Here is a 57,083-nt window from a genome sequence, read left to right as displayed (position 1 = left end):
GGCAGACGATACCTCGATGACATCCCAGCCGAGAGCCCGAATGCTTCCGGCATGGTCGAGGCGAATCAGGAAATCGTCTTCCGCCAGAAGCACGCGGACAGGCGGCTCATGTGCATTTGGCATGCCATTGAAAAAGGCTGGAAGCATCTCGGTCTCCTGATCCTCATCAGAGGGCCAGCGTTAAGACTGGCGGCGAATTTTAGTTCCACCCGGAACTCCAAAAGCTTGGTTCAAGTCACCGTCGCCCGCTGAGGACTTGAGACGCGGCTCGACCAGAATCATCTGTTATTGGTCCGATCGCCGAAGGCTCAAAGCATTCTGTCCGCGGAGTGTCCCTTAGGACCAATCGACATTCAATATTCCCAAATCGGTCGAAGGCTGGTTCGTAGGGCAAAGCGGTGGATCACAAATGAGTTTGAACGGCGGCCAGTCGGTATGACTGCGTGATGGTCAATGGGCGAAGATCGCGTCGCTGTTGCCCGGCAAGGTCGGCGATCCAGGGCGCACTGGTTCGGACAACCGGTTAGTTATCAATGGTTGTCTTTGGGTTGCCGGCATGGGAGCAGCGGGGAAGTTCGTCGCTCGTTTTGGCAGCGGAAAGATTCCACAGTGTAGTAATTCCAAGGAGTTAGGAAGCCCCGTGGGCGCGCAATCGCACGTTAAAATCCCCTTCATTCATTCCTGGCGCATCCTTATGGGGTGTGATGTTCGCGGAGACTGAATTGATGGCGAAGTCGGATTGGATGATGTTGCTAGCAGTAGCTATCCCGGTTGTGCCGGCACTCTTGAAGGAGATCAGGCTTTGGTGGGTAGCGCGGCGAAAGGATCGGCTTGTCCGATCGCGGGAGCGTCCGCAGCAGCCTTGACCTGAACACTCGCCCGATCGGGTTGAAACTGTATCGCTAACGCTTCCACTTGTGGCGTTTTGGCTCTATTTCCGGCAGCTGGCCGAGATCAACCCGCAACATCGGCTCTGATATAACCCACTTGCGCCATGTCAGGCACGAGTGCCATAGATCCGGCTATATGTTCATGCCTAGTTTTGAACGAGCCTCGCGGATGGCCAACAGCCGAGTTCGGCGGTGAATGGGTTCACGCTTTCTTTCTCATTAGAACAACAGCGCCGATCCGGTCGGCGAAAAGGCATCCTCCTGCGGCGAGCATCATCAAGATCATCCCCGTGATGCTCTGAAATGTCACCGTTTCGCCGGCCAGGATCGCGCCAACGGCGACGGCAATTGCGGGCGATACGAAGGCGAAACTTCCAGCTCTTGCCGGACCTATGTCTCTTAGAAGCTGCAGATAAATGCTGTAGCCAATCAGCGAACCGAAAATGACAAGAAAGAGCCATCCTGCGCTCGCTTGCCAGTTCCACAGGGTAACGAGCGCAGCTGTCGCATCCGTCTCAATGGTCAACGACACCGAAAGCAGCAAAATGCCGCCGATCAGCGTCGTTGATGCAGACAGTGTCGTGCTTCCGTACCCGGATACGAGTGGACGCGCCAGAACCGACCCCCACGCGGAAGAGATTGCCGCCCAGGCCACCGCAACCAAGCCGAAGATTGTCCACAAACCTGCATCTGGGGTCGCGGCCGCCGGCCCGAAAAGAATGATCAAACCCGTTACTCCGAGCATCATGGCGCCAAGCCGGATCCCGCTCCAGCGCTCCTCGCCCAGCGCTATGCCGAATGCGAGCAAAGCCAGGGGTGTCAATGACATCTCCAGTACGGCGGCTGTTCCCGACGGGACAAACTTCATCCCCCAGAACAAGGGACCATAACAGAGGGTGATCATCAACAGGCTCGTGACAAGCAGTCGCCCGATATGCCGCACACAGGGCAGCGTAAGGACGCCTCTTGCCGCACCCCAGCCAAGCAGCACCAGACCTGCGAAGATGAAGCGCGTCGCGGCAAAAAGCATTGGCGGAGTGGAGGTGACGCCGACCTTGACGGCGATCCACGTCAGTCCCCAGACGAGGCACAGGATGAGAAACTTGGTGATGTTGCCCGTGGACGACATTAGGCTTATCCTGTCGTAACGACTTAAACCTGATATACCCGTTACAAACCAGGTAATGGCGGTCTTGTTCCGATGATGAGATGGCGACTTCGACGACCGACATGCGGCTAAGCGGCGGCCATGCCGCGCTTGAGTTGGCCAATACCGTAGACAGCCGCCGTGGACGTTGGGGGCCTGACCTGCTGCTGGGCTGCGATGATATCATCACCCTGGCACGCCGGGTGGGCCTGCTCAATGAGAAGCAGATGACCGAGCTAAGCCAGCTTGCCAAAGATCAACCGCAAGAAGCAAAAAAGGTTCTGCTAGAGGCAATCAGGTTGCGCGAAGCGATTTACGCGATTTTCCTGGCGGAAGACGGCCAGAAGCCCTATCCCAAGGAGCCGTTCGCAATCGTTCATGATATGGCCAGACGCGCGCGCGCGCGCCAGGTCCTGTGCCAAACAGATGATGGCTTCCGGTGGGTTCAGCCGCTCGACGAACTCGCCGATCTTGTCAATCTGTTTGCCGCGCAAGCCGCTGAGCTGCTCACAAACCGGCATGGGCGGCGCCCTGTGCGGTCGTGCAAAGGTGACAATTGCGGGTGGTTGTTTCTGGATACATCAAAGAGCGGGCGCCGTCTCTGGTGTTCCGAAGCCAGCTGCGGCACCCATGCGCGCGTTAAGCGTTTCCGGGAAAAGAAAGGGTGACAGGACCGGCTTCTATCCCTCGACCATCGTTTGATCGATCAACAGCGACATTCAAGCCTCGGCTGCACCGTTTCGTTTGAAGGCGATCGTCACCGCCATCCCTCTGGCCGGGGCGGACTCGACCTCAATTTCCGCTTTCGCGTTCTGTTTGACCGATTGCACGATCATGGCGCTGAGCTTGCCGCGCCGAGGCCAGTCGGCCTTATCTGAAAGCCCGACGCCATTGTCGGCGACGAGAACCTTGCATCCCTCTTCATCGACGGTGCAACGGACCTTGACCTCACCGCCATCGCGACCGGCGAAAGCATATTTCAGGGCGTTGGTCAGGAGCTCGTTGACAACAAGCCCGACCGGCATTGCGACGTTAACTGAAACTGGCCAGGTATCGACTTTCATATCAAGGCGTATGCCTTCCGTCGCATGAGCCGCCATCACTGACGACGCTATCTGGCTGACATAGGTGCCAAGATCGACCGTCTCCGCTTCACTGCCGCCATAAAGCGAGCGATAAAGGATCGATAAAGCATCGATCCTACCCGCCAACCGGTTGAAGCCTTCACTCTCCTCCGAGCGTTGCGCGTTACGCGCTTCCATACGGATCAACGCGGTGATCATCTGAAGGTTGTTTTTCACACGATGTTGAAGCTCCTTGAGGAGAAGATCCTTCTCCTCAAGGAGCTCTCCGAAATTGGCACGATCATCGGATTGACCGCGCGCTGACATCGCCAGCAGCCGAAACAGAGGCAGCCCGATATCATCGACGATCGTGTTCGACCATGCATCGATGACGAGTTTTTGTTCTCCTGCCGTCAGGATAAAGGCACCAAGATACTCTTCGTTCTCGATCAATGCACGAATAAGGTCAGGCCCGTCCGTGACGGGAGGTGCGGCGGGGAGAAAAGACCAGGATTTCCCCTGCAGCTCTTCAGCCGAAACGCCGGTGAGGCGTTCGAATTCGATGTTCCCGTAGATCAAGGTCTCTTGGGTTCCAAATTCTGAGACAGCGACCGCGAAGGGGACATGATCCAGGAATTGGCGAAACCGATCGTCATCGAGCGCTTCGGCAAGATGAGGAAGGTCGGACGTCGGGAGCGGCGGATTAAGATCGTCAGGATTGGTCATGAGCATCCGAGCAGTATACACGCGGACTTAGTATCACAGCGCCAAAAGGAGCACCTAACGCTTTTTGTCGAGCAGTTTCTCACCCGGTTATCCGCTTGAGCGCGTCAATAATCGCTGAAGGTGCGTAGGGCTTGGGAAAGAAAAGCGACCTTTCCGGCATCTCGTTCGCCGCAACGTTCCGGTTACCGGACGTGATGATGATTTCGATGAGCGGCCATCGTTCCTTCACCATTCGGGCAAGGTTCAGCCCGTCAAGCTCCCCGTGCAGCTCGATGTCCGTAAAGATCGCGCGTATCAGACGTTCCTTGGAGAGGAGGCGAAGCGCCTCTTCGGCATTCACCGCCTCCAGTACAACAAAACCGACGTCACGTAACTCGTCCGCTATAGACATTCGTATCAATGACTCGTCTTCGATCACAAGTATGGAAGTCTGCGGCATGCGGGCACCGATATCATCTGGGTCTGGCGGGGCAACTCTCCAGCCTAAAACATGTTCCTGTTGACGCAGCATGGTTCGATGCCGTCATGATGTCCGACCTTTCCTCGACACCAACGGTACGGTGGGTTGGTGGAACGGGCGAGACGGCGGGACAGGCGCCATGTCTCCTTCCATCACGAGCGTTGAAAGCTTGTCGACCAGGGCATGCGGCCCGCACCGGTCGCTGCGCATTCATTGCGATCCTCGGGTGACTGTATCGCTCAGCCCAGGCAAGTTTCCACACGCGAAATCCCGATCAATCAGCCACGTCAATCTCGGCCTATTACCCGGGAGAATCCCGATCAACGCAGGCTTTTATGCAAGAGGCTGGATGGTCGGCTGATGGGCTGCGTTGACCTCAACGACATTCAAGTCCGGGTCTCTAAGATACAGTTGCGGAAAACCTGCCAGGCCAGTGCGAAAAACCAACATGCATTGAGGATCGTCTTGTGGAAGATCATCCCGAAAGCCGCGAGCCGTAAGCTGTTCAACGAAAGCCTCAAAGTCGGCTGTCTGGAAAGCGAAGTGCCAGTCGTTCCGGTCAATCGTGGGATTCCGGCGGAAGCTGCCTTCCGGGTAAACAACAAGATGCACCTGCAAGCTGCCACAAGCCAGCCAGGCGCCGGGTATAGGGAAGTGCGGCCGAGGAATTTCAACAAGACCGAATACCTCGCGATAGAAAGGTAGCGACCTCCGCAGATCAGAAGTAATGATCGATACATGGTGCAGGGAAAGCAACGATATCCTCCTCACTGGATGGGTCCAGCCTTCAAACTATCAGCAACCGGCCCATATTGCCACGTGAGCGAATGTCGGTGATTTCCGGCGGCAACGGCGCAAACTTCAAGGAAACCCAAGATCGCCGAGCATCGACTGGCCTCCACGGAGATGGGCCTTATTGCTTCAATCCTGTTGTTTCTCCAAGAGACTTGGCGTAGTTAAGCTTGCAATCATCGTGCGGTCGGTTCCGAAGGTAGGGCGCGCGCTTAGCCTGGAGGTTGCCACATCGCCGTGGCTGCCTCTGTCGCCTCACGCCGATGCCGCGGCCTTGAGGTGCAGGTTTGGGCTTTGCGGCGAGGCCGCCTGCCGCAGGAACCGATCAGACGTCAAATGTCGATTGGGGCGACGCGCCACACCCTGCGCGCGGGCTGCTCCGCTTACCTGGCCGGTTCAAAGAGTGCGAACGGTATCCGCGAACCGGCACCTAGGCTTCTATCGAAAGCTGACCTCCAAGTGCTGACGATCTTGGGCAACTACACGGCAATTAGTCTCGAAACCCTCAGCCTGGATAGCAAGGATGAACTGCGGCGGCATGCCGGAAGTGTTGGAGACCGTGATACTTGCACTGTCCGGTCCAAGGGAGCGGATTGTGCAGTCGAAAGTGGAGCGTCTATCATTGAAGATGATCATGCCCGCCTTGAGGACGCGCCGTCGCTCACCTAATCCCGGCGCTTCCGCAGAACTCCAGGACATGCATCGGTCGCGGCCGGCTTGTTTCGCTCGATACATGGCTGCATCGGCCTGAGCCAGCAGAGTGTCAATGTCTTTCGCGACGATCGACATGGAGGTGGCGCCGTAACTTGCGGTCACCAGAATCGTGTCTGCTCCCACCGCCATTTGCTTTGCAGACAGTCCCTGACGCAGCTTCTCCGCCACGCCCATAACTCCCTCTCGGTCAACGTGCGGCAGCAAAATTGCGAACTCTTCCCCTCCTAACCGGCCGAGTAGATCGCCCCCTCGAAGCTGCTCCCGGCAAGTGGCTGCTACTAGCTTCAGGATATCGTCACCTGCTGCATGCCCGTAAGTGTCGTTCACCTTCTTGAAATGGTCGACGTCGAGAACAATGCAGGAGACATCATGATTGTGCCGCGCTGCCTGCGCCAGAAGGCGAGCGGCTTCTTCCTTGAAGGCACGGCGTGTGAGGGCACCGGTCAATCCGTCTGTAGCGGCCGACTTCAAGATCTCGACCCGATCCATGGCAACGCCTGCCAGTTCCTGCAGAATGACGAGATCTCTGTTTCCGAACGAGCGCGGTCTCCTGTCAATCGCGCAGACGGTCCCCACGGTATGACCGTCTACTGTCTTAAGTGGCACTCCGGCATAAAAGCGGATGTGAGCCTCTCCCGTCACAGCGGGATTGGACGCAAACCGAGGATCGCGAGTCGTATCGGCAACGACAATGGACTGCTCGCACTCAACGACATGTCGGCAGAAGGTATCTCCGCGCGGCATCTCGTCTACCGGAAGGCCGGAACATGCCTTGTACCACTGACGATGGGCGTCGATAAAAGAGACGATGCCGATGTCGACCATGAATATTTCCTTGATCAATCGGACCAGTCTTTCAAAGCCCAGGTCCCGTGGTGTGTCCAACATGTCAAGCTGGTCCAGCGCCGCGAGACGGTCCATCTCACGCCGTACGGCTTCGATCGATGATTTGCCAAAAGCACGAACAACAGCCATGGGTACCTCTATATTAGGGGATGTTGCGCAGGATTCGTAAACACGCGGTTACTCAGCGTCGAAACTACGTCAGCGCACGTCAACGACGCCAAGAAAGTTGAGGGGGAACCGCGCACTGGTTCCGCCCTGGGGCTTCGCGTCTCACATTGTCGGCTTCCGGTGGATTTCGATTTTGTTTTGAGAATTTCACTCTCAGGTTCCAGAACAGGAGAAATTTACAGACGCTTCCCTTGACCCGCCAAGGGTTAAACCCTGCCTCCGGAGATCAATCGAAATTTGGGTAAGCAAGAGAGTAACGGCAGATCCGTACGAACGTCGTTGGTCTGAGATTTTGGCGATCTCATGGCGATGCCAACCTCCCGCATGTTAACAGGAAGGGGCGGCAGACTGGGAAGTCCACGGCCCCGGATGACCATAGGGCGAATTGCCGCCAGATCCGCTAGACGCCCCGCAGTCAACAACATCGGAGCTGGCAGCGATCTATTTGATCATCTGATCGCCAATTGACTGCCTGAGTCTGCGCATGTCGCGGACGGGCGGAGATCCGAACTGCCGCAGATATTCGCGGCTGAACTGAGAAGCGCTTTCATAGCCGACCGCGTAGGCGACGTCGGAGGCACTACGGTCGCCAGCGAGCAGCATCTGGCGCGCTTCCTGAAGGCGTATCTGCTTCTGATACTGGATTGGGCTCAATCCAGTCAGCGCGACGAAGTGGCGGTGCAGACTAGCGCGGCTCATCCCGGCGGCATCGCACAGCGCCTCGATCCGGAGTTGCGTGTTGCCGTGGTCCCGAATCCATTCAACCGCGCGCCGAATTCGGCCGAGCGGGCCTTCTGGGCGGGCGATGTGACGCAACAGTCGCCCCTGCGGGCCTTGTAGGAGACGATAAAGCAATTCTCGTTCAGCCATCGGCGCGAGTACCGGGATGTCCGCCGGCGTGTCGAGCAACGCCAGCAGTCGCAGCAGCGTGTCGCGCAGCGGCGGCGTCATCGGATTGAGCGCGATGCCGCTGCCTGGTGTGTCCGCGTCGCGCACCGCCGGCATTGTCGATGCGACCTCGGCGAGGAGTGCCGGATCGAGGACCAGCGAAATCGCCACATAAGGACTGCCGTTGTCAGCGTCATGGATCTGGCCGCTCAAAGGTAGATCGAGTGCACTGACCAGATATTGGGACGCGTCGTAGCGCAGCAGGTCGTCGTGGATGACCACCTCTTTCGATCCCTGCAGAATGAAGCAGATCATCGAGCGGTAGAGACACGGAGACGTTCCCGAGGTTGCCTGTCCGACGCCGATTTCCAGGCGCGGGATCGGCGTCAGGGTCATTCCAGTCCGCCCGTGGCGGAGCGCGATATCGCGATGCGGCTGTAGGTTGTCGGTCATGGCAAAGACTATGACAGCATTTCTCCCATCTGCAAAGCGCTTGAGACAATCAGGCAAGCAATTGAGAGCATCAGGCGGGGCGTCGGACACAGCAATCGCCTATCTGACTGGCATGGAGGGTTACGTCTCAGCGGCGTGCCATCCGATAATCAGAATCACAAGGAATGTAGCCATGTCTCAGAAGATCGCACTCATTACCGGCGCCAGCCGCGGCCTCGGTCGCAGCATGGCGCTGCACCTGGCCCGTCGCGGCGTCGGCATCGTCGGCACCTATCGCCAGGGCGCCGCGGAAGCCGATGCGCTGGTAAGCGAGATCGAGGCGCTGGGCGGCACGGCGGCGATGCTCGAGCTCGACGTCACCAAGGTAGCAAGCTTCCCGGCCTTCGTCGCATCCTTCGCCGAGACGCTCCGGAGCCGCTTCGACAGCGACCGGTTCGACTATCTGGTCAACAACGCCGGTGCGGTCGTCCACGTGCAGGTCGCTGACGCAAGCGAGGAACAGTTCGATATGATGATCGACATGCACCTGCGCGGACCGGTGTTCCTGACGCAGGCATTGCTACCGATCATCGCTGATGGCGGACGCATCCTTAATGTCTCGACGGGCTTCACGCGCACGTCGATGGCCACCTTCGGTCTTTATGCGGCAGCCAAGGCGGGGCTCGAGACGCTGACCCGGTTCATGGCGCTGGAACTCGGCGCGCGGCAGATTCGCGTCAACGCCATCGCGCCCGGTGCCATCGCCACCGATTTCGGCGGTGGTAGGGTCCGCGATAACGAACAGGCTCATGCCTTCGTCGCGAGCAAGATCGCGCTTGGCCGAGTCGGCGAGCCCGACGATATCGGCGGCGCGGTCGCTGCAATCCTGTCCGACGATTTCGGCTGGGCCAACGGCACGACGTTCGACGTGTCGGGCGGCCAGTCGCTCTGATCCCCATTCCAGCGCATCGAGATCCGTCATGACCGAGCAAAACCTCACTCTCGTCAGCCACCCGCTGTGCCCATTCGTCCAGCGTGCCGCGATCGTCCTTCTCGAAAAGGGGGTGGCGTTCGACCGGGTCAACGTCGATCTGTCGGCCAAGCCTGACTGGTTTCTGGCCCTGTCGCCGACCGGCAAGGTGCCGGTGCTGAAGGTGCGCCAGCCGAACGGTGAGGATGCGATCCTCTTCGAAAGCGTGGTCATCTGCGAATATCTGAACGAGACGCAGGGTGGCGCGGCGATGTATCCCGACGATGCATTGCTGCGTGCCCGGCATCGCGCCTGGATCGAATTCGCCACCCAGACCTTTACGGAGGGCTGGCAGTTCCTCCACGCCAAGGACATGGCGACCGCCGACGCCAAGCGGGCCGCCTTCCGTGATCGACTGAGCAAGATCGAAGCGGAACTGGGCGACGGCCCGTATTTCGCCGGGGCGGACTTTGGTCTGGTCGATGCGGTCTACGCACCGCTGTTCCGCTATTTCGGGATCATTGATCCGCAAGTGGCGGACCCGATCTTTGCTGGCCTGCCACGTGTGACGGCGTGGCGCGCGGCACTTGCCGAGCGATCCAGCGTCAGGAACGCCGTGATCGACACCTATCCCGACCTGTTTCGCGAACACCTGCGCCAGCAAGGCGCGATGATCGCGGCTTAACAACCAGAAGGAGTGATATCATGACCGACCCATCCAATAGCGCGCTGATCCTGATCGAATATGTCAACGACTGGCTCTCCCCGACCGGCGGCATTTATCCGGTGTTTCAGGACCGGGAGCAGGTCGACACCGCGATCGCCAATTCGAAGATCATCCTTGAAGAGGCCCGCCGTCGCGGCCTGCACGTGATCCACGCAGCGCTGAAGTTCGAGCCGACCTTCAAGGTGCTGGGCGAGGCCAAGTACGGCCTGCGCAAGATGACGCGCGACCATGGCGCGTTCCTGGGCGAGCAGGCCGATTTCTTCCCCGGCTTCGAGCCGGCGGAAGGCGAGCATGTCGTTCGCGAGCGCGCCGGCGGCAGCAGCGTCTTCGTCGGAACCACGCTCGACGGCTACCTGCGCAACAATGGCATCTTCGACATCTACCTCGCCGGCTTCTCGCTGCGCCAGTGCGTCGAGTCTTCGATGCGCAATGCCCATGACCTCGGCTACCACACCAATGTCATCTACGACGCGTCAGCCGGCTATACCCGCAAGCAACAGGACGACTTCGTGGCCGAGATCGCACCCTTCTACGCCAACGCGATCACCACGCAGGAGTTCGTGGCGAAGGCATAATCCGCCGCTGGACCCGGCCCGGTTATCGGGCCGGGCTTCCGTCGGCCGTTAGATGCGAGGCAATACGATGATCGGGATGATGGTCGAACTCTCGGTCGCGCCGGGTAACACCGACGCATTCGAACGCGCCTTCGCGGTCCAGGCCGCCGCAGTGCGTGCCAAGGAACCAGGTAACCGCCTGTACGAACTGTTCAAGTCGCGCACCCTGGCCGACAGCTACACGCTGATCGAAATCTACGAGGACGAGGCCGCGCTCGCCGCGCACCGGACATCGTCGCACATGGCGGCCAATCGACCGCTGACCGCGCCGTTCCTCGCCACACCGCCCGTCACGCACGTGTTCACGGTTGCGCCGCACTCCTTATGACCGGCCGGATGGTCGGGCTATCGTATATCGACAGCGGCACGCCGTACCGCACGGTGGACCGGGCGGGATAAGTGGAATTTCTGCCTGACTTCGGCTTAAATGCCGGGAACAGGAGAGACCATGACGAGACGACCGCGCCGGAACCATACCCCGGCCTTTAAGGCAAAGGTGGCGCTTGCGGCGATCAGGGGCGAGCAGACGCTGGTGGAATTATCCCAGCAGTTCGACATACACGCCAATCAAATCAAGCAATGGAAAGACCAGGTTTTTGCGACCTGATGGCCCAACATCGCCGTTGTTACTCTTCTGACAACCAAAAGATGCCGAGGCTCTGGACGCGCTGGCGGATATCGGACGGCTGCGTTTCGGTCCGAAAATCGTGCTCTTTGCCGACATCAATAACTCTTCCGTCGCGATCCAAAGACGGAATCTCATGAGAGATGACTGCTTGCCAGCTATCTGGTGCTGGCCAGATCGAGCCGCAATCTTCCGGTCGGTCTTGTCCATCATTAGCCGCGTTGTTTCGAATGCCGGCTTCTTCCGCAAGTAGCCACGAGATTCGCCTACAAGAATTCGGTTTTGGACAAGCTCATGGTCGTAACTGACACGGGTGCAAGCGAGTGATCTGTTAATCACCCAAGGAAAGCGGCCGTAGATCCGCATCAGCACAAAGGCGCGTCCGGCGTCGCTACCTCAACAGCATTATCAGCCCACGACCTGGCCTCTCTCGAGAAGTCGGCCCGTCGCGGTATCCGGAAATTCAAGGGAACGTCACTACATAAATCTGGAGGGATAAAGCATGTCGACTACAGACAGACTGCGAAGCGTAGATCCGGCGGTATTCTGGCCGGCCCTAGCTATAACAGCCGGGTTCATCTCATGGGGAGCATTGGCCCCGGATAGCCTCGCCTCGGTCACTCAGGCCACGCTTTCGGCGATCATCAACGGCTTCGGATGGGGCTTCGTTGTCTCGACGGCGTTGTTCCTGGTCTTTTCTGGCTTCCTGGCGATCAGCCGTTTCGGCAAGATCAGGCTTGGGGCTGATGACGAGCTTCCGGAATTCCGGACGGTTTCGTGGGTATGCATGATGTTCAGCGTCGGGATGGGCATCGGGCTGATGTTCTGGGGCGTTGCCGAGCCAGTTTTCCATTTTGGCGCACCGCCTCACGGGCTGGCGGTCGCGCAATCCAAGGAAGCTGCACTGCTTGCGATGAAATATTCCTATTTTCATTGGGCCCTGCACCCTTGGGCCATCTATGCGATTGTCGGCCTGGCAATCGCATACTTTACCTACCGCAAGGGCTTGCCCATCCTGATCTCAAGCGCGTTCACCCCCCTGCTCGGCAAGGCGGTCAACGGACCGATCGGTAAAACGATTGATATTCTCGCCGTCATCGCCACACTGTTCGGCACGGCGACGTCGCTTGGACTTGGTGCACAGCAGATCAACAGCGGTCTGAATTTTCTCTGGGGAACTGGTGAAGGGACAGGCATTGCCCTTGCGATCATCGCGGTGCTGTCCATGCTGTTTATCCTGTCGGCAGTGTCCGGGGTGGGCAAGGGCGTTCAGTTCCTGAGCAACATGAACATGGTGGTCGCCGCGGCGCTGCTGCTGTTCCTGGCTATCGTTGGACCGACCATCTTCATCCTCAACACCTTTACCGAAGCGCTCGGCGACTACCTGGCCGATCTCGTTACAATGTCGTTCCGCACCGCCGCCTTCAGCGACGGCAAGTGGCTAGGGAGTTGGACGATCTTCTACTGGGCCTGGTGGGTGTCTTGGGCGCCTTTCGTCGGCGTCTTTATCGCCCGCATCTCAAAAGGGCGCACCATCCGCGAATTTGTCATCGGCGTCCTGCTCATTCCGAGCGGCGTAACCTTCCTCTGGTTCACCATCATGGGCGGTACGGCGCTGCATTCGGAACTGATGGGGGTTGGTGGTCTTGTCGAGGCGGTCAATAATCAGGGTGCCGCAATCTCACTGTTTGCGCTACTCGAACAATATCCGGGAACCGCGCTCACTTCGTTCCTCGCGATATTCCTTGTTGCGATCTTCTTCATCTCGGGAGCGGATGCCGCCTCGATTGTGATGGGCATGCTGTCGTCTCACGGCACACTTGAGCCTGCACGCGGCGTCGTCGTCCTCTGGGGCGTCCTTGCAGGCGCATCGGCCTGCGTGTTGCTGGTGATGGGAGGTTTGCAAGGCCTGCAGACCGCGTCGATCATCGCGGCAGCACCCTTCCTCGTCGTTATGATCGGGTTGTGCATCTCCCTATGGATCGCGCTGTTGGACGACCTCGAAGGGCGCAGCAAACTGGCCCCACCCCTGCCCGCAGGCCCTCCTTTAGGCGAAGCACTCGCGGCTGAGTAGGTCACCGCTTTGCCACCCAAGCAACCAACCAATCGCACCCTAAACTGAGTTTCAGGTGCGATTGGCAGGAAGCGCGCGCGGGTTAAATTCACCCCCTGCCACGTTTTATCCTGACCCACGCGAGGCATTGCTTACAATGACCCACGATCGAGCCTGGTATGGCAGCTCCAACTGGCCCCTAAGCGGGCGAGAGCCCTTTGGTAACTTTTCTGTACGATCGTGGATAATTGACCCGCTTCCGATAATACGCACCGCGGATCGTCCAATCCTGGCAAACCGGCAAAAGCTGCCCCTGCCGCTTCGTGCAAAGCGGGCGTCACCGTGTAAATGCGGTTGAAATCCGCAACGTCACGCCTACCGACAGGATCGCTTCTGCCATCGATTTGGCCTGTACCTTCAGCACGTCAACCTGACGAAGCTTCGCGACGCTCTATTCTGCCGTGCGTCGTTTCACTGCCATTTCAATGTCCCTTCCGACGCTCAAAAAAACCGATAAAACCATGCCAATTAGGTTATGGATTGTTGCGAAATAGCAGTTAGACAACATGCATAGTTTTATCTCAATGTGACAATGGATCTGGAGGAATTGCGACGTTTCGTCCGTCGCAGATGAGATGGAGGAACTGATATGAATTTCTATTTCCGCGAAGTCCGAGGCTTCGTGAGGGCTGCGATCCTTGCGGTCTCCGCAATCCTGCTGCCAAGCCTCGCCAGCGCCGAAACCCTCGAAGGCGGGACAATTCGAATTGTTGTTCCCTACGCGCCCGGCGCGGCAACGGACAATCTTGCTCGGCTACTTGCACAAGGGCTTGAACAGAAGCTGAAGGCTACCGTCGTGATCGACAATCGGGCTGGCGGCGGTACCCAGATCGGGACGCGAGCCGTAGCTACCGCGAAGCCGGACGGGCGAACTCTTGGCTTTATAGATACCGCTTTCGCCATCAATCCAGGCCTGGTCGGGGCAGCTTTGCCTTACGACACGGAAAAGGATTTCACGCCCATATCGCTCATGGCGACCGCCCAGCTGGTTCTTGTCGTCAACCCCGCCGTCAAGGCCCAGAACATTGCAGAACTGGTCAAGCTTGCTAAGGCCGAGCCCGGGAAGGTTGGATACGCCACGACAGGTGTCGGCAGCGCGCCTCACCTTGCGGGTCAGCAGTTCAAGGAAGCGACAGGCGCAAACATCGTGCATGTACCTTTCAACAGCGGCGGATTTCTAACGAATGTCGTGGGGGGCCACGTTCCGGTGGCCTTTCCGGTGGTCGCGTCTGCGAGGGACTTCATCGAGTCCGGTTCGCTCCGGGCGCTGGCGGTGACGGGGTCGGAACGCGCCCGGCTGCTGCCGAACGTGCCGACGATGAAAGAGGCGGGATTCCCCGCGATTGACGCGACACCCTTCTTCGGGCTTATCGCCCCAAAGGGCCTTCCGCCCGAGATACTCGCTCAGCTGAGCGAGGCTGCGAGTGGCGCTCTGAAAGAAGGTGCGATACGGGACAAAGTCGTCCAGACAGGGTTTAATCCTGTCGGCAGCAACTCGACCGACTTCAAACCATGGCTTGAAAAGGAGATCGCGAAATGGGCGGGCGTGATCGAGCGTAGCGGCGAACGCCCTAAGTGAGCGACCACGGTCGGCCCTGCCTCCCTTCGGCGGCGGGCCGAGCGGGGACAATACCTATAGCGTAGCGCAACGAAGCGCCTTGACCGCGGGCGGGGTCGGCGGTGCGCCACACGACTATACGCAGCCACGATTTGGATGTGACAGGTGAAAACACAAATCAATACCGGCGATTTCGTATCAGGCGCCGTATTCCTCGGCGTCGGCGTCCTGTACGCACTGACCACCTACCAGACCCTCCCGATGGGCGAAGCGCTTAGCATGGGTCCGGGCTATTTCCCGTCTATTCTCTCGGGCGTTCTAGCGTTCCTCGGCATCGTCATGATCGCACGAAGTTTCCGTACGGTGCAGGTGCTCGAATTCGGCGAGGTCCCTTACAGGGCGATCGCCCTCATCACCGCGGCGATCCTTATTTTCGCTAACTTCCTGGACGAGCTCGGCTTACCGCTATGTGTATTCGTTACGACCTTGGTGGCCTTTTTCGGCAAGCGAGAGGCCAATCCCGTCAGGGGCGTTACAATCGCGCTGGGTATAGCGGTTTTCTGCACCGTCGTGTTCAGCTTCGGACTTCGACTTCCCATCCCGATTGTCGGAACCTGGTTTGGGGGTGAATGACGATGGATATTTTCGCAAATCTGGAGCTCGGCTTCGCAAGCGCACTTCAACCGATAAACCTGCTTTACTGCTTTCTCGGCGTACTGCTCGGAACGATAATCGGGGTCCTACCCGGCATCGGTCCGCTCGCGACCATGGCGATGCTCTTGCCCCTCACCTTCGGCCTCGATCCCACAACGTCGCTGATCATGCTGGCCGGGATCTATTACGGTTCCCAGTACGGCGGCTCGACGACCGCAATCCTGCTCAACCTGCCGGGCGAATCTTCGTCTGCCGTGACGACGATCGACGGCTATCAAATGGCGCAGCGTGGCCGCGCCGGGCCAGCACTCGCCGCAGCCGGGCTGAGTTCTTTTTTTGCGGGCACCGTGGCCACGATCGTCATCGCGGTGATCGCCCGGCCTCTTACCGCCATGGCGCTGAGTTTCGGTCCGGCGGAGTTTTTCTCGCTCATGATGGTGGGGTTGGTCTCGTCGATCGCGCTGGCGTCGGGTTCCGTCGTCAAGGCTGTCGGCATGATTTGCCTTGGTCTTCTGTTGGGCCTGACGGGCACCGACATCAACACGGGCACACCTCGATTTACTTTCGGCAGCCTCGATCTTCTCGACGGCTTCGACTTCGTGGCGATTGCCGTCGGCATGTTCGGGATCGGTGAAATCCTGCGAAATCTGGAGACGTCCCATTCTGGCGGCGGCGTCATCAGCAGGGTGGGACGGCTCTGGCCCTCGAAGTCCGATTTTGTCCGCATACTCGGCCCGTCCGTCCGAGGCACGGTGATCGGCTCGCTCCTCGGCGTATTGCCCGGCGGTGGCGCGCTGCTCTCGTCATTCGTCGCCTACAACGTCGAAAAGAAGGTATCCAGAAACTCCAGCGAATTTGGCAAAGGTGCAATCGAAGGGGTCGCTGCCCCGGAGGCCGCAAACAACGCAGGAGCCCAGACGTCCTTTATCCCGATGCTTTCGCTCGGGATTCCCTCCAACGTCGTAATGGCGATGATGATCGGCGCGATGGTCATGCAGGGTATCGTCCCCGGGCCGAACGTCGTCACGAGCCATCCCGATCTCTTCTGGGGACTCATCGTGTCAATGTGGATCGGGAACGCCATGTTGGTGATCCTCAATCTCCCCCTCGTGGGGATATGGGTGACGCTGCTACGGGTACCATATGACGTGCTCTTCCCGTCCATCATCGCGTTTTGCTGCATCGGAGTATTCAGCGTCGAGAACAGCGCGTTCAGCGTCAACGTCATCATCGGTGCAGGCCTGATCGGCTATTTCCTGGTCAAAGTCGGATGCGAGCTTCCCCCATTCATTCTCGGATTCATCCTCGGGCCAATGCTGGAAGAACACTTCCGGAGGGCGATGCTCATTTCGGCGGGTGACCCCCTCGTCTTCGTCCAGAGACCGATCAGCGCGGTGCTCCTGCTTATAGCCGCAGCAACGCTCGTCGCCGTGAGCCTGCCTGCCATATCCCGCAAGCGAACCGAGGTCTTCGTCGAGGACGACTGACAAGGCCGTCGCTCGGCAGGAGGTCAAAGGGGGATCATGGTGTCTGTTGTTGCAGTCCTTTGGAGATTTCCTTTGATTTCCTGCAGGCCCGGCGGATGCATTCGGCGAGCTCGTTCAGATAGCGGGAACCTTTGCGGTTGACCGACCGCACCAGGCTGAGCTTTACGGTCGCGCTCGGGTAGAGACGGCGCGATACAAGGCCCCGCTCGCGGCCTTCGCGCAGTCCGGCCTCGTCGAGCACGGCAATCCCGAGGCCCGCTTTCACGAAGCTGCACGCAGTATTCGATTGCGACACCTCAATGGAAATCGGAAGCTCGATGCCTGTTTCGCTCATGACGCGCCTAAGAGCAGCGCCCACAGGCTGCGTCTTCCCCAATGCAATTATGTCGTAGGGCTTTAAATCGGCCAGCTCGATTTGCTCCAGAGACGTGAGAGGGTGGCCTTCGGGCATCAGGCACCCGATATCGTCCTCATTCACATATTCGACATCGAGCGACTGGTCGACGGTCGCCTCGTAGATTACCCCGATGTCGGCCCTGTTCTTAGCGATCAGTTCCGAGATTTCCATCGTCGTCCTCGTGCGAACGATCAGAGAAATATTCGGATAACGCGCGCGAAATTCACACAGGGCGTCGGGCAACAAGTTTGACGCCACGACGGGGTTCGTCACGATATGGATTTGGCCGTCGTGGCCGTCGCGCAGGTTGGTCGCGTTCCTCTTTACGGCCTCCATGGCCGCCAGTGCCTGAAGAAGTCCGGGATAGAGGTCGAATGCTTCGGGCGTCGGGAGAAGCTTCTTGTTCTGCCTCCGAAACAAGGGAATACCAAGCCTGATCTCGAGGTTCCTCAGCAGTTTGCTTGCCGCGGGCTGCGACATCGCAAGAGCATTCGCGGCGCTTGTGAGGGTGCCAAGTTCCATTGTCGCGACGAACAGCTCGAATTCCCGTAGACTGATCTGCATATTCCGCTCCCGTTTCAATGGCCTGACGTAAGCCTGCACCTAGAAAGGTCTTACATGCATTTCTGGTTATGGATAGTTGCCAAATTGCAGTTAGACAATATGTGAAGGCCTGCACCATTATCCTCCTGAAACGGAGGAGCGTGTGCATTGATGAGAATTTCCCGTATCGAGGGGTATCATCTCGGTTTCAACCCCGATCCCCCGCTCGGCAACGCCCAGACGTTCATCCGCCGCCGCGATTTCCTGCTGGTAAGCGTGGTCACCGAATGCGGAAAACGCGGATGGGGCGAGGTCTTCAATTCGCCCTTCGCCGCTGGCGCCTTCATCAAAGCCAAGCTCGCACCCCTTGTGCTGGGCGAGAGCGTCATCAATCGAATCCCGCTTTTCGAGAGAATGCGGACATCCCTTGCCTACGACAAGCGCGGCGCGGGTCGGATGGCCCTGTCGGCCATAGACATGGCGGTGCACGACGCGGCAGGGCAAGTGCTAGGGCTCCCGGTTGCGACCCTACTTGGCGGCCAGGTCCGCGACCGCGTATTCGTCTATGCCTCGGGGCCGTTCATCAAAGAGGGGCGCGGATATCAGGATTATCCGACCGAGATCGAAAGCTATCTCCGCGGCGGGTTTCGCGCCGTCAAGCCGCGTGCCGGGCTACACCCCGTCAAAGACGGCCGCATGGTGAACGAGGTTCGGTCCCAGGTCGGTGACGATATCGGCCTTATGGTCGACGTTAACCAGGGTTATTCGCTCAGCGGAGCGATCGAGTCGTTGCGTCGCATGGAAGATGCGGGACTGATGTGGGTCGAGGAACCTCTGCAGCCAGAGAACCTGTCTGGGTACCGCCAACTGGCGCGAACCTCCCGCGTGGCGTTGGCCGGAGGCGAGGCGCTGGGAACACCAGCGGCATTCCGCGACTTCCTGGAGGCCGACACCTTTTCGGTTTTACAGCCTGATCCGACGGTATGCGGCGGCTTTACCGGATACCGCCAGATTTCGGCCCTCGGCATGGCATATGATGTCCCGACGATCCCCCACAGCTTCGGTACGATCGTAAACGCGACCGCCTCTTTGCATCTGGCCGCGCTGGAACCCGAGCGGCGCGGCGGTGGTCCGGCAAGCTATCCGTATGTCGAATACGACATGACCTTCAACCCGCTCTTGGCTCTGCGTGCGATCGACGTCGGGTCGGACGGCTGTATCGGTCTGTCCGATGCCCCCGGTCTCGGTCTGGACTTGAAGCCGGAAGAGCTAACTCCCTGGCTCACGGACAATTGGTCCCTAGCCCACGAAGAATGATGGTCTAGTCAGCCATGGAACAGCAGATTTGCTTGGCAAAGAGCTACCCGGTCCCGGCCATCGGCGCGGCGACCCGTTCATGGGGACACCGGAGGGCCTTTAGTCGCGTGACGACTTCATCATCGACCGGCCCGGCAGTCGATGATCGAGGAAGGTCAGGAGAACGGCCGAGTGGGAAGACAGTCGAGGAACTTAGCCAGCTAGGCCAGTTCGGACGCGAACCCGTCCGAGTCGCCACCCCGCACACCGTCATCTTGAATGAAGTCCGGGAAGCGAAGCTGGATCGCTTCGATTATCGACAGGGTGCCCGAAAGATGTTTTCGCATCGCGGCGGCTGCAGTTTCCACATCGGCATTCCTTATCGCCTTCACGATCTCATGATGGTCAGCCAGGAGGGACTGCATTTTCCCGGGCATCGGAAGGTTGAGGCGACGCAGGCGGTCAAGATGGACGCTTTTCTCGCGTACCACCTTCCAGAGTTCCGGGTTGCGGCTGCGGGTGTAGAGCACTCGATGAAAATCTTTGTCGAAGGCGTCGAACCTGTCGTACGTGGCCGGGTCGGCAGAACGCTCCTGCTGTTTGAGGATGTGCTCGAGAGCCGACGCGGTCTCGGCGGGAGACTCGGCAATCAGCCGGCGGATGGCTTCCAACTCGACGGAAAGGCGCAGGAACTGCGCTTGGCGGGCATGATTGACATCGATGCGCGAAACGCGCGTCGCATACTGGGGGTAGATGTCAACGAGCCCGTCCTCCTGCAGCCGCAGAAGGGCGTCGCGAACTGGTGTCACGCTCACGCCAAATTCGTCTTGAAGAGCCGTCCGGGAGAGCGGAGCGCCCGGCTCAAGAGCGACAGTAAGGATCCTCGCCTTCAATATCTCATGAACCTGAACCGCTACCTGGCGCGATCTGTCGAGCGTCATGACGTTGTTTTTCAGTGGCATTTCCGGACTCCGTTGGCACGCACATCTGACTAGCATGAAATTCCCGTTGATGCACTGATGTTTTAGTGTACTAATGCATCACCGATCGCATGGAGGCGGTAGGTTTCGCACACGTTCTGGGAGGACCCAAGATGAAGAAGTTAATCCGCGGCGTAGCCGCGCTCGTCGCCATGGTCGGCGTCGCTCTACCCGCCGTCGCTCAGGAGAAGACGTCCATATCCATCACGCGCCAACCGGGGATTCTCTACCTCGCCAGCCATGTGATGGAGACGCAGAAGTTCATCGAGAAGCAGGCTGAGGCTCAGGGTATCAAGGGCGTGACCGTCGAGTGGCGGACCTTCAGCGGCGGCGGCGCACAGACGGATGCCCTGCTCGCGGGTAACGTCGACATCGTCAATACGGGTACCGGGAACCTGCTGCTTCTCTGGGATCGTACAAAGGGCAAGGTAAAGGGCATTATCACCAGTTCCGCCCAGCCCGTGATCATGGTCTCCAACGATCCGCGGATCAAAACCCTCGATGACATCACTCCGACGGACAAGATCGCCGTCCCGACCGTCGGCGTCTCGACGCAGGCCATTCTCCTGCAGATTGCAGCCGCCGCGAAGTATGGCGATGCGCAGGTAAAGAAATTCGATCCGAACACGGTGCAGCTCGGCCATCCGGACGCGGTCGCCGCGATCTCGAATCCGAACCACGAAGTCAAGAACCATTTCGCCGCTCCTCCATTCCAGTACATCGAACTCAAACAGAAGGGCGTTCATCGCGTGACGGATTCCCGCGAGATTCTCGGCGGGGCGCTGACCCAAGCGACGTTTTTTACCACGACCGGCTTTGCAGAAGCGAACCCCAAGCTCATCGTCGCGGTTCGCGAGGCGACCAAGGAGGCCATCGCGTTCATCAAGAAGGATCCAAAGGCGGCGCTCGAAGCCTACAAGGCTGTAACGGGGGACAAAACGTCGATTGACGACCTGATGGCTATCATGAACGAGCCAGGATTTATCAACGAGTACCGCATAGATCCTCAGGGCACGATGAAGTTCGCCACTCACCTGAACAAAGTCGGCACGCTCAAGACCATGCCCAAAGCGTGGACTGACTATTACCTCCCTGTTTCCGCGGACCTGAACGGGAACTGAGCGTGCCGTTGCTCGAGCGAGGTCTCCCGTCGGCTTCGCTCGAGCCTTTCACAAGGATTCATCGCGATGTTACAGACAATCGAAAAGGCTCCGGCGTCACTGACCGAGGCACGAAATGAAGACGCGCTTCTGACGGTCGACAATGTCACGCTGCGCTACAAGACTCCGAGCCTGTTGGTAACGGCGACCGAAAACGTGAGCTTCAACGTCTGTCAGTCAGACCGCTTCATCCTCCTCGGCCCTTCTGGCTGCGGCAAATCCACCCTCCTGAAGGCTGTCGGCGGCTATATGAAACCCGTCAGCGGTTCTATCAAGATAAACGGAAAGACCGTCACCAAGCCCGGGCCTGATCGCATGATGGTCTTCCAGGAATTCGATCAACTGATGCCGTGGAAAACCGTTCTGGAGAACGTGGTGTTTCCTCTCGTCACTGCCCGCAAGCTGCCGAGAAAAGAAGCCGAGGACATCGCTCGGGGATATATCGAGAAGGTCAAGCTGACCCGCGCCATCGACAGCTACCCCCACACGCTCTCGGGCGGCATGAAACAGCGCGTCGCCATCGCCCGCGGAATGGCCATGCAGCCGGACATCCTGCTGATGGACGAACCCTTCGCCGCTCTCGACGCTCTGACGCGGCGGCAAATGCAGGACGAACTCCTGCAGCTGTGGGAAGACACGAAGTTCACCGTCATATTCGTGACCCACTCGATTGCCGAAGCGATCAAGATCGCCAATCGCATATTGCTGCTGTCGCCGCACCCAGGTCGGGTGAAAGCCGAAGTGATCAATGTCGACAAGGCATCAGCAGAGGACGGCAGCGCCGCTGCTCTCGAGCGCGAAATCCACGACATGCTTTTTTCCGAACCCGGACATCGGGAGTGAGAGACATGACAAAACCTCAAATCCTTCTTGCCGCCACCGACGCACAAACTGGCGCTCCGATGTCGAACATCTCGATAGTCGAGCAAAAGCTCAGTGTCTTCGAAACCCTCTGGGGTATAAGTGCCCTGCGCAAGGCGCTGATAATCGTGGTACTGGGAGTGCTCTGGCAGCTCTACGCTTCCCATCTCGACAATCCTCTTCTCTTCCCGACCTTGACGGACACCTTCGCGACCCTGGTGGACAGGTTCGCGGACGGCACCCTGCCCTCGCGCATCTGGACGACACTCAAGATTCTCATCACAGGCTACGTCGCGGGCAGCGTTCTCGCCGCGATCCTCACTGTCCTCGCGATCAACACCCGCATAGGGACGGACTTCCTCGAGACCATGACGGCGATGTTCAATCCCCTGCCCGCGATTTCGCTTCTGCCGCTGGCTCTGATCTGGTTCGGACTGGGTGCGTCTAGCCTGGTCTTCGTCCTGGTGCATTCGGTACTCTGGGCAGTAGCGTTGAACACGCATTCAGGTTTTCTCGGGGTATCCCGAACGCTCAGGATGGTCGGCGCCAACTACGGATTGACGGGCTTTGCCTACGTCACGCGGATATTGATCCCCGCCGCCTTTCCGTCGATCCTCACTGGCCTCAAGATCGGTTGGGCTTTCGCATGGCGAACCCTGATCGCGGCCGAGCTGGTGTTCGGCGTGTCGTCCGGCCAAGGCGGCCTTGGCTGGTTCATCTTCGAAAACCGCAACCTTCTCGATATCCCGGCGGTCTTTGCGGGCCTCCTTACAGTGATCGTGATCGGTCTTATCGTCGAAAACCTGATTTTCCAGACGATCGAAAAGCGCACGATCCAGAAATGGGGAATGAAGGAATAGCCACGCGCCGTTCTCCCGGAAGAAAGTCTTATCCATGCAGAATAACAAGACGCCATCATCGCTTCGAAGCGCGCGGTGGTTTGCCCCCGACGACCTCCGAAGCTTCGGTCACCGTTCGCGGATGATGCAGCTAGGTTACTCCGACAAGGATTTCGGCAAAAAGCCGTTTATCGGAATCCTGAACACCTGGTCAAAACTCAACACCTGCCACGCCCATTTCAAGGAAAGGGTCGTGGACGTCGAGCGGGGTGTGTTGCAGGCAGGCGGATTCCCTGTCGAGATGCCCGCGCTTTCGGTGGACGAAAGTTTCACCAAGCCGACGTCAATGCTCTACCGCAACATGCTGGCAATGGAAACGGAGGAGATGATCCGCTCGCATCCGCTCGACGGCGTCGTTCTGATGGGCGGATGCGACAAGACTACTCCCGGCCTGGTCATGGGCGCAATCTCGGCAGGCGTGCCGATGATTTTCCTGCCTGCAGGCCCGATGCTACGGGGCAACTACGCGGGCAGGATTCTGGGCTCCGGCTCGGATGCCTGGAAATTCTGGGACGAAAGGCGAGCGGGTAACATATCGGACGCGGAGTGGCTCGGCGTCGAAGGCGGTATCGCCCGTTCGGCCGGGACGTGCATGACGATGGGGACAGCCAGCACGATGACCGCGATCGCGGACTCCATGGGCCTGAGCCTTCCAGGAGCTTCCTCCATCCCGGCGGTCGACTCCAATCACCAGCGTATGGGAGCGGACAGCGGCCGCCGAATTGTCGAGATGGTTTGGGAGGACCTTACTCCTGACCGCATCATCACCGAAGCGGCCTGCCGGAATGCCGCAATCGTTGCGATGGCGACAGGTTGTTCCACCAACGCCGTGGTTCACTTGATCGCCATGGCGCGACGAGCTGGCGTCAATCTGTCGCTCGACGATCTCGACGCCCTTGGCAGGGTTACCCCCCTGATTGCCAATGTCCGCCCCTCGGGGAAGGACTATCTGATGGAGGACTTCTATTACGCGGGCGGCCTCAGGGCTCTCATGGCCCAACTCGGCGACAGACTTGATCTTTCGGCCGTAACCGTGACCGGGCGAACGATGGGTGAAAACCTCGAAGGCGCGCAGGTGTTCAACTCCGACGTCATTCGTCCGCTGTCGAACCCCGTCTACCACGAAGGTTCACTGGCTGTGCTGCGCGGCAATCTTTGTCCCGACGGAGCCGTCATCAAGCCTGCCGCTTGCGATCCGAGATTTTACCAGCACGAAGGCCCCGCACTGGTCTTCGACAGCTATCCGGACATGAAAAAGGCTGTCGACGACGAGGACCTCGATGTCACCCCCGATCACGTCCTGGTCCTGCGCAACGCCGGCCCCCAAGGCGGTCCCGGGTTCCCCGAATGGGGCATGCTACCGATACCCAAGGCGCTGATCGAACAGGGCCACCGCGACATGCTCCGCATCTCCGACGCGCGCATGTCGGGTACATCATACGGCGCGTGCGTCCTGCACGTCTCTCCGGAAAGCTACGTCGGCGGACCGCTGGCGTTGCTCAAGACGGGGGATATGGTCCGTCTCGACCTTCCCAACCGTCGCCTGGACATGCTCGTCAGCGACCAGGAGCAGGCGCGCCGACGCGCCGAATGGCGAGCTCCCGAGCCGCGTTTCGAACGCGGCTATGGGTGGATGTTCTCACGCCACGTCACGCAGGCCGACAAGGGCTGCGACTTTGATTTCCTTCAATCCGATTTCGGCCGCACCGCGGGCGAACCCGACATCTACTGAGGTCACCATGACGGACTACACCCTTTCCGACGCCACTCGGGCGAAGTATAAAAAAATCTCCACAGCCTCGATCGCGACGGCCCTCTACAAACGCGGGCTGCGAAACCAGTTCATCCAGGGTGTGCTTCCGGTCGCGCCCAAGACGGAAAACATGGTCGGGCAGGCCTTTACGTTGCGCTATATTCCTGCGCGGGAAGATCGGAATCCGATCACGATATTCCGTGACCCCAAGCACCCGCAGCGCGTCGCCATGGAGACGTGCCCTCCGGGTTGGGTTCTGGTGATGGACGCGCGCAAGGACGCCCGCGCCGCCACCGCAGGGTCGATCCTGATAACCCGTCTGGCGTTGCGCGGTGCAGCGGGCGTAGTCTCCGATGGAGGATTTCGAGATGCGACAGGCATCGGCGAACTGGACATGCCCGCGTACTACGCCAAACCCTCGGCGCCGACCAACCTGACACTTCACGAAGCACTCGACATCAATGTTCCGATCTCATGCGGTGACGCGCCGGTTTTCCCAGGTGATGTCTTGGTCGGAGACCGAGACGGTGTCATGGTGATCCCGGCCCATCTCGCCGACGAACTCGCCGACGAGTGCACCGGAATGGAAAGCTACGAAGATTTCGTACTCGAACAGGTCAAAGCGGGCGAAGCCATCATTGGCCTGTATCCGGGGACGAAAGAGGAATATCAAACCAGGTACGAAATCTGGCGCAAGGAGAATGGGCGTTAAGCGACCGGCTTCCTGTCACCGAAGGCGATAGCGGTCTTGCGAAGAAGCCGATGTCAATCTTGAGATTTTTGAAGCCGATCAGCTACCAGAACATTCCGGATGACGTACTGGCCGATGATTTTCGCTAGCGCTCCCGCCACGTCCGCGGGACGGAGAGCGATGGACCGAGGGTTACGGGAGATGACGGCCCATTCGGCGGATCATCTTGTCACGGGCATCCGTTGAGTGGCTATCGGACAAGATTGCGCGGCGACCGGGCGTGCAGATGTGGAGGAGGAAGGCATGAGAAAGACTATCTATCTAATCGCCCTGGCGGGTCTTATCCCATTCGTTTGGCACTCACCTGCCAACGCGGGTGTCGAATGCGAGAACTTGAAGGCAAAAACTGAATCTGTCGGTATCACGATAACCGAGAGCGCAAAGACAAATCCCACCAACGACATCCCGGTTGGGCACTGCCTGGTTCGCGGCATCGTCGGCGCGCGCAAGGGAACAGACGGGGTGTCCTACGGGATACGCTTCGAGTTGCGTCTTCCCGATGAATGGAACGGGCGGTACGTCCACCAGTTCAACGGAGGGAACGACGGAACTGTCGTTCCGGCTGTCGGACCATTACTCGGAGGCAACAAGCAGGACACCGCTCTTGCGCGAGGTTACGCGGTCGTTTCGAGCGATGCAGGGCATGACGGCAAAGCCAATCCCGACCGGGGGCTCGCCGCCGGAGCAGCGTTCGGGTTCGATCCCGAGGCGCGGAGAGATTATGGATACGGGGCGGTCGCCAAGCTCAACCCGATTGCCGTCAATCTCGTGGAAACTCACTACGGTAAGAAAATCGCTTTCAGCTATGGGGTCGGGGGCTCCAACGGGGGGCGACATGGCCTGATGGCTGCTACCCGCATGCCAAACGACTTCGATGGTATCCTTGCAGGCTATCCTGGCTTCAATCTTCCAAGGGCCGCTCTCCAACATGCCCTCGACATCCAATCTTGGGCCAAGGTTAACAGCGACATTTCCAAGGCGTTTTCGCGAGAGGATATGGCCACACTTGCGAAAGGCATTCTAGCGGCATGCGATGCATCCGATGGGCTGGCGGACGGGATCGTAGGCGACCCGGATTCTTGCGAGACATCATTTAAGCCCCAGGTCCTCCAATGCGCGAATGGCAGGACTGGTGATTGCCTCAGCGAAGCCCAGGTCACCGCTCTTTTGGCGAGCCACGCCGGTCCACGTGGACCCAAGGACGAACAGCTCTACAGCGCCTGGGCCTGGGATCCGGGAATGGCCTCGGCTAACTGGCGTGGATGGAAACTTGAAAGCGCGGTTGATTCGTGGGGTCGTAGACCCACGATCGGAGTAATGGGAGCGGCTTCCCTTGCACAGATTTTCACGACACCGCCTACACCCGTCGGCGGCACGCCGGAAGAACTTCAGAAGTTCCTTCTCGAGTTCGACATCAAATCCGAGTCGTCTAAGATCTTCGCCAAAGACGGAGTGATGACCGAATCCGCAGTCGAGTTTATGATCCCGCCACGCTCTGACAATCCGGATTTAAAGGACTTCCGCGATGCCGGGCACAAGATGATCGTGATTCACGGCAACGCCGACCCGGTGTTTTCGGTGCTCGATACGGTCAATTGGTATCAGAAACTCGATGCCAACAACAAAGGCGCGGCGCAGTCCTTTGTCAAGTTTTACCGGATACCAGGGATGCCTCACGGTGCCGGCGGTCCATCCTACGATGACTTTGATTTCTTCTCCCCGCTCGTGGATTGGGTTGAGAAAGGGATTGCTCCTCAGGGCGTCTCAGCAGGCATCACCCAAAAGAACAGCGAAGCGAAAGCATTGGTCGGTGCTCGCTATCTGTATTGCCCATATCCCCAGGTAAGCAGAGTGAAAACTAGCTCTACAGGCGAGAAAGAGAGAACCTGCCAGTAAAGCGTAAGCCGGATAGCTCTCCCCGCAAAGAAATGATGAGCACCTACATGGCGAGGCACTCGCCAAAGGCGGGAGATTTCGATCTTCTTGCAAAAACACGGCCATTGTAACTTGGATGGCCGTGTTGATTTTTAGGGGTCAATGAAGCCGCTCGGGGTGCGGCCGCCATCTTCCCCCTACCAAGGCGGGTTGCAAGCGGGGTAATGGGCTAGTGAATCTTGGCCCAATCACTCAGCGCGGCCATATCGCCCCCGGCGCGCTTGCGCAGGTCGTAGGCTTCACGCACGGCCTCCTCCTTGATGCGCTCCACATCGAGGCCGACCAGCTTTCCGCCTCGTTTCATGACCCGGCCATCAACAAGCACCGTATCCACGTTGGCGGCGCGCGCGGTGCGACCGATCATGGCTTCCGGCCGGCCGTAGGGCAGCATGTTGAGGTCGTCGGCGCGAACGAGCACGATGTCGGCTCGTTTGCCGACCGTAAGCGATCCGGTCCTGTCGGCAATGCCCAGCGCCTTCGCGCTATTTATCGTCCCCATTTTGATGACATCGGCGAAGTTGATCGGCTTCGACTTTTCCGTGTCCAGCCCTTTGAACGGGATACCCATGTACCAGGCCGACGACATGGATTCGAACATGTCGATCGGCGCAAGCGCGTTGGCGTCGAAAGACAGCGAAACGTTGACGCCGTCATTGAACATATGCACGAGCTGCTGCGCCTGGTAACCGGAGTTTCCCAGCCGCAGCTCGGAATGCACCGAGTAGCTGAGCGGCGCGCCGGTTTCGGCCATCGCAGCACGGTCTTCGGGCTTTGCATGGACGAAATGCACGATGATCGTCTTGGGGCCGAGATAACCCCATGTCTTCAGGGGGACGACGCCGTAGCTGTAGCCGCCTTGGCCGGCATGCATGGCTACCGGCAGACCGCGTTCGAATGCCCAGTCCATTTCGGTGCGGAACAGCTTTTCGGTCAGAGTGGCCGGGCCGCGGGAATTCAGACCGAAGGAAACCAGCTTTTCGAATGGCGAGTTCGCATCGAACCATTGCTTCTGGATGTGCCCCGCAAGTTCGAGGTCGATGAGCTTGTCCTTCGCGAGCTGATCGTGATGGCCGAAGGTGAACAGCGCCCGCATCCCGGAATCCTTATGCGCCCGCATTTCGGCTTCCACAGTCTCCTGCGACATGACGTGGTGGCAATAGTTATGCAGGGTCGTCACGCCGGCGTTCAGGCTTTCGGCCATGGCCAGCATATCGCTCGCATAAAAAGCCTGCGGCGTCATCTGTGGCACGAAGGCGCGCTTGACACCGAAATATTCCAGACCCGGCGCCAGCATGTTGCGCATGATGCTGGTCCAGATGTGGAAATGCGTATCGATCATTCCCGGCATGACGATCATGCGCGATGCATCAATGACCTCCGCGCCGGGAGCCTGGAGATTCGCTCCGATCGCCACGATCTCGCCGTTGCGGACGTGAATGTCGGCGCCTTCGATATTCCCAAGCTTCTCATCTACGGTCAGCAGCGAGCCGCCCTTGATGAGATATTCCCGGCGGTCCGGCAAGGCCCGCGGCGCGGATTGCTGCGCGCGTGCCGGGCTTGGTGCAATCAGAGCCGGCGCTGCAAGTCCGAACACTCCCGTGCAGGCGATGCCGCTCGCACCCAACAGCAGGGAGCGGCGGCCGAACCGCGGCTCAATCGGTTCCCCGCAGCAGTCGCACGGCGTGTCTGATTCATGTTTCCCAGTCATTTTCGTTCCCCTTCTTTTTTGGTCGATGTTGGTCTGCTGAACCAGTGCTGTTCGAAATCTCCTGCATGCGCGCGACCGCACCGCGTTTCCGGCCCGTGACGACGTCGCGCCTTGTTGGAAGTCACCAGCGGCGGGGATTTCTGGATCATCGCCGTGGAGCCAGCCAAGTGGGCAATAGCCGGGCGAGCGGCATCGGTCATTGAGGAGGCTACCTTTATGTTCGAGGTGACGCCAAGCAAGAACCGCGCCAATCAACTGGACCACACTGATGACGGCAAGCTACTCCGTCGGGGTGCCTTGCTGCAGGCATACGGCCGCAAAAGCTATAGGCATTTGCTCAAAAGGCGGGGTCGAGTTGAGAGGGTTCGAGTCACATAACAGAGTGACGTTTACATCGGAGTTCAGGAGCAACATCGCGTGATGGAGTTCATGGACGCGTTGCGAACCACCTTTGTTTGCAACCACAGTTGCTTCGACAAGATGACACGGGCGGCTGACCGGACGATATGGACGGCAAGCTTGGATGCAAGGGTTTAGTCCTCGAGACACCGATCCTCGCCAGTCGCGGCCGGAACAGCGGACCGATGGTCAGGGAGATCGGGGGCGGGTCGAAGCCGCGGCAGGATACCGACATTTCCGATCACGCCTTCTTCGAAAAAGACAGCCGTCGCCTGAGCATCGAGAGCCCTGGGGAGATCCAGATCAGCAGCGTGAGGAATCCCAGGGCGTTTGCGATTGGCCGATCAAAGAAGGCAACCAACGAACCGCCTGATTTCATCATTGAGGTCAAGAAGTTCTGTTCCAAGACAGCTACGGCATAGTCACAACATCAAAGAGCCGAATCCATTCACGCCGGGGGCGATGCATCAAAGCCGCGAGGCATATGAACCGTCGGAGTGCGATTGTACGTTCGCTTTCTCTTTGATTACATAGCCGTCGCTGTGCATAATCCTCAGTCGCGCCAGTGCCTTGGCAATATCTGCGTCGGCAAAGACCGGCTGGAAACAGTGCGAATGGTTGGAGAAGCCGGATGGAACTGAAGTGGCTTGAAGACTTCGTCAGCTTGGCGCGTTTCATGAACTTCACGCTTGCGGCCCATGACAGAAACATCACCCAGTCGGCGCTCAGCCGCCGTATCCGGCAACTAGAACAATGGGTGGGCCTGCCGCTGATCGACCGTTCGACCTATCCCGTCAAGCTGACGCCGGCGGGCTACAGCTTTTTGCCGAAGGCGCGCAAGAGCGTCGACATGCTCTGCGCCTTGCGCGAAGATACGATCGAGGCGCACGGCTCGACGGAGGAGGTCCTCTCCTTTGCGACGATGAGTACGCTCGTACTGACATTCTTCCCGGCCTGGATGGAAAAGGTCGAGGCGCTGGGAGGGCCGTTCCGGACACGCTTCACCGAAGCCTATTCTTCCTTTTCCAACAATGTCGCGACACTGTTCCGCAACGAGTGCGACTTTCTGCTGATCTACGCCCACGATTCCGTTCCCGCGATGCAGGACCTTTCCGAACACGATTATCTGACGCTTGGAGCCGAGCAGGTGATCGCCGTGTCGGCGCCGGCCGAGAATGGCGATCCGCTGCATGGCGTGCAATCCGATGGTAGGCTGATCGACTACCTCAGCTACCGGGACAATTCGTTTTTCGCGCAGGCCTTGCCGAATGCCGTCTTCGACAAGAAGGCGCTCCGGTTTAATACGGTCTACGAGAATGCGATGTCGGCGGCATTGAAGGCGATGGCCGTGTCGGGCCACGGGGTTGCGTGGATCCCGGAAAGCCTGGCCATTCAGGAACTGCAGACCGGTCAACTCGTCCGGGCGGCCGATCCCTCCTTCGATATCGAAGTCGAAATCAGGCTCTACCGCTCCCATCGTCTGCGCGGCAAGCGGGCCGGTCAGTTCTGGAGGCAGGCGGAGGAGGTCGCGCTGCAAGCCAACCGCTAGACTACCGACCCTTCCTGGCTAGATCTCGGTCATTCCTGGCACCGCCGTCGAAAACCGGGGCCAGAAATGCCAGGTCCGGCTGCTCGTCCAAAGCGTCGAGAGCGGCATAGATGGACATGGGGTTTGCAACACCTTCCAGGCAGTCTGCAAACTTCGTCCTGCGGTCATCCTCCGAAAACGGCTCGGACAGGCCGCCGCGTGCAAAGCTCCGTTCCACACCATACACCTGGCCATCGCGGAGGGTGATCCGCAAGCGGTGCGGCAGGTAGCTCGTTGCACTTGCTTCTTCCGCGGCGCTGTAGTGGGTCATCGATATCTTTGCGAGGAGCGGGTCTTTCGTCACGACGCCGACTCTTGCGGGGGTGAAGTCGAGCAGCGACAGGCTCTTGTTGCGGAATGCCAGTGCCAGGCAATACTGCATGGAGAAACGGGCTTCCATCTCGTCACGCGGTTGCGGGTAGGCAAGGTTGCGGTAGTTGGCGATCCCGACATGGCATTCGGCGGATACGATCGCATCCGGATCGATCGGGGCGTCCTTCATCAGGTCGAGGGCCGCATCGACGATCAGATGCGTCGAGCCACAACATGGATGCAATTTCGGCATGACGCCGACCGTTTCGATCGTATGCTCGCGTGTGCCCGAGATATCCGCAAGGTCGTAGCCCTTCGGCGCCTCGCCGCCGAACATTTCCAGGAAGCCTTGCGGACCCTCGAGAATGTCGAGACGCCCCTGAAGCCCCGTCCCGGCCAGAAGCGCTGCCTCCACGGCATTGCGGGCCGCCATCCCGGCGTGGAAGGGCTTTGCCGGCGTGCCGAACTGGCCTTTCGTGCCCGAAGCCATGCTGGCGCCCATCGACAGCGCCCGGGCAATGCCGGCAGCATTCATTCCCAAAAGCTTGGCGACGCCGGCTGCCGTGCCGATACTGCCGACCGTCGACGTGCCGTGCCACCCGGCAGTATAATGCGATCCGGCAACGCCGCTGCCGACAAACGCCTGCGCCTGGAGAGCGGCGAGATAGGCATCCGTCAGCGCCCGCCCGCTGACGCCCAGCCCACCGGCGACGGCCAGAAGCGCCGGCACGATGACGGCCGAGGCGTGGCTCATGCCGGGACGAAAATTATCGTCGTAATCCAGGGCATGGGCGGCGGTGCCGTTGACCAGCGCGGCCACCGAGGCCGACTGACGTCCGCCGGTGACGAGCGGTTCCTCACCATTGCGCAGCCAGCCAAAGGCCTGCGCCACGGCAAGCGTGCTCTTGTCGGCACGACCGGCATAGAGACAAGCGATCGTGTCGGCGATAGCCTGATGGGCAAGCCGGCGTGCATCGCCGGAGATCGCCGGCGGGGCGGCACACCAGTCTGCGATAGTCTCGATAACGGTTCTCATGGGAAACTCGCTGGTTCTTGATTTGAAGACGCGCGGCCGCGTTCGCGCCTCCTGACAAGCGCGATCACTGACCTGGATGTCGGCTATCGTCAGGAAGGCTGGTCTACCGCCGCGAGCAGTTGGCGCAGCAACCGACCGAAGCCGAAGGCACTGACCTGGCGGCCTGATATTTCCGTATCGACGCGATGGACCACGACCATGTCGAGCGCGGGCATCACAAGGCAATAATGTCCCCCGGCCCCCATTGCGGCATAGCTGCCCTTTGGCGTCACCACGCCCGGCAGGAAAACGCCGTCCCGTTCGAGCCACCACATGTAACCATAGGCGCCATGCGTGCCTGCATGCGAATAGGGCAGGACACATTCCTGCACCCAGCCGATCGGCAGAACCTGAGCCGAATTCCAGACGCCGTGGCGCAGGAAAAGCTGCCCGAAGCGGGCCAGATCCCGGCTGGACATGCGGAAAGGATAGGCGCGGTGCTCGCTGATGTCGAAACTCTCGTGCCAGCCGTCTTGCCGGCCTCCGGATTGTCCGTCAGCAAGCAAAAAGTCCTGCATGCCGGTAGGACCGGCAATTCGCCTTGCAAAGGCCTGGTGAATGCTCTCACCCGTCAGCGTTTCGAAAATCGTTCCGAGCGCATTGAAATCCCAGTTGTTGTAGCACCAGAACGTGCCCGGCGCGTGGGCATGACGTCGCTCCTTGATCCGGCGCATCCAGGGCGTCTCATATCCGGCCGGATGGTATATGCCCGAGCGCGCCGTCAGCAGATCATAGACGGTCGCCTGCTTTTCAACCTCGCTCAACCCCTCGCGGTCGTCGATACCCAAGGTTTCCAGGGTGCTCGAGAGGTCGATCCGGCCGTTCTCGACCTCAGCGCCGATCAACGCCGCCAGAAAGCTCTTGCGGATCGAATGACACAGGAATTTCTTCGTCGGATCGCCGAGCGTAAAAGCCACTTTGCCATGGCGGATGACCAGCAACATGTCGGTGGCCTGCAACGCGGCGATGGCGCGCACCCTTTCGAGTGCATCTGCGCGGAGACCTGCGTCGCTGGGCGTGGCAAAATGCTCCCATGTCCCGGAAGGATCGCCGGCATCGTCAATGGCATATGCCTGGAGCGCGGTCATGCCACCGCCTCGTCCCGCCTCGCGACGGCCTCGATCGTGGCCTGCAGGAACTCTCGGGTATAGTCTTGCCTGGCCTGCGACTGGCGGATCTGCTGGGAGGTCAGTTCCTCGATGATCTTGCCCTTATACATCATGCCCGCGCGCTCGCAGATATGAGCAATGACGGCAAGGTCATGCGACACCATGAGGTAGGTGAGGTTGCGCTCGATCCGAAGTCGTCTCAGGAGGTTGAGGATTTCCGCCTGCACGGAGACGTCGAGCGCCGAAGTCGGTTCGTCGAGCAGCAGGATTTCCGGTTCGGTGATCAGTGCCCGGGCGATCGCAACGCGCTGCCGCTGGCCACCGGAAAGCTCGTGCGGGTAACGATAGCGGAATGACGGCCCGAGACCCACAGCATCGAGCGTTTCGGCGATGCGTTCGGAGGCTCGGTCGATGCCGTGGATGGCGAGCGGTTCGGCCAGAACCTTTTCGACGATCTTGCGAGGGTGGAGGCTGCCATAGGGGTCCTGGAACACCATCTGCACGCGGCGGAAGAAATCCTTGCTCCGCGTCTTTGGCAATTCCTTGTCAGTCAGCGTCAGGGCACCGTCATAATCGCTGTTGAGCCCGCTCAGGGCTCGCAGGATCGTCGACTTGCCGCAACCGGATTCGCCAATCAGGCCATAGGCCTCACCCTTGTTGATCCGGAACGAAACGTCGTCCACCACACGGGTGCGGGCATGTTTCGCGCCAAAACTGATCGAAAGACCAATGGCCTCGATAAGCGGTCTCGTCGGTTTCATGCGAGCTCTCCATTGCGATAGACGGGGCCGTCGAGCCAGCTTGGGTCCCGCACCGGCACCGTGAGGTTCTCAACGGCGACATCGAGCCGCGGCAGGCTTTCGAGCAGGGACTGCGTGTAGGGGTGCCGGGCGTTGTGCAGTTCGCTCGCCGGCAGATCCTCCATGATCCGGCCGGCATACATGACCAGAACCCGGTCGCAGAAACTGGCGACGAGATTGAGGTCATGGCTGATGAACATCAGTCCGGTGCCGCGACGGGTGACCAGTTCGTCGAGAATGGTGAGAACCTGCCGGCGCACCGTCACATCGAGAGCGGAGGTCGGTTCGTCGGCGATGATCAGATCCGGCTCCGGGATAAGCATCATGGCGATCATGATACGTTGCCCCATGCCGCCCGATACTTCGTGCGGGAAGAGCTTGAACACCCGGTCCGGATCGCGGATCTGGACGGCCTCCAGCATGGCGAGCGCCTTGGTCTTCGCCTCGGCCGGCCGCGCCTTGTGATGCAGGCGATAGGCTTCGACGATCTGGTTGCCGATCCGCATCAGCGGGTTGAGCGAATATTTCGGGTCCTGCAGGATCATCGAAATATGGTTGCCACGGATCTTGCGCATTTCCCGTTCGCTGGCCGACAGAAGGTCGATATTCTTGAAGCGCATATGCGTTGCGCTGATCTCCGCGCCCTTCGGGGTCAGCTTCAGGAGCGACCGGCCGGTCAGCGATTTCCCCGAGCCGGATTCGCCGACAATTCCGACCTTCTCGCGGCCGATGGTGAACGAGACGCCCCGCACGGCATCATGGCTGCGCTGGGCGTCGTGAAACCGGATCCTCAAGTCCTTGACGTCGATGAGCGGCTTATCCATGGCGGGGATCCAGTATGTCGCGCAGGCCGTCGCCGAGAAGATTGAAGGCGAGGCTGGTCAGGAGAATGGCTGTGCCGGGAATGGCGGCGATCCACCAGCTGGTCATCACGAATTCGCGGCCTGAAGACAGCATCGTGCCCCATTCCGGGCTTGGAGGCTGGGCGCCAAGCCCGAGAAAGCCGAGGCCGGCAGCAGTCAGAATGATGGCTGCCATGTTGAGCGTGACGCGCACCACCACCGACGGGATGCACATGGGCATGATGTGTCCGAAAATGATCCGCGCACTGGATGCGCCCTGAAGGCGCATGGCGGCAATATAATCGGACTTGCGGATCGTCAGCGTCTCGGCGCGCGCCAGGCGGGCGATCGGCGGCCAGGAGGCAAGCGAGATGGCGATGATGGCATTCTGGATGCCCGGTCCGAGCGCTGCGACGAAGGCCAGCGCCAGGATGAGGTTCGGGAAGGCCAGGAACACATCGACGATGCGCATCAGCACCGTATCGACCCAGCCGCCGAGATAACCTGCCGTGGTGCCGACGATGAGACCGATCGGCGCGACGATGACGGTCGTCAGAAGCGCGATGTAGAGGGTGATGCGGGCGCCGAACAGCAGGCGGCTATAGACATCGCGACCAAGCTCGTCTGTGCCGAGCCAATGCTGGAAGGAGGGTGCCAGCAGCCGCGCGGCAAGGTTCTGCTCGTAGATGTCATGCGTTGCCAGAATGGGCGCCAGCAGCGCCGCTAAAAGCATGACGACGACGACGCAAAGACCAAACAGCGCCGACGCGTTGGACCGCAGCCGCCGCCATTGCAGCCACAGTTGCTGCATGCGGGCATGAAAGGGCGAGGTCGGCACCGGCGCCCGCAGCCATGCACCGAGGCCGGCAGCGGGCATTGCTGGGTCTGCGATCTGCGAAAGGGACTTATCCGTCATGGCTGCCTCACCGGGTTCTGGGATCGAAGACGCGATAAAGGAGATCGCAGATGAGGTTGAGGGTGACGAAGATGACGCCGACCAGCAGCGAGCAGCCGACGACGGCATTCATGTCACCGACCAGGAGCGCATTTGTGAGATAGCGGCCGAAGCCCGGCCAGGCGAACACCGTCTCGGTCAGCACGGCACCTTCGAGCAGGAAGGCATAGGATAGCGCCACGACGGTGAGCACCTGAACGGCGACGTTGCGGAACGCATGCACCCAGACGGTGCGCGCCCAGGACACGCCCTTGACGCGGGCCGTGACGATGTATTCCTGCGCCAGTTGCTCGATCATGAAGCTGCGCGTCATGCGGCTGATATAGGCCAGTGCGCCGAAACCGAGGATCGAGGCGGGCAGGATGATGTGGCCGAAAACGTTGCGGAATATTTCCCAGTTGCCGGCAAGCGCGCTGTCGATCAGATGGAAGCCAGTGACCGGCTCTAGGTCGACTTCATAGATGAAATCGATACGCCCCGGCCCGCCGATCCAGCCGAGCGTCGCGTAGAACAGCACCAGGCCCATCAGGCCGAGCCAGAAATTCGGCGCCGAATAACCGATCAGGCCCGTGAAGCGGATGGTATTGTCGAGCCAGGAATTGCGGTACATGGCCGACAGCACGCCGGCGGGTATGCCAAGGCCCGTGCCGATGACGATCGCCAGGGTGGCAAGCTCGATGGTGGCGGGAAACACGCGGGCGATGTCTTCCATCACGGGCTTGCCGGTGGTCAGCGCGTCGCCGAAATCAAACGACAGAATACCCTTCACGTAGACGCCGAACTGGTACCAGAGCGGCTTGTCCATGCCGAGCGCTCGAGACATCTTCTCGTAGGCTTCCTGCGTGGCATTGTCGCCGAGGATAGAAGCGACGGGATCGATCGGCAGCATCCTGCCGATGAAGAATGTCAGGGCCGCAAGGCCGAACAGCGTCACGAACACCGGCAATAGCGTCCTGCCGAAAATGCTCAGCACGGCGAATGCCGGGTTCTGCCTGGCCACATTCCCCGCATCGCTGCGGGGAACCGGGAAGGTGGGGTCCGTCATGAACGCCTGTCCCTTATTTCGAGACGAGGTTGTAATAGACGCGGAAGCCGTTCCAGGTCCAATCCTTGACCTTACCGCTCATGCCGACGGTATTGTACATCTGGAACATGATGGCCATCGGCCCCTGCTGCATGACGTCTTTCTGCAGCGCGTAGTAAAGTTCGTTGCGCTTGGCCGGATCGCCTTCCAGAAGGGCTGCCTTCACCCGGTTGTTGAAGCCCTCGTTCTGGTAGGCGGAGCGCCAGGCCGGGATCTGCGTCAGCTTGGCTTCCGGACGGTTGTCGGGATTATAGACCAGACGCGAGGCATTACCGTGCGCATCCGGGACACCGGTCTGCCAGGCCAGCATGCCGGTCTGGAACTCGCGGCCACGGATACGGGCAAAGAGCTGGGCATTGGCCATGCGCTCGAGATTGAGCTTGACGCCGATCTTGGACGCGTTCTGCTGGATGCTCTGGGCGATCGGCGCCGAATGCGGCAAGGTGCCGATCAGCACGTTGGCTTCGAAGCCATCCGGATACCCGGCCTCGGTCAGCAGCGCCTTGGCCTTCTCGATATCGAGCTTGAACGGCTGGCCTTCCTTGGCATCGAGAGCCCCGGTGGCGCCGAGCTGGGCAAAGCTTGCCCGCGCAGCGCCTTGGCTTGGCCTTCTCGATATCGAGCTTGAACGGCTGGCCTTCCTTGGCATCGAGAGCCCCGGTGGCGCCGAGCTGGGCAAAGCTTGCCCGCGGCACGCCGAGATAGGTCATGACCGACTTGGCAAGGCCGTCGTAATCGATCAGGTAACGCATCGCCAGGCGCACCTTTTCATTCTTGAAGATCGGGTCGGCGGCGTTGAAGGTCCAGAAAAACAGCTGGGGCTTCAGCACGCGCTCAACCTTCAAGCCAGGCTTGCCGTCGAGATCGGCAAGATCGTCGGGCGATAGGTCGCGGGCAATATCGATATCGCCCTGGGTCAACAGCAGGCGCTGCGTGCCCGGCTCGGCGACGTGACGGATCAGGATGCGCTTCAGCTTCGGCTTGGCGCCGTAATAGTCCTCGTTCGCCTGCAGCACGATGGACTCGCCGGAGTTCCACTGCACCAATTTGTAGGGACCGACGCAGGCCGTGTTGGTGGCGAGGTATTTGTTTCCCATGTCGCCATTGATCTCCTTCGAGATCAGCGTCTTCTGGTCGAGGAGCGCCGACACGCGATTGGCGCCGATAGCCTGCAGGATAAGGTTGGTCGGATAGGGATTATCCAGCTTCAACACGAGCGTGTTGTCGTCGGTCGCGGTGATGCGTTCCTTCACATTGTCCTTGCTGAAGCCGTATTCGGTCAGCGTTGCGGCATTGCCGTAACCGAGCAGCACGACGCGCTGCATCGACCAGGCCAATTCCTTCGCCGTCGCCGGGGCGCCGCCTGGGAATTTCAGGCCGGTATTGAGATGGAAGGTGATCTGCTTGCGGTCTTCGGACACATCCCAGCTTTTCGCGAGAAGCGGTAAGGCCTTGGACTCGTCCTTCGGATCGAAATCCACCAGGGAATCGCAGGTGTTTTGCATCAGCTCGCTGGTCACGACTTCGCCGATCTGCGCCGGATCGAAGGTGCTGATGGCATCGATATTCCACGCCATGACAAGCGCCGTGTCCGGCGTTGCCGCCCGCGCCGGCAGGCTGATCGAGGCCGACAGGGCCGCGGCGGCAGCAATATAACCGATCCTGGAAATGCGTTTGGTAATCATGCTTCTGGTTCCCTTTGTTTTTGTGACTTCAAGCTCTGATTTCGGCCCGGGGGGCTGGACCCTCCCCGGTCTTCAAGGGTCAGGCGGCCTCCTTCGGGCGCGGCTGCAGCGGCGGCTGCACTTCCGGCGGGATCGGGCAGACGTAAGCAGTCCTGCCCAAACGCGCCTGATGGTCCGCCTTGGCCGCAGCCAGCAACTGGCCGTCGCTGAGGAGATCGATGGCGGTGCCGGCCATCATTTTGGCGGCATGGATCATGCCCTTGTGGGCGGCAGCCGTCTTGCCCTGCGCCGTCACCTGCCAGGAATGGCCCGGCGTGCCGATGGCGACGGTTGCCGCATGCGCCTGCACGGTCGGCATTAGCCAGCTGACATCGCCGACATCCGTCGACCCGATCATCGGCTCGCCATCGACATCGAGCGGCACGATGAAATCGCAAAGTGGAGTTTCCTCCTTGCGCGGCAGGCCGACGCGAAGATAGGCGTTGTCGATGTCCTCGTCGCTGAGCGTTGCCTGGATCTGTGCCGCAAACGCCTTGTCTTGCGCATCGAAAGGAACGGGTCCGAGCCGATCCAGATTGCGCTGCATCGCCTCTTCCAGCGGCCGGTTCGGCAGCAGGTTGGAGACGGCGCTCATGATGGAGATATCGACCGTCGTTCCGGTCATCATCGCCGCGCCCAGCGCCACCTGTTTGACCCGTTCGTTCAGATCCAGCATGCCCTTGAGGTCCCGCGAGCGGATCGCATAGCGCACCGCCGACTTCGCCTGCACGACGTTCGGGGCAATCCCGCCGGAATCGAGCATGGCATAATGGATACGGCTGGAATCCGGCACGTGTTCGCGCAGATAGTTGACGCCGACATTCATCAATTCGACGGCATCCAGAGCGGAGCGGCCGAGATGCGGCGTCGCGGCAGCGTGCGAGGATCGGCCGGTGAAGCGAAAATCCATCCGGGTATTGGCAAGCGACAGGGCCTTGGCGACCTCGGTAAAGGCGCCCGGATGCCAGGTGATAGCCGCATCGACACCGTCGAATGCGCCTTCGCGCGCCATGAAGGATTTTGCCGCGCCGCCCTCTTCCGCCGGGCAACCGTAATAGCGTACCCGGCCGGGCTTGCCCGACTGGGCCAGCCAATCCTTGATCGCCGTCGCGGCCAGCATCGCTGCGGAGCCTAGCAGATTATGGCCGCAGCCATGGCCGTGGCCGTTGCCTGGCAGAGGCTTCGGCTCGGCAATGCCTGCCTCCTGGCTCAGGCCCGGCAGCGCATCGTATTCGCCGAGAATGGCGATGATCGGCCCGCCCTCGCCTGCCTCGCCCATCACCGCGGTCGGGATGCCCGCGACGTTTTCGGTGACGCGAAAGCCCTGTTCGCGGAGCATGGCGGCGTGTTCTGCAACCGAGGCGTATTCCGTATAGGCGATTTCCGGCATGCCCCAGACACGGTCGCTCAGGGCGACGAATTCCGCCCTGTGCTCGTCCACCAGATCCCAGATTCGCTCGCTATTCTGCATTTCAAAGTCTCCATGCGGCTTGATGTCAAAGGTGTTTTTCAAGGAAGCGGGCGAAGGCGGAAAACGCCTTCACGCGGTTTTCCCGGCGCGCGAAGCCATGCCCCTCGTGGTCGATGCGCAGGTATTCGCAATCGTGGCCGAGACCGCTCAGGCACGAATAGACGTCTTCGCTCTGCCCCATCGGCACGCGGGGGTCGCGGTTGGCATGAACGATCAGAAGCGGCGCCTTCATCCGGGCGATCCGGTTGATCGGCGAAAACCGCTCCAAAGCCTCGCGCATGACGGACGGTTCGCCATATTCGGCGGCCCGCTGCTGCCGGCCCCAGGGGCCGGTCGCAAGAAGATGGGTCAGGAAATTCCCGACACCGTAGAAATCCACGCCGAGTTTCCAGAGTTTGGGATCTTCGGTCAGCGCCGACAGAACCATGAAGCCGCCATAGGAGCGGCCGAACACGCCGATACGGCTGTCATCCACATCCGCTCGCGCCCCGATGGCGAGCCGGATCGCCCGCAGGTCGGCCACCGAATCCAGACGCTTTTCGCGGTCGTCCAGCTCGTGGAAGGCACGGCCATAGCCGGTGCTGCCGCGCACGTTCGGTGCCACCACCATGACACCTTGCGAAACGAGAAACTGGACGTCGGCGCGGAAATCCGGCTTCCACTGCATTTCCGGCCCGCCATGCACGATGAAGAGAACCGGGTAACCGGCGGCAGGCGCCGGCGAGGATGGTGTGTAGACGAAGGCCGGTATCGGCCGTCCGTCAAAACTTTCAAAGCGTTCGACGACCGGCTCCCGGAAGGATCCGACGTCCAGACCTGGCGTGTCGGAGGCGACCGCCAGCTCGAAACGCCCGCTGGCCAGATCGAGCCTCCAGATGCCCGGCGGCGTCGCAGCCCCTTCGAGCGGGAAGACCAGCGACTGGCCGTCCGGCGTGAATGCGACGGAGGTGATGACCCCGACCTGCTGCCCTTCGAATGACCGCATATCGCTGCCGTCACGGTTGCACAGGCCGATGCTGCTCCAGCCGTCTTCGTTGGAGACGTAGGCAATGCGCTGCTGGTCGGGCGACAGGGCCACGGCTTCGATATCGCGGTCTGAAAGCTCGACCAAGGGTGCGACGCTGCCGTCTCCGGCAGCAAACCGGCAAATAGCCATGAAATCGCGGCCCTGGTCGCAGACGGCCACACCGCCGCTGCCGTCCCTGAACAGGCGTGCGGCAACATAGCGGGCTTTCCCGGCATGCGGCATGATCGGCGTCAGTTCGCCATTGACGATGTCCAGCCGATACATGTCCTGGTCGTTGCCGGAGCGCAGCGATTCCCGCACCAGCAGAGCGTTTCCGTCGGGGGAAAAGGCGAGCGCCTCGCGCATGCCGGTGCCGACAAAGACTGTCGACGTCTCGCCCGTCGTCACATTCATGACGTGGATGTCCATGTCGTAGGGGGAACGGGCGTTGGACGCATAGGCGATCCGCTCACCGTCCGGAGACCAGGCGCCCCAGACATGCACGACACCCGGCGCCTGCGTCAGCGCGACGGGCTGGGCATCGATGTCCGGCAAAAGCCAGAGCTGATGCCGTTCGTCACCGCCACAATCCAGGGTGAAGAGGATTCCCGGCCCCTTCGGATTGAAGGCGAATGCGCCGATCGGTTCGGGCATGGCGGTAACCTGCCGTGCCGGCCCGCCGGCCAATGGCCTGACCCACAGCTGGTTGAAGCCGGTGGCACTCGAGAGATAGGCAAGCCATTGGCCGTCTGGCGACACGGCCGGCGATCTGACGGACTGGATCTCCAGGAACGGAGCGATGGCTTCAGCCTCAAACGACGTCGTCATCAGATCATGCCCTGCCGGCTTTCATGCACGTGGACGGCGGCAAGCTTGCCGCGCAGCCGCTCGGAGGCATTTTTCAGCTCTTCGAAAAGCGGCCCTTTGGTCGATTGATGATTGGCTTCCGTGACGATCGAGAAGCCGGCTTCCGGCCAGGCCCGATGGAGCCGCCACGCCGACGCCATCGGCGTCACCGTGTCATACCGTCCCTGGACGATCTCGCAGGGCAGGTCACGGATCCGGCCGATATTGCGGAGCAACTGGCCCGGAGCGAGAAACGCGCCATGTATGCAGTAGTGCGTAAACAGCCGGGCGACGGCAAGCGCGGCCATCGGCTCCATCAGGGCTGCGACATGGCCGGGGTCCGGCAGGAACGTCTGGGTCTTGGCGGAAAAGCCTCGCAGGCTGAGCGCCGCGGCCACCTCTTCATGGGCATTGCCGCTAGTCAGCCGCCGGTAGTAGGCCGACAGGAGATTGCCACGCTCGGCTTCGGGAATGAAGGCCGCAAATTCCTCCCACTGATCGGGAAAGATGGCCCGCACACCATTGAACCACCAATCGATATCCTCCTTGCCGGCGAGGAAAATGCCGTGAAGGCGAAAGCCGAGGCAGCGGTCGGGATACGCCTCCCCATAGGCCAGTGCCAGACAGCTGCCCCATGATCCACCGGAAACCAGCCATCTGTCGATGCCGAGATGGTTCCGCAGCAATTCCATATCGGCGACCAGGGCCGTCGTCGTGTTGCCGTCGAGATCCGCATGCGGCGTCGACCGGCCGGCGCCGCGCTGGTCGAAGATAACGATCCGAAACGTGGAGCGATCAAAGGTTTCGACCTGCTTCAAGGACATGCCAGCACCTGGCCCGCCGTGAAGAACAACGACAGGGATACCCTCAGGATTGCCATGCACCTCGACATAGAGGCTTCGAACCTCGTCCACCGGGAGATAGAAGCTCTGTTCACCCTGCTGCTGCGACTGCATTCGCCCGCTCCAATGCGCACCACTGTCTGCCTAATTTATAGGCATGATGATGTTATGTGCATTGTGGAGCGATCAAGGCCTCCCTGTCTAATGAGAAAACAAGATGGCCCATTCCAAATCGGAATAGTTATCGAGGCCGGTAACCTTCTCTGGGGTGACGGGCCACGATTTGTTAGCGCCGACTGGGCCATCACTATCTCTGTTGTTGCGGAGATAGTGGTGGCAATGGAGTGGACGATTTCGATCGAGGGGACGAACGAACTCGGCGACAGATGTCGCCGGAAGGTCCGGATCGACAAAGGTGGCGAGCGTGTGCGTGACGGAGACCTTGGCCTGCAGATCGACGATGGCAAGAAGATCATGGTCGCCCCTGCAGAGCGCAGTCGTGAACGAGGAGGCGGAGGCCTACGCCCTGCTTTGACGGGTCTGTCCGGATTGCCACGCCTTTCGGCCAGTCAAGGAACAATTACCGCGAATCCGAGCCGCCGCCATACAGATGTGGAACAAGGTCGAACACCTGCAAACAGCCTAAGCGAACGTGATCGGCGGAAGTTTCACCGGAGTCCATTAAGTTGACGATACCGCACCGTCGCATCGCATCTGGCGATCCCGATCAGGGCAGATGCAACGCAGACCCGTATTTGCATTTAGTGCAGCCCGCCGACACCCAGAAGGCGTTCGACAGTATTTTGATCCCGGGCTAGCACTTCAGGCGCGCCTGCCCAGGCGAGCCTGCCGCGTTCCAGAATTATAACCTGCTCGGCGAAATCAAGCGCACTTTGGATGCGCTGTTCCACCAACAGGATCGTCATATTGCCGGTTTTGGCCAGTTCGGCAAAGGCTGTCATCAGTTCCTCGCAAATGACTGGTGCAAGACCTTCCAACGGTTCGTCCAGCAGTAGAACAGACGGACGGCCGAGAATGGTGCGGGCTGTGGTCAGCATTTGCTGTTCGCCGCCGGAAAGCTGGTTGCCGAGGTTGCGGCGTCGTTCCTTTAGGCGCGGAAACATTTGATAGGCCTCCTCGAGCGCCGTCCTCGGCCGAGCCTTCAGACCCACAAAGAGGTTTTCCTCAACCGTGAGTGTCGGAAATATGCAACGCGCCTGCGGAACATAGCCAAGGCCTTGGATCGCGCGCGAAGCACTCGGCGCCGCGGTAATATCGGCGCCGCCGAGACGGATACGGCCGCCATATCGTTTCGTCTGGCCGACGAGTGAGGCGAGCAGCGTTGTCTTGCCCATGCCGTTGCGACCGAGCACGGCGAGCCGCTGTCCGGCGGGCACGGAAAAGGATATGCCCTCCAGAACCCGGGTAGGCCCGTATCCGGCGGAAAGGTTTTCGACCTCAAGCGACGTGGCTGGCATTGGCGTAACTTCCGAGATAGGCCTCGCGCACGCGGGCATCCTTGGTGACATCGGCGGGCAAACCGTCGAAGATGATGCTACCGCCGGCGAGCACGATCACTCGCTTGGCGAAGCGGAAGACAAGGTCCATGTCGTGCTCGATCATCAGCACCGCCAGATCCTTCGGCAGGTCATCGAGCGCTTGCTCGATAAGGCCGGTATCGCTCTGCGGCACGCCGGCCGCAGGCTCGTCGAGCAGCAGGACTTTCGGCTTCAGCGCGAGCGCGAGCGCGATTTCCAAAAGCCTCTGCTGGCCATAGGCGGTCTCGCTGACCTTGCGATGGGAAAGTTCTGCGAGGCCTAGCTTCTCCAGCAGGCCGGAGACTTCGGCCATCACATCCGGCATCGAGAGGAAGTTGCCGAACAGCCGGCCAGCGCGGCCATCCCGCTGCAGGACGGCAAGCCCAACATGTTCGGCCGGCGTCATGTCCTGGAAGAGCCGCGTTACCTGGAAGGATCGGACCAGGCCCCGCCGCACCCGGCCGATTGCATTGATCCTGGTGATCGTCTCGCCGCCGAGGCGCACCTCGCCGGAACTCGGCGGTAACGTGCCGGTTACAAGGTTTACGAATGTGGTCTTGCCGGCACCGTTCGGACCGATCAGCGCCACCCGGTCACCCGGCGCCATGGAAAGCGACACGTTATTGGTGACCACGAGCCCTCCGAACGATCGCTTGAGATTGGTGACTTCAAACAGGGCGCTCATTGGCTACCCTCCCCGCGGCGGCTGAACCGCGCGACTGCCGTGCCGTAAATACCCTTGGGCGCGAAAAGCACCACAGCGATCAGCAGCGCGCCGACCATTGTAAGCCAATGGAACGGGTTGGCGGCCGAGACATAATCCTCGAACAGCATGAAGATCAGCGTGCCGGCGATCGCCCCGAATAGCGAACCGGTACCACCAAGGACCAACATGACCAGCGCTTCCGCCGACTGCGTGAAGGACAGTGCGTCGAGCGCCACGACCTGAGTGGAGATAGCACTGAGGGCCCCGCCCGTCCCGGCCACCGCTCCGGAAATCACATACATCTTGACGAGGGCGGTTTTGGGCGAAGCGCCCATGGCACGGATGCGCAACGGGTCCTCCCTGATGCCGCGACACAACAGGCCGAACGGCGAACGCAACAGGATACGCAGCAGCACGAATACGATGAGCAGCAGTGCCACACCGAAGAAATAGGCGGTATGGCCGAAGAGGTCGAACTCATAGAGACCGAAGACCGGCCCGGGCATGATCCCGGCAAGGCCATCGCTGCCGCCCGTCCATGATGAGGCTTTGTTTGCGAATTCGTGAAACAGGTAGATCAGTGCGATCGACAGCACGAGCTGCGGCAGTCCATGCGCCCTGAGCATGATGACTGCACAGAAAAGACCGGCAATTGCACCCGCGATAATGCCACCGAACGTCATCAAGAAAGGATTGTTGATGCCAAAATGCGCCGAAAGGATGCCGGCCGCATAGGCACCGGAACCGAACAGGGCCGCATGGCCGAGCGTCGCAACGCCGCAATACCCGGTCACCAGATCAAGTGACAGCACCAGCAGCGCAACGGCCAGAATGCGGGTCAACAGCGCGAGATTGTCCGGGAAGAGGACATACCCCAAAGCGGCGCAGACCACGATGACGATAATGCCGATCAGGTCCCACTTGAGGGCACCGCTTCGGGGACGGTTGATAATGGTCTCGTTGTTCATGGCCACTGTCATTTGTGCGGGTCCACCTTACGTCACACGCCCGGCAAAGCCGCGCGGGAAGACGCAGATGATCGCGATCACTGCGAGATAGAAGAAAAATTCGCCAAACTCCGGCATCAAGTAGCGCCCGGTCGTATCGATCGCGCCGAGCACGAGACAGGCGATCAGAGCACCCGGTATGGAGCCCGCCCCGCCGACGGAGACGACGACCAAGAAGGTCACCATGTAGCGCAGCGCGTAATAGGGTTCGACCGGCAAAAGCTCGGCACCGACCACGCCGCCGAAGGCCGCAAGCCCAACGGCGACGGCGAAGCTCACCGCGTAGACAAACTCGGTGCGTACGCCGAGTGCGGCCGCCATCGCGGCATTGTCCACCGAGGCGCGCAGCTTTACGCCAAAACTGGTCTTCTCGATCACCAACCAAAGGCCAAGCGCCACGACGAGGCCGCATATGATGGCAAAGAGGCGATGGATGGAAATGGCCCGGAAGCCGAGATCGGCGGATCCCTGCAACGGACCGGCGAGCGGAATCGTCTTAAGCGTTGGTCCCATCACGTAATTGGCGATGCCGATGATGCAGAAAGTGATGCCGATCGTCATCAGGACCTGCGTGAGCTCCGGCTGCCCATAGATGCGGCGATAGAGCAGTCGTTCGATCGGGATGGCGATGACGATGGTGATCACCACGGCGGCGATGACCGCCGCCGCATAGCCCATGCCAAGATCGCGCGCGACATAGGAGGCGATATAGCCGCCGATCATCGCAAAGGCGCCGTGCGCAAGATTGACGACGCGCATCAGGCCCATCGTCACCGAGAGCCCGATGGAGATGACGAACAGCACCATGCCATAGGCAAGCGCGTCAATGGCTATGCTGAAGACTGTCTGCATAGGTTTCCCGTAGTCCTTGTTATCGGTGCGGAGATGGCCAGGGGGTCCGCCCTGTGTGGCCTTTCGTTCGCCTATCGGCACCTTCTCCCCGCTGGGGAGAAGTCATTTCTGGGCCGGCCAATCGCGCCGCCTCTCCCGGAGGGGAGAATGAGAGGCTCACGGCACAACAGTAGATATCGACAACCCACTTACTTCGTAGCAGCCAGACCCGGATCGCCCTGCTTCTCGAAAGTCTTGGTTTCCTTGTTGATATAGGTCCCGTCGGTACCTTTGGCGACTTCTCGCAGATAAATGTTCTGCGTGATGTGACGACTTTCCGGATCGATGGAAACCGGGCCGCGCGGGCTCGTCCAGGAGAGGCCCTTTACCGCTTCCACCGCCTTCTCGGCATCCTGTTTTCCGCCGGTCGCCTCGATCATCTTGTAGATGACATGCATGCCGTCATAGGCGCCGACAGCCGGGAAGGAGAGTTCGGCCTTGTTGCCGATCGCCTTGGCCGCTGCATCGACGAACGTCTTGTTTTCCGGGGAATCGTGCGAGACGGCGTAGTGGAATGTCGTCTGGATGCCGAGAGCCGCATCACCGAGTGCGGGCAGATCGGATTCCTGCGTCAGGTCGCCGGGTGCGAAAAACTTGATACCGGCGGTCTTCAGGCCGTTGTCGTTATAGGCCTTGACGAAGCCGAGTGTCGTCGGACCGGACGGCAGGAAAGCGAAAACGCCCTGGGCTCCGGAATCCTTGATGCGCTGCATGATCGGGCTGAAGTCGTTGGTGGCAAGTGGTATGCGAATCGACTCCACGACTTCGCCACCAGCCTTCGTGAAGCCCGCCTTGAAGGCATTTTCCGCGTCGATGCCCGGACCATAGTCGCTGACGACAGAGATCACCTTCTTCACGCCGGCATCGAACGCCACCTTCGCGATCGGCGTGGAAGTCTGCCAGGTAGTGAACGAAGTGCGCACCACGAGCGGGCTGGTTTTCATGATCGCCGAGGTGGCGGCGTTCATGATGACCATCGGCACGTTGCCCTGTTTCAGGATCGGTGTAGCGGCCATGGCGTCCGGGGTGAAGTAGAAGCCGGCAAGATATTTGACCTTTTCCTTTACGATCAGCTCCTGGGCGAGCGCCTTGGACTGCGCCGGATCGGCGGTCGGAATGTCTCGGTAGATGATCTCGATCGTATCGCTGCCGACCTTCTTGCCGTTGAGCGCCATATAGGCGTCAATACCGGCCTTGAAGTTCTTGCCCTGCAGCGCGAACGGACCCGAGAACGGGCCGACCACGCCGACCTTGATGACGTCGGCGTAAGCCGTGCTATTCAATGCCAACGCCGCAAGGGCGTAGAGAATGATTTTTTTCATGGTTAGTCCTCCCTCTTCGAAATGGCGCACGCCTCCGTAGCTTGTGCACCGATTACAATCGAAATTCATTCCAAGAAGCCCGCTGGCGATGGCCTGCCATCAATACGGCAAGCCCACGTAATTCTCCGCAAGCGCCATGGAGGCGGCCCGCGAATGAGTCAGATAATCCAGCTCGGCTTCCTGGATCTTCTGGTCGAAATCGCCAGTCTCAGGGAAGCGGTGCAACATCGTCGTCATCCACCAGGAAAACCGTACGGCCTTCCATACCCGAGCAAGTGCCTTTTCAGAATAGGCATTGATGCCGGCAGCAGAACGTTCCTGATAATGCTCCCGCAATCCGTTGAAGAGATAGTACACATCACTCGCGGCAAGGTTCAGACCCTTTGCCCCGGTCGGCGGTACGATATGAGCGGCATCGCCGACGAGGAACATGCGGCCAAACCGCATCGGCTCCGCAACGAAGGAACGCAGCGGCGCGATCGACTTTTCAAACGATGGCGCGGTGATCAGCGCTTCCGCATGATGCGCAGGCAGGCGGCGGCGAAGTTCGTCCCAGAACCGGTCGTCGCTCCAGTCCTCGATCTTCTCGTCGAGGGCGCACTGGATGTAATAGCGGCTGCGGGTCGGCGAGCGCATCGAGCAAAGCGCAAAACCACGCGGATGGTTTGCATAGATCAACTCATGATTGACGGGGGCGACCTCCGCCAGGATACCGAGCCAGCCAAACGGATAGATCTTTTCGAAAACGCGGATTGCGCTTTTCGGCACAGCCTTGCGGCTCGTTCCATGGAAGCCGTCGCAACCGGCGATGAAGTCGCAGTCGATGCGATGGGTCGTGCCGTCCTTTTCGTAGGTGACGTAAGACGCGGCGCTGTCGAAATCATGCGGCTGAACATTGCTTGCTTCGTAGATCGTCTCGGCACCGCTCTTTTCGCGGCTCTCCATCAAGTCGCGTGTCACTTCGGTCTGGCCATAGACCATGACGTGTTTGCCACCGGTCAGCCCGTGGAGATCGATCCGGTGATCACGCCCGTCGAATGCAAGCGAGAATCCGTTGTGTGGCAACCCTTCGGCATGCATACGCGCACCAGCTTTCGCCTCGTCGACGAGCCTAACAGTGCCTTCTTCCAGCACCCCGGCGCGGACCCGGCCAAGGATGTAATCCTTGCTCACGCGGTCGAAAATGATGTTGCCGATGCCCGCCTCCGTCAGAAGTTGGCCAAGCAGTAGACCGGACGGGCCTGAGCCGATGATGGCCACCTGAGTGCGCAACCGTTTCCTCCCAAAATCAAATCTGTCTTTTGCCGAATAATGAGCGGGCGCGATCGCAGAAGCAATGGACAATTCGGACCGAAAATTGCACTAATCTCACATTCTTCTCCGGAGAAGCCTCGTGGCGAGACATGTGCCTACCTATCATCTCTATGGTGAAAACAGCGGCAAAGAGCCCGATTTTTGGCTGCATTGTGAGACTATCAAGTCGCGGAGCAGCCTTCACCGCTGGGAAATACGCCTGCACCGACACGAGTCATTCTTTCAGATATTATATGTCGAGGCAGGATCGGGCGACGCGACCCTCGACAGCAAGGTCCACCCATTGGATCCACCGGTGGTCGTCACGATCCCGCCCGGCGTGGACCACGGTTTTCGTTTTTCGCGTGATATCGAGGGCCTGGTCATTACGATCCTCACCTCGCATCTTGGCCATTCATCGTCGGAACGAAGCCGTTTTGGCGACTGGCTGGCAGCGTCGCGTGTGACGCGGCTCGATCCGCAAAATGACGAGGCGGCGTTCGCAATTCTGACCCTGCGACGGCTCGGCGAGGAATTCGAGCACCGCCGTAGCGGCCGAAACGAACTCCTGGCCGCCTATGTCACACAGGCACTTAGATTGACGGCGCGGATCTCGCACGAGGGTGACACCAGTCAGCTTCCGGCCGAAGGCGGAGAACGTCGGATGGAGGTTTTAAGCGGCCTTATCCAACAACATTTCCGCGCGCATAAGCCGGCATCCTTCTACGCCGCCGAGCTGGGCATGTCACTGACGCATCTCAACCGCATTACCCGGGCGATGACGGGACATACTGTGCATGACCTTCTCTGCGCCAAACTTATCGAAGAAGCAAAACGGGAACTACTATTCTCCATCGCCTCGGCAGGTGAGATCGGATTACGTCTCGGCTTCGCCGACCCTGCCTATTTCTCCAGGTTTTTCCTCAAGGAAAGCGGCCTGACGCCGCGAGCATGGCGTATGAAGGAAAGAATGCGACTCGATATGGCGACTGGCGGCTCTGGTGCAATGAAAGCCGTTGATGTCAGAAGGAGCACCGACGATTTTCAGCGCAATTTTTGATGAGCGAGTTCAAATGGTCCCGTTTGCAGAATTGGGTGATTTTGCGGGCAGTGCGTGGCCCCGACATGTTTCGATTGAGTGGTTAGCGCGGATTGGCCTGAATAGTTCGAGAGGGCGGTCAATTTCGTTCCAGAAGCAGTCGCCGATGAGCGCGATATAAACCAATCGCAGCGGTGCGACCTGGGACAAAAGCCCGCCGCCTGCCTCCTCTGCGTTCCGGCCGCAAGCAGTGCGGGGCCGATCGCGTCACGGCCGACGCCGAGCCATCGAGACGGGGCGTCTACCCCTGTCAGCCTGCCGGATTGCGCGCCGTGACGATCCACGCCGCGCCGTCGATCATCACGGACCGCTCACCGGGGCAGCCGGCGAAGACGGCACGAACCGCGGCCGAGGCGCGGGCGCGGATATCGTCGGGCTGATCAGCGAGAGCGCGCGACAGCGGGCCGACCTCGAGTGTCATCTTCACCGCGTCGTCGAGCGCCGCATCCCGCGTCTCCCCCTTGCCGAATGGGATGGAGGCATCGAAGGGCTCAATAGCGACATCGGTGAAGACAGCCCCCGTTAGAATACGCGCCACCCGCCCCTGGTCGCCAAACGAGAACGGGCCGGGCGCTTCGGGATCGGGCGGCGTCATCGGCGGGGGGATGCCCTTCATCGCGCCCATCGGCAAGCGAACCCAATCGTTCTCGGCTATGCCGCGCCAGCAGACGAAAGCGACCCGCGCGCCCGGCTTGAGCGCACGGCGCATATGAGCGAACGCGGCCGTAGGATCGTCAAAGAACATCACTCCGAAGCGCGAGAAAAGGATGTCGAACGCGCCCTCGGGCAACTCGGCGCTGCTGGCGTCGGCCACCTGGAACAGGGCCGGCGTATCCTGTGGCGCAAGTGCGCGCGCTCTATCGATCAGCGGTTCGGATATGTCCACGCCTAGCACATGGCCCCCGCGCCGACGCAGCCGGCCAGATCCAGACTTGACGCCCCAGCGCCGCAGCCAACGTCCAGCACGCGTTCACCCGTGGCGGGCGCGGCGGCTTCGATCGCGGCCTGGCCGAACACCGCCATCATAGCATCGAGCCGGGCCTGGTAGGCGAGCCAGCGCTCCCCGCTTTGGCCTTTCCAGTCGACTGCCTGATAAACATCTTTCTCTGTCATGCGTTCGTCCCGGTACTGATCCATTCTTTAACCAGGATACCGGCCCGGGTGGTCCTTGCCACCGTGCGCGGTGATGAACATAGCGACGGCAGAGCGGCAATAAGATTCGATTTCGTTGTCGTCTTCTGCTCTCGCCGTATCGAAGCGTGCGATAATCAGGAGATCGGATCCTTTGAAAAGCGCCGCAAACAAGCGGGCAGACCGAAGAGGATCGGGCACGTTCAGGATCGCCTTCGCGTGCAACTGACGCAACAGGGCCTCGATCTGGGCGATGACATAGGCGGGGCCGGCTTCGTAATGGAGCTTGCCTATCGACTTTTGGTTCGTCTTGTCGGCCATGACCATGGCTTCGACACTGCGGACGTCCGGACTCAACAGCGTGCGAAGCAGGGATGATCCCACCGCCATGAGCTGATCTTCCGCCGAACCGTCGACGCCTTCAAAAAGGGACTGGGGTGCAAACTGATGGCAGTGGGCCTCAATAGCCGCGCTGAACAGCGCCTCCTTGTTCTCGAAGTGCCGATAGATGCTGAGCTTGGATATCTTCGCTCGCTGCGCGACCTTGTCCAAGGTTGTCGCTTGAAAACCCAATTCCACAAAGAGTTGGCACGCGGCGTCGACTATCGTTTGGCCAAGCGCCTCGTTGGCGGGCCGGCCGCGCCGGCCCTGGCTATTTTCGCCCACTACAATTCCAGTCCTTGACAGTATCGTTATTCGTGAATTACGATACCATGCAGTATCAGAAATATGCAAGCCAAAGATTGGATTTTACCATGTCCTCCAACAAGTTTCCCTGAGCCGCTTTCGCACCAGGCCTAGCCCAGCCCCCTCCATCCATAACACGGAGCCCATCACAATGGATGACGTCATCATCATCGGCGGCAGCTTTGCCGGCCTCGCCGCAGCCCTGCAGCTCGGCCGTGCCCGCCGCAAGGTCACCGTTCTCGATACCGGCCTGCCGCGCAATCGCTTCGCGGGCCGCTCGCACGGCGTGCTCGGCCACGATCACAAGCCACCATCGGACATCCTGACCGAGGCGCGGCAGCAATTGACGCGTTATCCTGCGATCAGAATGGTCAATGCTCGGGCCGACAGCATCTCCGGTACGATCGATAATTTCTCTATTCTCACCGGCGATGGCGAGAGCCTTGGCGGGCGCCGTCTGATTCTTAGCTATGGCATTGTCGACCAGATGCCTGCTGTTCCGGGATTTTCCGAAAGCTGGGGCACATCCATCATCCCATGCCCCTATTGCGACGGCTTCGAAGTCGCCGGCCAGCATTGGGGCCTCGTCTGGTCCGGCCCGCAGTCGATGAATCAGGTCAGGCTGTTCCACGATTGGACCGACACGTTGACGGTCTTCGCTGATGGTCACGACATTGCACCCGACATCCGGACCGATCTGGCGGGCCGAAAAGTACCTGTCGTTGATGGCCGGATCACCGGGATCGCACGTCACGGGGACCACAATGCTACTATCAAGCTCGATACCGGCCCCGATGTCGCAGTCGATATCCTGTTCGCGCATCCGCGCAGCAAGCCGTCCGCAAGCTTGCATGATTCACTCGGCCTCGACACGGTCAATACGCCAACCGGCATCGCTATCAAGACCGACGAGCGCCGCGAAACCAGCATTCCCGGCATCTATGCCGCCGGCGACCTCGCCAACCCCGGAATTCCCTCGGTCACCACGGCAACATGGCAAGGCGCGATGGCGGGTATCTTCGCCCAGCAGTCGATGCTGGTTTGAGAGCGCAGATTCCCTTCTTCGGCTGCCGCGGGCTATTGCCGGCGAACCACAGGCTGGCCGAAGCCCGCGCGACCTGATCCTGACATAACGAAAAACTCCGCTGAACCTGGCAAAGTCCGCCCATCTTCACCCGTGCCAAACACGCCGTCTACTGGTGGACGATCGGCAGCGAACGCCTCTCGGCCAGAGAGCGATCACTGATCGAGGACAAAGCCAATATTATCCTGGTCAGTGCAGCGTCGTTTTAGGAGCTGGACAACAAGATGCAGCTCAAAAAGCTCGATCAGAAGCCGCAGGAATTACGGGCCGCTGTGACCGCCAGCGGCCTGGGGGTGTGCTTCTAATCCACTTCGTGTCGAAGACGGAAGGTGGCCGCGCTTTCGATGTCTACCAGTCCTATGTGCGCAGCGACGTGATAACCATCTCAGTCGACGCCCAAGTCAATTCGACCCCAGGTGCTCCGGTTATCTAAAGGGCGAACTAGGCGGCCCTTACGACCGACGCCGACGCCCGGTACGCAACGAGGTCTTCGATCGTGATCAGATGGAGGCCGTGCCGCTCGGCAAATGCTTCGAGTTCCGGCAGACGCGCCATGGTGCCGTCATCATTCGCCACTTCACAGATCACGCCGGACGGGGATAGGCCAGCGAGCTTCGCGAGGTCTACTGCTGCTTCGGTGTGGCCCGGACGGGAGAGAACGCCATTTGGATGGGCTCGAAGCGGAAAGATATGGCCCGGCCGAGCGAAATCCTCTGGTCGGGAACCATCCGTAACCAGGGCGCGAACGGTTGCGGCCCGGTCTGCGGCGGAAATGCCGGTTGAGGTTCCGGGAATATAGTCTACGGAAACGGTGAATGCGGTTTTGAGCATCTCGGTGTTTCGGGAGACCATCAACGGAATGTCGAGCTCATCGAGGCGTCCGCCCTCCATCGGGACGCAGATCAGCCCCCGGGCGTGGTTCATCATGAATGCGATCGCCTGAGGCGTGATCTTGTCCGAAGCGATCAGGAGATCACCTTCATTTTCCCGGTCGCGGTCGTCGACCACGATAACGATCTCTCCACGAGCGATCGCGGCGACTGCATCTTCAATCTTTGAAATTGCCACTCTTCGTGCCTTTCAAGGGTTAGCCGGTGTGAAACGGCGTGCATGGCCTGTGAGCCACCAATATCCCTTGGGCGAACAACGCCATGATGCCGCCGCTCTTCGCGGCGTACCCTGCCTTGTCCTCTTCCATCCGGACTATACCGTCGGCTCCGGCATCTCACCGGATCTGCTGACCCTTCCTTTGGAGAAGGCGCTCGCGGGCTCCGGATTGCTTCCGATACCGCCGGTGGGGAGTTTCGCCCCGCCCTGAGAACCCAGCCAACATAGGAAATTCAACCGCCTGAACGCAAGCCCAAAGTAGAGCACGCACTGTTCATTTTTATGCATCTCCCTGGAACTGACAACTGCCACGCCATCGTTTTCAGCGCACGCCACGGCAATGACGCAGCCTGGCGAGCGCAATCACATGCACTTCCGGTTGCCAAAGACTCATGACATGATCAGTCCGCCGTCGACATTGATCGTCTGCCCGGTGATGTAAGCCGCGTCGTCGCTGGCGAGGAAGGTCACGAGGCCGGCAACGTCCTCGCCGGAACCTGCCCGTTTCATGGGGATGCCTTCGACCCATTCCTTCATCAGTTCGCCAGGAGCGTAGTTGCCCAGCAGCTTGCCCCAGGCGTGGTCGTTGTACGCCCACATGTCGGTCTCAATGATCCCGGGGCAGAACGCGTTGACAGTGATATTCTCGGTCGCGACTTCCTTGGCAAGACTCTGGGTAATCCCGACAACGCCCATCTTCGAGGCGGCGTAGTGAGGCGTATAGATGAAGCCGTCGCGAGCCTGTCCGGAGGCCGTATTGATGATACGGCCTCCCCTGCCGTGCTTGCGCATGCGGGCGATCGCCTCCTGGGCGCAGAGGAACACTCCTTTGGTGTTGACGGCCATGACCTTGTCCCACTCGCCCTCGGTCATGTCCTCGATGCGGGCAATGGTAATGACGCCGGCATTCTGGATCGACACGTCGACCGTGCCGAACGCGTTCTCAGCCGCATCGTAGAGTGCCCGGACGCTTGCCTTGTCGGTGACGTCGCCGACAAAGGAGATTGCCTTTCCGCCATCGGCCTTGATCTGTTCGGCGACGGTATGCACGCTCTCCTCATTGGCGGAGACCACGAGATTGCCACCCTCGCCCGCGAAGCGTTTGGCAATCGCAGCGCCGATGCCGCGGCTGGCTCCGGTGATGACGACGGTCTTGTTTTCGAAACGGTTCATTGACGTTCTCCTCGAACTGGATCTGCTACCAATCAAATCCCGGCCGTATGATCTCGCGGCAACTCTCGTCTATAGCGCTGCGGTAACAATCTCCGCGAAGCCCGCCGCCCGGAGCGAAGCTCCCCCGACCAGGGCACCATTCACATCAGGGATAGTGAATATGCTGACTGCGTTCGAACCCTTGACCGAACCACCGTAGAGGATCCTGATGTCGGCACCCTCGCTCCCGAACCGCTTTTCCAACTGGTTGCGGATGGCCGAATGGACTTCGCCGATCTGTTCCAGGGTGGGCACCCGCCCGGTGCCGATAGCCCACACGGGTTCATATGCAATTGCGGTATTTGCCGCCAAAGCGCCGTCGGGGACGGATCCGGCGATCTGCTTTGCGACCACGTAAAGCGCCTCATTCGAATCCCGTTCGGCCTGCGTCTCGCCGACGCAGATGATCGCGTTCAATCCCGCCTCATGAACCGCACGTGCTTTCCGAGCAATCAGTGCGTCAGATTCGCCATAGACTGTCCGTCTTTCGGAATGACCGACGATGACGTGGCGACATCCGGCGTCCGCCAGCATTTGCACCGATATATCACCGGTGTAGGCTCCCGCGGTTGCCGGGTGGCAATCCTGAGCGCCGACCGAAAGCGGTGTCCCCGCGATTTCCCGTGCAGCCCTTTCGATCAGCGTGAAGGGCGGGCAGACGACGATCTCGCACGTCGCCTCGCCCGTTAGTCCCCTCAGCGCCACGATCTCAGCCAGGGAGGCAGCCAGACCGTGCATCTTCCAATTACCAGCGATGAGCTTTCTCATTGCATCACCAGCAGCAGAAACCACCGT

51 protein-coding genes, 5 pseudogenes and 1 riboswitch (2 of these 57 cut by a window edge) are annotated in these 57,083 nt (G+C 60.1%); of the genes and pseudogenes, 23 read left to right on the top strand and 33 right to left on the bottom strand.

Annotation, left to right across the window (positions count from 1 at the left end):
* Positions 1–147 carry the beginning of a response regulator gene (locus ACZ9EJ_RS25670; RefSeq protein ID WP_052754092.1) on the bottom strand. It extends 255 nt beyond the left edge of the window, so the window shows 147 of its 402 coding nt (coding positions 1–147); it begins with the start codon at positions 145–147; its stop codon lies beyond the left edge, outside the window.
* A gap of 292 nt (positions 148–439) precedes the next feature.
* On the opposite strand from ACZ9EJ_RS25670, the pseudogene ACZ9EJ_RS25665 reads away from it, so the two are divergent.
* Positions 440–565, top strand: a pseudogene (locus tag ACZ9EJ_RS25665) (IS5/IS1182 family transposase); the annotation flags it as partial.
* 527 nt (positions 566–1,092) lie between these two features.
* On the opposite strand, the gene ACZ9EJ_RS25660 reads toward ACZ9EJ_RS25665, so the two are convergent.
* The gene (locus ACZ9EJ_RS25660) at positions 1,093–2,019 is read right to left on the bottom strand and encodes a DMT family transporter (protein WP_046642395.1); all 927 of its coding nucleotides are present in this window, start codon (positions 2,017–2,019) and stop codon (positions 1,093–1,095) included.
* 80 nt (positions 2,020–2,099) lie between these two features.
* Here ACZ9EJ_RS25660 and ACZ9EJ_RS25655 point away from each other — a divergent pair, with 80 nt between their 5' ends.
* Complete coding sequence (locus ACZ9EJ_RS25655) at positions 2,100–2,705, top strand: CGNR zinc finger domain-containing protein (protein ID WP_046630154.1); 606 nt, start codon at positions 2,100–2,102, stop codon at positions 2,703–2,705.
* 51 nt (positions 2,706–2,756) lie between these two features.
* Here the strand turns inward: ACZ9EJ_RS25655 and ACZ9EJ_RS25650 are convergent, their stop codons facing one another.
* The 5 genes from ACZ9EJ_RS25650 to ACZ9EJ_RS25630 form a co-directional block, all read right to left on the bottom strand.
* Positions 2,757–3,833, bottom strand: coding sequence for a histidine kinase dimerization/phosphoacceptor domain -containing protein (locus tag ACZ9EJ_RS25650; protein ID WP_370649855.1), 1,077 nt, complete (start codon positions 3,831–3,833; stop codon positions 2,757–2,759).
* A 73-nt stretch (positions 3,834–3,906) separates the two neighbouring features.
* Entirely contained in the window at positions 3,907–4,338 is a 432-nt protein-coding gene (locus ACZ9EJ_RS25645) for a response regulator (RefSeq protein WP_255742390.1), read from the bottom strand.
* A 282-nt stretch (positions 4,339–4,620) separates the two neighbouring features.
* Positions 4,621–5,043: a VOC family protein gene (locus ACZ9EJ_RS25640; protein WP_080954093.1), complete on the bottom strand. Its 423-nt coding sequence runs from the start codon at positions 5,041–5,043 to the stop codon at positions 4,621–4,623.
* A 474-nt stretch (positions 5,044–5,517) separates the two neighbouring features.
* Positions 5,518–6,768: a sensor domain-containing diguanylate cyclase gene (locus tag ACZ9EJ_RS25635; protein WP_046630151.1), complete on the bottom strand. Its 1,251-nt coding sequence runs from the start codon at positions 6,766–6,768 to the stop codon at positions 5,518–5,520.
* 480 nt (positions 6,769–7,248) lie between these two features.
* Positions 7,249–8,148, bottom strand: a complete 900-nt coding sequence (locus tag ACZ9EJ_RS25630) for an AraC family transcriptional regulator (RefSeq protein ID WP_046641359.1) — start codon at positions 8,146–8,148, stop codon at positions 7,249–7,251.
* Positions 8,149–8,320: 172 nt separating this feature from the next.
* On the opposite strand from ACZ9EJ_RS25630, the gene ACZ9EJ_RS25625 reads away from it, so the two are divergent.
* The 9 genes and pseudogenes from ACZ9EJ_RS25625 to ACZ9EJ_RS25585 all read left to right on the top strand — a co-directional run bounded on the left by ACZ9EJ_RS25625 (position 8,321) and on the right by ACZ9EJ_RS25585 (position 16,875).
* On the top strand, positions 8,321–9,079 hold the full coding sequence (locus ACZ9EJ_RS25625) for an SDR family NAD(P)-dependent oxidoreductase (protein WP_046641358.1): 759 nt from the start codon (positions 8,321–8,323) through the stop codon (positions 9,077–9,079).
* Between the two features lie 28 nt (positions 9,080–9,107).
* Positions 9,108–9,782: a glutathione S-transferase family protein gene (locus ACZ9EJ_RS25620; protein WP_046641357.1), complete on the top strand. Its 675-nt coding sequence runs from the start codon at positions 9,108–9,110 to the stop codon at positions 9,780–9,782.
* A 20-nt stretch (positions 9,783–9,802) separates the two neighbouring features.
* Positions 9,803–10,399 (top strand): cysteine hydrolase family protein, encoded by a 597-nt coding sequence (locus tag ACZ9EJ_RS25615; RefSeq protein ID WP_046630422.1) that lies wholly within the window; start codon positions 9,803–9,805, stop codon positions 10,397–10,399.
* Positions 10,400–10,475: 76 nt separating this feature from the next.
* Positions 10,476–10,766 (top strand): putative quinol monooxygenase, encoded by a 291-nt coding sequence (locus tag ACZ9EJ_RS25610; protein ID WP_255742388.1) that lies wholly within the window; start codon positions 10,476–10,478, stop codon positions 10,764–10,766.
* A gap of 120 nt (positions 10,767–10,886) precedes the next feature.
* A pseudogene (locus ACZ9EJ_RS25605) lies at positions 10,887–11,033 on the top strand (transposase); the annotation flags it as partial.
* Positions 11,034–11,565: 532 nt separating this feature from the next.
* Entirely contained in the window at positions 11,566–13,137 is a 1,572-nt protein-coding gene (locus tag ACZ9EJ_RS25600) for a BCCT family transporter (RefSeq protein WP_046641355.1), read from the top strand.
* Positions 13,138–13,765: 628 nt separating this feature from the next.
* A complete protein-coding gene (locus ACZ9EJ_RS25595) occupies positions 13,766–14,755 on the top strand; it encodes a Bug family tripartite tricarboxylate transporter substrate binding protein (protein ID WP_046641354.1) in 990 nt (329 codons plus the stop codon).
* A gap of 144 nt (positions 14,756–14,899) precedes the next feature.
* The gene (locus ACZ9EJ_RS25590; protein WP_052764650.1) at positions 14,900–15,367 is read left to right on the top strand and encodes a tripartite tricarboxylate transporter TctB family protein; all 468 of its coding nucleotides are present in this window, start codon (positions 14,900–14,902) and stop codon (positions 15,365–15,367) included.
* Between the two features lie 2 nt (positions 15,368–15,369).
* Positions 15,370–16,875 carry a tripartite tricarboxylate transporter permease gene (locus tag ACZ9EJ_RS25585; RefSeq protein ID WP_046641376.1) on the top strand — a complete coding sequence of 502 codons (1,506 nt, stop codon included), beginning with the start codon at positions 15,370–15,372 and terminating at the stop codon, positions 16,873–16,875.
* A 34-nt stretch (positions 16,876–16,909) separates the two neighbouring features.
* Here the strand turns inward: ACZ9EJ_RS25585 and ACZ9EJ_RS25580 are convergent, their stop codons facing one another.
* On the bottom strand, positions 16,910–17,836 hold the full coding sequence (locus ACZ9EJ_RS25580; RefSeq protein WP_046641353.1) for a LysR family transcriptional regulator: 927 nt from the start codon (positions 17,834–17,836) through the stop codon (positions 16,910–16,912).
* A gap of 150 nt (positions 17,837–17,986) precedes the next feature.
* On the opposite strand from ACZ9EJ_RS25580, the gene ACZ9EJ_RS25575 reads away from it, so the two are divergent.
* Positions 17,987–19,132: a mandelate racemase/muconate lactonizing enzyme family protein gene (locus tag ACZ9EJ_RS25575; protein ID WP_046641352.1), complete on the top strand. Its 1,146-nt coding sequence runs from the start codon at positions 17,987–17,989 to the stop codon at positions 19,130–19,132.
* Positions 19,133–19,332: 200 nt separating this feature from the next.
* On the opposite strand, the gene ACZ9EJ_RS25570 is transcribed toward ACZ9EJ_RS25575, so the two are convergent.
* The gene (locus ACZ9EJ_RS25570) at positions 19,333–20,073 is read right to left on the bottom strand and encodes a GntR family transcriptional regulator (RefSeq protein WP_046641351.1); all 741 of its coding nucleotides are present in this window, start codon (positions 20,071–20,073) and stop codon (positions 19,333–19,335) included.
* Positions 20,074–20,204: 131 nt separating this feature from the next.
* On the opposite strand from ACZ9EJ_RS25570, the gene ACZ9EJ_RS25565 reads away from it, so the two are divergent.
* From ACZ9EJ_RS25565 to ACZ9EJ_RS25540, 6 genes are all read left to right on the top strand, one after another.
* Positions 20,205–21,212: an ABC transporter substrate-binding protein gene (locus ACZ9EJ_RS25565; RefSeq protein ID WP_046641350.1), complete on the top strand. Its 1,008-nt coding sequence runs from the start codon at positions 20,205–20,207 to the stop codon at positions 21,210–21,212.
* A 66-nt stretch (positions 21,213–21,278) separates the two neighbouring features.
* Positions 21,279–22,094, top strand: coding sequence for an ABC transporter ATP-binding protein (locus ACZ9EJ_RS25560; RefSeq protein WP_046641349.1), 816 nt, complete (start codon positions 21,279–21,281; stop codon positions 22,092–22,094).
* 5 nt (positions 22,095–22,099) lie between these two features.
* Positions 22,100–22,972, top strand: coding sequence for an ABC transporter permease (locus ACZ9EJ_RS25555; protein ID WP_046641348.1), 873 nt, complete (start codon positions 22,100–22,102; stop codon positions 22,970–22,972).
* Positions 22,973–23,006: 34 nt separating this feature from the next.
* A complete protein-coding gene (gene araD / locus ACZ9EJ_RS25550; RefSeq protein ID WP_046641347.1) occupies positions 23,007–24,743 on the top strand; it encodes an L-arabinonate dehydratase in 1,737 nt (578 codons plus the stop codon).
* 7 nt (positions 24,744–24,750) lie between these two features.
* Positions 24,751–25,476: a ribonuclease activity regulator RraA gene (locus ACZ9EJ_RS25545; RefSeq protein ID WP_046641345.1), complete on the top strand. Its 726-nt coding sequence runs from the start codon at positions 24,751–24,753 to the stop codon at positions 25,474–25,476.
* A gap of 282 nt (positions 25,477–25,758) precedes the next feature.
* Entirely contained in the window at positions 25,759–27,411 is a 1,653-nt protein-coding gene (locus ACZ9EJ_RS25540) for a tannase/feruloyl esterase family alpha/beta hydrolase (protein WP_046641344.1), read from the top strand.
* 208 nt (positions 27,412–27,619) lie between these two features.
* Here the strand turns inward: ACZ9EJ_RS25540 and ACZ9EJ_RS25535 are convergent, their stop codons facing one another.
* Positions 27,620–29,422 (bottom strand): amidohydrolase family protein, encoded by a 1,803-nt coding sequence (locus ACZ9EJ_RS25535; protein ID WP_255742387.1) that lies wholly within the window; start codon positions 29,420–29,422, stop codon positions 27,620–27,622.
* Between the two features lie 242 nt (positions 29,423–29,664).
* Between ACZ9EJ_RS25535 and ACZ9EJ_RS25530 the strand changes: the two genes are divergently transcribed.
* Both ACZ9EJ_RS25530 and ACZ9EJ_RS25525 read left to right on the top strand, forming a co-directional pair.
* Complete coding sequence (locus ACZ9EJ_RS25530) at positions 29,665–29,979, top strand: hypothetical protein (protein ID WP_046641342.1); 315 nt, start codon at positions 29,665–29,667, stop codon at positions 29,977–29,979.
* A gap of 209 nt (positions 29,980–30,188) precedes the next feature.
* A complete protein-coding gene (locus ACZ9EJ_RS25525) occupies positions 30,189–31,106 on the top strand; it encodes a LysR family transcriptional regulator (RefSeq protein ID WP_046630142.1) in 918 nt (305 codons plus the stop codon).
* Between the two features lies 1 nt (position 31,107).
* Here ACZ9EJ_RS25525 and ACZ9EJ_RS25520 read toward each other — a convergent pair whose 3' ends face one another.
* From ACZ9EJ_RS25520 to pobA, 17 genes and pseudogenes are all read right to left on the bottom strand, one after another.
* Positions 31,108–32,493 (bottom strand): MmgE/PrpD family protein, encoded by a 1,386-nt coding sequence (locus tag ACZ9EJ_RS25520; protein ID WP_046630141.1) that lies wholly within the window; start codon positions 32,491–32,493, stop codon positions 31,108–31,110.
* Positions 32,494–32,582: 89 nt separating this feature from the next.
* A complete protein-coding gene (locus ACZ9EJ_RS25515) occupies positions 32,583–33,620 on the bottom strand; it encodes a serine hydrolase domain-containing protein (protein ID WP_046641341.1) in 1,038 nt (345 codons plus the stop codon).
* Positions 33,617–34,402 (bottom strand): ABC transporter ATP-binding protein, encoded by a 786-nt coding sequence (locus ACZ9EJ_RS25510; RefSeq protein ID WP_046641340.1) that lies wholly within the window; start codon positions 34,400–34,402, stop codon positions 33,617–33,619. The genes ACZ9EJ_RS25515 and ACZ9EJ_RS25510 overlap by 4 nt, the downstream gene beginning before the upstream one ends.
* The gene (locus tag ACZ9EJ_RS25505) at positions 34,399–35,265 is read right to left on the bottom strand and encodes an ABC transporter ATP-binding protein (RefSeq protein WP_046641339.1); all 867 of its coding nucleotides are present in this window, start codon (positions 35,263–35,265) and stop codon (positions 34,399–34,401) included. Before ACZ9EJ_RS25505 ends, ACZ9EJ_RS25510 begins: the two co-directional genes overlap by 4 nt.
* A complete protein-coding gene (gene nikC / locus ACZ9EJ_RS25500; RefSeq protein ID WP_046630418.1) occupies positions 35,258–36,160 on the bottom strand; it encodes a nickel transporter permease in 903 nt (300 codons plus the stop codon). The genes ACZ9EJ_RS25505 and nikC overlap by 8 nt, the downstream gene beginning before the upstream one ends.
* Positions 36,161–36,206: 46 nt before the next feature.
* On the bottom strand, positions 36,207–37,283 hold the full coding sequence (locus ACZ9EJ_RS25495; RefSeq protein ID WP_080955793.1) for an ABC transporter permease: 1,077 nt from the start codon (positions 37,281–37,283) through the stop codon (positions 36,207–36,209).
* Positions 37,284–37,296: 13 nt separating this feature from the next.
* Positions 37,297–37,971, bottom strand: a complete 675-nt coding sequence (locus ACZ9EJ_RS25490) for an ABC transporter substrate-binding protein (protein ID WP_476100066.1) — start codon at positions 37,969–37,971, stop codon at positions 37,297–37,299.
* Positions 37,972–38,062: 91 nt separating this feature from the next.
* Positions 38,063–38,827 (bottom strand): annotated as a pseudogene (locus tag ACZ9EJ_RS25485) (ABC transporter substrate-binding protein); the annotation flags it as partial.
* A gap of 259 nt (positions 38,828–39,086) precedes the next feature.
* Positions 39,087–40,517 carry a M20 family metallopeptidase gene (locus ACZ9EJ_RS25480; protein ID WP_046630136.1) on the bottom strand — a complete coding sequence of 477 codons (1,431 nt, stop codon included), beginning with the start codon at positions 40,515–40,517 and terminating at the stop codon, positions 39,087–39,089.
* A 25-nt stretch (positions 40,518–40,542) separates the two neighbouring features.
* Positions 40,543–42,351, bottom strand: coding sequence for a S9 family peptidase (locus ACZ9EJ_RS25475; RefSeq protein ID WP_046641337.1), 1,809 nt, complete (start codon positions 42,349–42,351; stop codon positions 40,543–40,545).
* Positions 42,351–43,325: a prolyl aminopeptidase gene (gene pip / locus ACZ9EJ_RS25470; protein WP_046641336.1), complete on the bottom strand. Its 975-nt coding sequence runs from the start codon at positions 43,323–43,325 to the stop codon at positions 42,351–42,353. Before pip ends, ACZ9EJ_RS25475 begins: the two co-directional genes overlap by 1 nt.
* A 647-nt stretch (positions 43,326–43,972) precedes the next feature.
* Positions 43,973–44,689, bottom strand: coding sequence for an ABC transporter ATP-binding protein (locus tag ACZ9EJ_RS25465; protein ID WP_046630133.1), 717 nt, complete (start codon positions 44,687–44,689; stop codon positions 43,973–43,975).
* A complete protein-coding gene (locus ACZ9EJ_RS25460) occupies positions 44,670–45,434 on the bottom strand; it encodes an ABC transporter ATP-binding protein (protein WP_046630132.1) in 765 nt (254 codons plus the stop codon). Before ACZ9EJ_RS25460 ends, ACZ9EJ_RS25465 begins: the two co-directional genes overlap by 20 nt.
* The gene (locus ACZ9EJ_RS25455; protein ID WP_046630131.1) at positions 45,431–46,435 is read right to left on the bottom strand and encodes a branched-chain amino acid ABC transporter permease; all 1,005 of its coding nucleotides are present in this window, start codon (positions 46,433–46,435) and stop codon (positions 45,431–45,433) included. Before ACZ9EJ_RS25455 ends, ACZ9EJ_RS25460 begins: the two co-directional genes overlap by 4 nt.
* A 15-nt stretch (positions 46,436–46,450) precedes the next feature.
* The gene (locus ACZ9EJ_RS25450) at positions 46,451–47,314 is read right to left on the bottom strand and encodes a branched-chain amino acid ABC transporter permease (protein ID WP_046630130.1); all 864 of its coding nucleotides are present in this window, start codon (positions 47,312–47,314) and stop codon (positions 46,451–46,453) included.
* Positions 47,315–47,502: 188 nt separating this feature from the next.
* Positions 47,503–48,675, bottom strand: coding sequence for an ABC transporter substrate-binding protein (locus ACZ9EJ_RS25445; RefSeq protein WP_046630129.1), 1,173 nt, complete (start codon positions 48,673–48,675; stop codon positions 47,503–47,505).
* Positions 48,676–48,774: 99 nt separating this feature from the next.
* Positions 48,775–49,947 carry a 4-hydroxybenzoate 3-monooxygenase gene (pobA, locus tag ACZ9EJ_RS25440; protein ID WP_046630128.1) on the bottom strand — a complete coding sequence of 391 codons (1,173 nt, stop codon included), beginning with the start codon at positions 49,945–49,947 and terminating at the stop codon, positions 48,775–48,777.
* Positions 49,948–50,068: 121 nt separating this feature from the next.
* On the opposite strand from pobA, the gene ACZ9EJ_RS25435 reads away from it, so the two are divergent.
* The gene (locus ACZ9EJ_RS25435) at positions 50,069–51,028 is read left to right on the top strand and encodes a helix-turn-helix domain-containing protein (RefSeq protein ID WP_080954089.1); all 960 of its coding nucleotides are present in this window, start codon (positions 50,069–50,071) and stop codon (positions 51,026–51,028) included.
* Between the two features lie 289 nt (positions 51,029–51,317).
* Here the strand turns inward: ACZ9EJ_RS25435 and ACZ9EJ_RS25430 are convergent.
* Positions 51,318–52,180, bottom strand: a pseudogene (locus ACZ9EJ_RS25430) (class I SAM-dependent methyltransferase).
* 27 nt (positions 52,181–52,207) lie between these two features.
* A complete protein-coding gene (locus ACZ9EJ_RS25425; protein WP_046630127.1) occupies positions 52,208–52,864 on the bottom strand; it encodes a TetR/AcrR family transcriptional regulator in 657 nt (218 codons plus the stop codon).
* Between the two features lie 172 nt (positions 52,865–53,036).
* Between ACZ9EJ_RS25425 and ACZ9EJ_RS25420 the strand changes: the two genes are divergently transcribed.
* Positions 53,037–53,930 (top strand): NAD(P)/FAD-dependent oxidoreductase, encoded by an 894-nt coding sequence (locus ACZ9EJ_RS25420; RefSeq protein ID WP_046630126.1) that lies wholly within the window; start codon positions 53,037–53,039, stop codon positions 53,928–53,930.
* 122 nt (positions 53,931–54,052) lie between these two features.
* Positions 54,053–54,259 (top strand): annotated as a pseudogene (locus ACZ9EJ_RS25415) (type II toxin-antitoxin system VapC family toxin); the annotation flags it as partial.
* A 151-nt stretch (positions 54,260–54,410) separates the two neighbouring features.
* Here the strand turns inward: ACZ9EJ_RS25415 and ribB are convergent.
* From ribB to ACZ9EJ_RS25395, 4 genes are all read right to left on the bottom strand, one after another.
* A complete protein-coding gene (gene ribB, locus ACZ9EJ_RS25410) occupies positions 54,411–55,037 on the bottom strand; it encodes a 3,4-dihydroxy-2-butanone-4-phosphate synthase (protein ID WP_046630125.1) in 627 nt (208 codons plus the stop codon).
* Between the two features lie 114 nt (positions 55,038–55,151).
* Positions 55,152–55,295, bottom strand: a riboswitch (FMN riboswitch).
* A gap of 171 nt (positions 55,296–55,466) precedes the next feature.
* Positions 55,467–56,249 (bottom strand): glucose 1-dehydrogenase, encoded by a 783-nt coding sequence (locus ACZ9EJ_RS25405; protein ID WP_046630124.1) that lies wholly within the window; start codon positions 56,247–56,249, stop codon positions 55,467–55,469.
* 69 nt (positions 56,250–56,318) lie between these two features.
* A complete protein-coding gene (gene tpiA, locus ACZ9EJ_RS25400; RefSeq protein WP_080954088.1) occupies positions 56,319–57,056 on the bottom strand; it encodes a triose-phosphate isomerase in 738 nt (245 codons plus the stop codon).
* Between the two features lie 4 nt (positions 57,057–57,060).
* A protein-coding gene (locus tag ACZ9EJ_RS25395) for an SDR family oxidoreductase (RefSeq protein WP_046630122.1) crosses the window boundary here: on the bottom strand, positions 57,061–57,083 show its 3' end. 766 nt of this gene lie beyond the right edge of the window; the window shows 23 of its 789 coding nt (coding positions 767–789); its start codon lies off the right edge, out of view — the gene reads right to left on this strand; the stop codon is at positions 57,061–57,063.

It is taken from the genome of Neorhizobium sp. USDA 3394 (assembly GCF_056280385.1).
This window is presented reverse-complemented; position numbering and strand designations above follow the sequence as displayed.

Coding starts and splice junctions, on each gene's coding strand:
- ACZ9EJ_RS25625 (WP_046641358.1), top strand. CDS start 8,321: ATGTCTCAGAAGATCGCACTCATTACCGGCGCCAGCCGCGGCCTCGGT.
- ACZ9EJ_RS25445 (WP_046630129.1), bottom strand. CDS start 48,675: ATGAAAAAAATCATTCTCTACGCCCTTGCGGCGTTGGCATTGAATAGC.
- ACZ9EJ_RS25490 (WP_476100066.1), bottom strand. CDS start 37,971: ATGCCAAGGAAGGCCAGCCGTTCAAGCTCGATATCGAGAAGGCCAAGC.
- ACZ9EJ_RS25420 (WP_046630126.1), top strand. CDS start 53,037: ATGGATGACGTCATCATCATCGGCGGCAGCTTTGCCGGCCTCGCCGCA.
- ACZ9EJ_RS25460 (WP_046630132.1), bottom strand. CDS start 45,434: ATGAGCGCCCTGTTTGAAGTCACCAATCTCAAGCGATCGTTCGGAGGG.
- ACZ9EJ_RS25655 (WP_046630154.1), top strand. CDS start 2,100: ATGGCGACTTCGACGACCGACATGCGGCTAAGCGGCGGCCATGCCGCG.
- ACZ9EJ_RS25600 (WP_046641355.1), top strand. CDS start 11,566: ATGTCGACTACAGACAGACTGCGAAGCGTAGATCCGGCGGTATTCTGG.
- ACZ9EJ_RS25610 (WP_255742388.1), top strand. CDS start 10,476: ATGATGGTCGAACTCTCGGTCGCGCCGGGTAACACCGACGCATTCGAA.
- ACZ9EJ_RS25510 (WP_046641340.1), bottom strand. CDS start 34,402: ATGAAACCGACGAGACCGCTTATCGAGGCCATTGGTCTTTCGATCAGT.
- ACZ9EJ_RS25530 (WP_046641342.1), top strand. CDS start 29,665: ATGGACGGCAAGCTTGGATGCAAGGGTTTAGTCCTCGAGACACCGATC.
- ACZ9EJ_RS25525 (WP_046630142.1), top strand. CDS start 30,189: ATGGAACTGAAGTGGCTTGAAGACTTCGTCAGCTTGGCGCGTTTCATG.
- ACZ9EJ_RS25475 (WP_046641337.1), bottom strand. CDS start 42,351: ATGACGACGTCGTTTGAGGCTGAAGCCATCGCTCCGTTCCTGGAGATC.
- araD (WP_046641347.1), top strand. CDS start 23,007: ATGCAGAATAACAAGACGCCATCATCGCTTCGAAGCGCGCGGTGGTTT.
- ACZ9EJ_RS25495 (WP_080955793.1), bottom strand. CDS start 37,283: ATGACGGACCCCACCTTCCCGGTTCCCCGCAGCGATGCGGGGAATGTG.
- nikC (WP_046630418.1), bottom strand. CDS start 36,160: ATGCCCGCTGCCGGCCTCGGTGCATGGCTGCGGGCGCCGGTGCCGACC.
- ACZ9EJ_RS25520 (WP_046630141.1), bottom strand. CDS start 32,493: ATGAGAACCGTTATCGAGACTATCGCAGACTGGTGTGCCGCCCCGCCG.
- ACZ9EJ_RS25540 (WP_046641344.1), top strand. CDS start 25,759: ATGAGAAAGACTATCTATCTAATCGCCCTGGCGGGTCTTATCCCATTC.
- pip (WP_046641336.1), bottom strand. CDS start 43,325: ATGCAGTCGCAGCAGCAGGGTGAACAGAGCTTCTATCTCCCGGTGGAC.
- ACZ9EJ_RS25560 (WP_046641349.1), top strand. CDS start 21,279: ATGTTACAGACAATCGAAAAGGCTCCGGCGTCACTGACCGAGGCACGA.
- ACZ9EJ_RS25615 (WP_046630422.1), top strand. CDS start 9,803: ATGACCGACCCATCCAATAGCGCGCTGATCCTGATCGAATATGTCAAC.
- ACZ9EJ_RS25645 (WP_255742390.1), bottom strand. CDS start 4,338: ATGCTGCGTCAACAGGAACATGTTTTAGGCTGGAGAGTTGCCCCGCCA.
- ACZ9EJ_RS25580 (WP_046641353.1), bottom strand. CDS start 17,836: ATGCAGATCAGTCTACGGGAATTCGAGCTGTTCGTCGCGACAATGGAA.
- ACZ9EJ_RS25455 (WP_046630131.1), bottom strand. CDS start 46,435: ATGACAGTGGCCATGAACAACGAGACCATTATCAACCGTCCCCGAAGC.
- ACZ9EJ_RS25555 (WP_046641348.1), top strand. CDS start 22,100: ATGACAAAACCTCAAATCCTTCTTGCCGCCACCGACGCACAAACTGGC.
- ACZ9EJ_RS25585 (WP_046641376.1), top strand. CDS start 15,370: ATGGATATTTTCGCAAATCTGGAGCTCGGCTTCGCAAGCGCACTTCAA.
- ACZ9EJ_RS25570 (WP_046641351.1), bottom strand. CDS start 20,073: ATGCCACTGAAAAACAACGTCATGACGCTCGACAGATCGCGCCAGGTA.
- ACZ9EJ_RS25635 (WP_046630151.1), bottom strand. CDS start 6,768: ATGGCTGTTGTTCGTGCTTTTGGCAAATCATCGATCGAAGCCGTACGG.
- ACZ9EJ_RS25465 (WP_046630133.1), bottom strand. CDS start 44,689: ATGCCAGCCACGTCGCTTGAGGTCGAAAACCTTTCCGCCGGATACGGG.
- ACZ9EJ_RS25565 (WP_046641350.1), top strand. CDS start 20,205: ATGAAGAAGTTAATCCGCGGCGTAGCCGCGCTCGTCGCCATGGTCGGC.
- tpiA (WP_080954088.1), bottom strand. CDS start 57,056: ATGAGAAAGCTCATCGCTGGTAATTGGAAGATGCACGGTCTGGCTGCC.
- ACZ9EJ_RS25650 (WP_370649855.1), bottom strand. CDS start 3,833: ATGCTCATGACCAATCCTGACGATCTTAATCCGCCGCTCCCGACGTCC.
- ACZ9EJ_RS25630 (WP_046641359.1), bottom strand. CDS start 8,148: ATGACCGACAACCTACAGCCGCATCGCGATATCGCGCTCCGCCACGGG.
- ACZ9EJ_RS25620 (WP_046641357.1), top strand. CDS start 9,108: ATGACCGAGCAAAACCTCACTCTCGTCAGCCACCCGCTGTGCCCATTC.
- ACZ9EJ_RS25595 (WP_046641354.1), top strand. CDS start 13,766: ATGAATTTCTATTTCCGCGAAGTCCGAGGCTTCGTGAGGGCTGCGATC.
- ACZ9EJ_RS25405 (WP_046630124.1), bottom strand. CDS start 56,249: ATGAACCGTTTCGAAAACAAGACCGTCGTCATCACCGGAGCCAGCCGC.
- ACZ9EJ_RS25515 (WP_046641341.1), bottom strand. CDS start 33,620: ATGACCGCGCTCCAGGCATATGCCATTGACGATGCCGGCGATCCTTCC.
- ACZ9EJ_RS25575 (WP_046641352.1), top strand. CDS start 17,987: ATGAGAATTTCCCGTATCGAGGGGTATCATCTCGGTTTCAACCCCGAT.
- ACZ9EJ_RS25545 (WP_046641345.1), top strand. CDS start 24,751: ATGACGGACTACACCCTTTCCGACGCCACTCGGGCGAAGTATAAAAAA.
- ACZ9EJ_RS25660 (WP_046642395.1), bottom strand. CDS start 2,019: ATGTCGTCCACGGGCAACATCACCAAGTTTCTCATCCTGTGCCTCGTC.
- ACZ9EJ_RS25450 (WP_046630130.1), bottom strand. CDS start 47,314: ATGCAGACAGTCTTCAGCATAGCCATTGACGCGCTTGCCTATGGCATG.
- ACZ9EJ_RS25505 (WP_046641339.1), bottom strand. CDS start 35,265: ATGGATAAGCCGCTCATCGACGTCAAGGACTTGAGGATCCGGTTTCAC.
- ACZ9EJ_RS25480 (WP_046630136.1), bottom strand. CDS start 40,517: ATGCAGAATAGCGAGCGAATCTGGGATCTGGTGGACGAGCACAGGGCG.